This window comes from Nocardia sp. BMG111209, from assembly GCF_000381925.1.
In the GTDB taxonomy this organism is placed as follows: domain Bacteria; phylum Actinomycetota; class Actinomycetes; order Mycobacteriales; family Mycobacteriaceae; genus Nocardia.
This window is the reverse complement of sequence record NZ_KB907307.1, coordinates 1-57,671: the sequence shown is the minus strand read 5'-3', so window position 1 is coordinate 57,671 and position 57,671 is coordinate 1. Positions and strand designations below refer to the sequence as shown.

The 57,671-nt window shown below is 70.2% G+C and carries 39 protein-coding genes and 2 rRNA genes (1 of these 41 running past the window's edge); 11 read left to right on the top strand and 30 right to left on the bottom strand.

The window, feature by feature from the left end; all coding sequences use genetic code 11:
• The 4 genes in view from G361_RS41645 to G361_RS0100190 are tightly spaced (at most 25 nt apart) and all read left to right on the top strand, a layout consistent with a single transcriptional unit that may run on beyond the window.
• On the top strand, positions 1–1,421 hold the 3' portion of the coding sequence (locus G361_RS41645; protein WP_155981221.1) for an AMP-binding protein. Its footprint begins 745 nt before the window's first position; 1,421 of the gene's 2,166 nt are visible here — the last part of the coding sequence; the start codon falls outside the window, past its left edge; its stop codon occupies positions 1,419–1,421.
• A gap of 16 nt (positions 1,422–1,437) precedes the next feature.
• Positions 1,438–6,804: a type I polyketide synthase gene (locus G361_RS41640; RefSeq protein ID WP_019925014.1), complete on the top strand. Its 5,367-nt coding sequence runs from the start codon at positions 1,438–1,440 to the stop codon at positions 6,802–6,804.
• Complete coding sequence (locus G361_RS41635; RefSeq protein ID WP_019925013.1) at positions 6,801–13,229, top strand: type I polyketide synthase; 6,429 nt, start codon at positions 6,801–6,803, stop codon at positions 13,227–13,229. Before G361_RS41640 ends, G361_RS41635 begins: the two co-directional genes overlap by 4 nt.
• Positions 13,230–13,254: 25 nt before the next feature.
• Positions 13,255–14,505, top strand: a complete 1,251-nt coding sequence (locus tag G361_RS0100190; protein ID WP_019925012.1) for an FAD-dependent oxidoreductase — start codon at positions 13,255–13,257, stop codon at positions 14,503–14,505.
• 263 nt (positions 14,506–14,768) lie between these two features.
• On the opposite strand, the gene G361_RS0100185 is transcribed toward G361_RS0100190, so the two are convergent.
• The 5 genes from G361_RS0100185 to G361_RS0100165 are packed head-to-tail and all read right to left on the bottom strand — an operon-like array spanning position 14,769 to position 26,661.
• The gene (locus tag G361_RS0100185) at positions 14,769–16,142 is read right to left on the bottom strand and encodes a cation:proton antiporter (protein WP_019925011.1); all 1,374 of its coding nucleotides are present in this window, start codon (positions 16,140–16,142) and stop codon (positions 14,769–14,771) included.
• Between the two features lie 15 nt (positions 16,143–16,157).
• Entirely contained in the window at positions 16,158–17,432 is a 1,275-nt protein-coding gene (locus tag G361_RS0100180) for an NAD(P)/FAD-dependent oxidoreductase (RefSeq protein ID WP_019925010.1), read from the bottom strand.
• A 21-nt stretch (positions 17,433–17,453) separates the two neighbouring features.
• A complete protein-coding gene (locus G361_RS0100175; RefSeq protein ID WP_019925009.1) occupies positions 17,454–19,214 on the bottom strand; it encodes an FAD-dependent monooxygenase in 1,761 nt (586 codons plus the stop codon).
• 13 nt (positions 19,215–19,227) lie between these two features.
• On the bottom strand, positions 19,228–20,103 hold the full coding sequence (locus G361_RS0100170; RefSeq protein ID WP_019925008.1) for a hypothetical protein: 876 nt from the start codon (positions 20,101–20,103) through the stop codon (positions 19,228–19,230).
• A 15-nt stretch (positions 20,104–20,118) separates the two neighbouring features.
• Positions 20,119–26,661 carry a type I polyketide synthase gene (locus G361_RS0100165; RefSeq protein WP_019925007.1) on the bottom strand — a complete coding sequence of 2,181 codons (6,543 nt, stop codon included), beginning with the start codon at positions 26,659–26,661 and terminating at the stop codon, positions 20,119–20,121.
• A 230-nt stretch (positions 26,662–26,891) separates the two neighbouring features.
• On the opposite strand from G361_RS0100165, the gene G361_RS0100160 reads away from it, so the two are divergent.
• The gene (locus G361_RS0100160; protein ID WP_019925006.1) at positions 26,892–28,235 is read left to right on the top strand and encodes a GDSL-type esterase/lipase family protein; all 1,344 of its coding nucleotides are present in this window, start codon (positions 26,892–26,894) and stop codon (positions 28,233–28,235) included.
• A 7-nt stretch (positions 28,236–28,242) separates the two neighbouring features.
• On the opposite strand, the gene G361_RS0100155 is transcribed toward G361_RS0100160, so the two are convergent.
• Positions 28,243–29,064 (bottom strand): SDR family oxidoreductase, encoded by an 822-nt coding sequence (locus G361_RS0100155; RefSeq protein ID WP_019925005.1) that lies wholly within the window; start codon positions 29,062–29,064, stop codon positions 28,243–28,245.
• A 279-nt stretch (positions 29,065–29,343) separates the two neighbouring features.
• Between G361_RS0100155 and G361_RS0100150 the strand changes: the two genes are divergently transcribed.
• The gene (locus G361_RS0100150; protein WP_019925004.1) at positions 29,344–30,027 is read left to right on the top strand and encodes an SGNH/GDSL hydrolase family protein; all 684 of its coding nucleotides are present in this window, start codon (positions 29,344–29,346) and stop codon (positions 30,025–30,027) included.
• A gap of 27 nt (positions 30,028–30,054) precedes the next feature.
• Here G361_RS0100150 and G361_RS0100145 read toward each other — a convergent pair whose 3' ends face one another.
• From G361_RS0100145 to G361_RS46520, 9 genes are all read right to left on the bottom strand, one after another.
• Positions 30,055–31,500, bottom strand: a complete 1,446-nt coding sequence (locus G361_RS0100145) for a PLP-dependent cysteine synthase family protein (RefSeq protein ID WP_019925003.1) — start codon at positions 31,498–31,500, stop codon at positions 30,055–30,057.
• A gap of 200 nt (positions 31,501–31,700) precedes the next feature.
• Positions 31,701–33,122 carry a ribosome biogenesis GTPase Der gene (der, locus tag G361_RS0100140; protein ID WP_019925002.1) on the bottom strand — a complete coding sequence of 474 codons (1,422 nt, stop codon included), beginning with the start codon at positions 33,120–33,122 and terminating at the stop codon, positions 31,701–31,703.
• Entirely contained in the window at positions 33,119–33,841 is a 723-nt protein-coding gene (cmk, locus tag G361_RS0100135) for a (d)CMP kinase (RefSeq protein ID WP_026342537.1), read from the bottom strand. The genes der and cmk overlap by 4 nt, the downstream gene beginning before the upstream one ends.
• A 29-nt stretch (positions 33,842–33,870) precedes the next feature.
• Positions 33,871–35,406, bottom strand: coding sequence for a pseudouridine synthase (locus tag G361_RS51675; protein ID WP_019925000.1), 1,536 nt, complete (start codon positions 35,404–35,406; stop codon positions 33,871–33,873).
• Between the two features lie 40 nt (positions 35,407–35,446).
• The gene (scpB, locus tag G361_RS0100125; RefSeq protein ID WP_036494052.1) at positions 35,447–36,151 is read right to left on the bottom strand and encodes an SMC-Scp complex subunit ScpB; all 705 of its coding nucleotides are present in this window, start codon (positions 36,149–36,151) and stop codon (positions 35,447–35,449) included.
• 2 nt (positions 36,152–36,153) lie between these two features.
• Complete coding sequence (locus tag G361_RS0100120; protein ID WP_026342535.1) at positions 36,154–36,990, bottom strand: ScpA family protein; 837 nt, start codon at positions 36,988–36,990, stop codon at positions 36,154–36,156.
• Positions 36,987–37,958, bottom strand: a complete 972-nt coding sequence (locus tag G361_RS0100115) for a ParA family protein (protein WP_081635247.1) — start codon at positions 37,956–37,958, stop codon at positions 36,987–36,989. The genes G361_RS0100120 and G361_RS0100115 overlap by 4 nt, the downstream gene beginning before the upstream one ends.
• A gap of 331 nt (positions 37,959–38,289) precedes the next feature.
• On the bottom strand, positions 38,290–39,213 hold the full coding sequence (gene xerD, locus G361_RS0100110) for a site-specific tyrosine recombinase XerD (protein WP_019924996.1): 924 nt from the start codon (positions 39,211–39,213) through the stop codon (positions 38,290–38,292).
• 208 nt (positions 39,214–39,421) lie between these two features.
• The gene (locus G361_RS46520) at positions 39,422–39,871 is read right to left on the bottom strand and encodes a hypothetical protein (RefSeq protein ID WP_019924995.1); all 450 of its coding nucleotides are present in this window, start codon (positions 39,869–39,871) and stop codon (positions 39,422–39,424) included.
• A gap of 53 nt (positions 39,872–39,924) precedes the next feature.
• On the opposite strand from G361_RS46520, the gene G361_RS0100100 reads away from it, so the two are divergent.
• Positions 39,925–40,464 (top strand): TetR/AcrR family transcriptional regulator, encoded by a 540-nt coding sequence (locus G361_RS0100100; RefSeq protein WP_019924994.1) that lies wholly within the window; start codon positions 39,925–39,927, stop codon positions 40,462–40,464.
• Positions 40,465–40,485: 21 nt separating this feature from the next.
• On the opposite strand, the gene G361_RS0100095 is transcribed toward G361_RS0100100, so the two are convergent.
• A complete protein-coding gene (locus tag G361_RS0100095) occupies positions 40,486–41,190 on the bottom strand; it encodes a hypothetical protein (protein WP_019924993.1) in 705 nt (234 codons plus the stop codon).
• Between the two features lie 111 nt (positions 41,191–41,301).
• Here G361_RS0100095 and G361_RS0100090 point away from each other — a divergent pair, with 111 nt between their 5' ends.
• Together G361_RS0100090 and G361_RS0100085 are read left to right on the top strand one after the other, a co-directional pair.
• Positions 41,302–41,664, top strand: coding sequence for a metalloregulator ArsR/SmtB family transcription factor (locus G361_RS0100090; RefSeq protein WP_019924992.1), 363 nt, complete (start codon positions 41,302–41,304; stop codon positions 41,662–41,664).
• A gap of 78 nt (positions 41,665–41,742) precedes the next feature.
• Complete coding sequence (locus G361_RS0100085) at positions 41,743–42,039, top strand: hypothetical protein (protein WP_019924991.1); 297 nt, start codon at positions 41,743–41,745, stop codon at positions 42,037–42,039.
• A gap of 40 nt (positions 42,040–42,079) precedes the next feature.
• Here G361_RS0100085 and G361_RS0100080 read toward each other — a convergent pair whose 3' ends face one another.
• The 4 genes from G361_RS0100080 to steA form a co-directional block, all read right to left on the bottom strand.
• Entirely contained in the window at positions 42,080–42,760 is a 681-nt protein-coding gene (locus G361_RS0100080) for an NUDIX domain-containing protein (protein ID WP_019924990.1), read from the bottom strand.
• Positions 42,757–44,505: a CTP synthase gene (locus tag G361_RS0100075; RefSeq protein ID WP_026342531.1), complete on the bottom strand. Its 1,749-nt coding sequence runs from the start codon at positions 44,503–44,505 to the stop codon at positions 42,757–42,759. The genes G361_RS0100080 and G361_RS0100075 overlap by 4 nt, the downstream gene beginning before the upstream one ends.
• Before the next feature lie 158 nt (positions 44,506–44,663).
• Positions 44,664–45,602: a copper transporter gene (locus tag G361_RS0100070; RefSeq protein WP_019924988.1), complete on the bottom strand. Its 939-nt coding sequence runs from the start codon at positions 45,600–45,602 to the stop codon at positions 44,664–44,666.
• The gene (gene steA / locus G361_RS41625; RefSeq protein WP_036494051.1) at positions 45,599–46,825 is read right to left on the bottom strand and encodes a putative cytokinetic ring protein SteA; all 1,227 of its coding nucleotides are present in this window, start codon (positions 46,823–46,825) and stop codon (positions 45,599–45,601) included. The genes G361_RS0100070 and steA overlap by 4 nt, the downstream gene beginning before the upstream one ends.
• Positions 46,826–46,973: 148 nt before the next feature.
• Between steA and G361_RS0100060 the strand changes: the two genes are divergently transcribed.
• Positions 46,974–47,396, top strand: a complete 423-nt coding sequence (locus G361_RS0100060) for an SRPBCC family protein (protein WP_019924986.1) — start codon at positions 46,974–46,976, stop codon at positions 47,394–47,396.
• A 74-nt stretch (positions 47,397–47,470) separates the two neighbouring features.
• Here G361_RS0100060 and G361_RS0100055 read toward each other — a convergent pair whose 3' ends face one another.
• From G361_RS0100055 to G361_RS0100035, 5 genes are read right to left on the bottom strand one after another with little or no spacing between them, the layout of a single operon-like run.
• A complete protein-coding gene (locus tag G361_RS0100055; protein ID WP_019924985.1) occupies positions 47,471–47,887 on the bottom strand; it encodes a hypothetical protein in 417 nt (138 codons plus the stop codon).
• Between the two features lie 51 nt (positions 47,888–47,938).
• Complete coding sequence (gene recN, locus G361_RS0100050) at positions 47,939–49,729, bottom strand: DNA repair protein RecN (RefSeq protein WP_026342530.1); 1,791 nt, start codon at positions 49,727–49,729, stop codon at positions 47,939–47,941.
• Entirely contained in the window at positions 49,707–50,705 is a 999-nt protein-coding gene (locus tag G361_RS0100045; protein ID WP_019924983.1) for an NAD kinase, read from the bottom strand. The genes recN and G361_RS0100045 overlap by 23 nt, the downstream gene beginning before the upstream one ends.
• A complete protein-coding gene (locus tag G361_RS0100040) occupies positions 50,702–51,529 on the bottom strand; it encodes a TlyA family RNA methyltransferase (protein ID WP_026342529.1) in 828 nt (275 codons plus the stop codon). The genes G361_RS0100045 and G361_RS0100040 overlap by 4 nt, the downstream gene beginning before the upstream one ends.
• 1 nt (position 51,530) lies before the next feature.
• Positions 51,531–51,818: a hypothetical protein gene (locus G361_RS0100035; RefSeq protein WP_019924981.1), complete on the bottom strand. Its 288-nt coding sequence runs from the start codon at positions 51,816–51,818 to the stop codon at positions 51,531–51,533.
• A gap of 308 nt (positions 51,819–52,126) precedes the next feature.
• On the opposite strand from G361_RS0100035, the gene G361_RS41620 reads away from it, so the two are divergent.
• Positions 52,127–52,864 (top strand): YdcF family protein, encoded by a 738-nt coding sequence (locus G361_RS41620; protein WP_196814379.1) that lies wholly within the window; start codon positions 52,127–52,129, stop codon positions 52,862–52,864.
• Between the two features lie 229 nt (positions 52,865–53,093).
• Here the strand turns inward: G361_RS41620 and G361_RS0100025 are convergent, their stop codons facing one another.
• From G361_RS0100025 to G361_RS0100005, 5 genes are all read right to left on the bottom strand, one after another.
• Positions 53,094–53,987, bottom strand: coding sequence for an HAD-IIA family hydrolase (locus tag G361_RS0100025; RefSeq protein WP_036494231.1), 894 nt, complete (start codon positions 53,985–53,987; stop codon positions 53,094–53,096).
• Between the two features lie 24 nt (positions 53,988–54,011).
• On the bottom strand, positions 54,012–54,737 hold the full coding sequence (locus tag G361_RS41615) for a hypothetical protein (RefSeq protein ID WP_019924978.1): 726 nt from the start codon (positions 54,735–54,737) through the stop codon (positions 54,012–54,014).
• A complete protein-coding gene (locus G361_RS51670) occupies positions 54,647–56,728 on the bottom strand; it encodes a hypothetical protein (protein ID WP_369797858.1) in 2,082 nt (693 codons plus the stop codon). The genes G361_RS41615 and G361_RS51670 overlap by 91 nt, the downstream gene beginning before the upstream one ends.
• A 311-nt stretch (positions 56,729–57,039) precedes the next feature.
• Positions 57,040–57,156, bottom strand: a 5S ribosomal RNA gene (gene rrf / locus G361_RS0100010).
• 160 nt (positions 57,157–57,316) lie between these two features.
• Positions 57,317–57,671 (bottom strand): 23S ribosomal RNA (locus G361_RS0100005); the annotation flags it as partial.

The window sequence follows — 57,671 nt, the reverse complement described above, 5'->3', positions numbered from 1 at the left end:
TCGCCGACCTCGAAACCTACGGAGTGACAACGGTATTCGCGGTACCGGCGATGTTCGCCGCGGTCGCCGCCCACGACGGGTTCGCCGACGCGGACCTGTCCGCGCTGCGCACCGCCGTCACCGCCGGGGCCCCCGCCCCCGCTCCGCTGATCGAGCGCTACCGCGAGCGGGGCATCGCGTTGCAACAGGCCTACGGTCTGACCGAGACGCTGTTCGCGGCGTACCTGCCCGCCGACCGGATCGCCACCCATCCGGGCTCGGTGGGACTCGCGTTGCCCTACACCGAAATACGGGTCATCGATCCCGCCGGCGAACTCCCGGGCGCCGCCTCGCTGCCGCCGGGCGAGCGCGGCGAGGTCTGCCTGCGCGCGCCGACGGTGGCCCGCGGCTACCGCAACCAGCCCGAGGCCACCGCCGAGGTGTTCGCGGGCGGCTGGTTCCGCACCGGTGACATCGGTTATCTGGATCCCGACGGCTATCTGTATCTCGTCGACCGCCGCAAGGACATGATCATCGTCGGCGGCGACAACGTGTACTCCGCCGAGGTCGAACAGGTGCTGGCCCGCCACCCGGATGTCGAGGACGTCGCGGTGGTCGGGATCGCGGACGAGCACGAGGGCGAGAGCGTGGTCGCGATCGTCACCGGACGCGCCGCATCGGGTCCGGCCGGTCCGCGGGCCAGGCCCGGCCTCGCCGAGTTGCGCCGGTTCGCCGAATCGGAGCTGGCCCGCTACAAGCTGCCGACCCGGGTGGTGCAGGCCGAACGGGTTCCGCGCAACGCGATGGGCAAGCTCGACAAGCCGGTCATCCGCGCCGCTCTCGCGAACGGGGACGAGAGCGTCTTCACCGTGGCCGCCGCACCCGCACCCGCACCCGCGACGAACGTCCCGGTGGCCTCGGCGCCGGTGGCGGATCCGCCGGCCGCCTGGCTGCACACGCTCGCGGCGCTGCCGCCCGACGAGCAGTACCGCCTCGTCTTCGACGCGGTGGCCGACGCGATCGGGCGGACCATCCGTGGTGCGCGCGCGGTCGTCGAGCCCGGGGATCGGTTGCAGGACATCGGATTGAGCTCGCTGGCGGCGGTCGAACTCGCCCGCCGCCTCGGCGACACGTTGCGGCTGCGGCTGCCCAGCACCACGCTGTTCGATCACGACAGCGTCGACGCGCTGGTCCGGCACCTGACCGCCCGGGTCGTCGCCGGCAACGCCCGGCCGGTGGTACTGGACCGGCTGACCGAATTCGAACGCGCGGTCCGCGACGCACCGGCGGATCCCGCCGTCCGCGCGGAACTGCGTATCCGGTTGCGTGGCGCGCTCAATCGCCTCGCCGCCGACGAGGAACCCCTGGTGCCGGCGGCCGCCGGCGCCCCCACCGATCGAGATCTGTTCGCCCTGCTCGATGCCGAGCTCGGACCGGCCTGAGCCGCGGAGGAGAATCATGACGGACGAGGCGACGCTGCGCCGCTACCTCGAGCGCGCCACCACCGCGCTGCTGGAGACCCGGGCGCAGTTGCAGCGGCTGGAGGCCGCGCACCACGAACCGATCGCGGTGGTCGGGATCGGCTGCCGGTATCCCGGCAATATCCGTTCCCCGCAACAACTGTGGGAGCTGGTGGCCGCCGGGCGGGATGTGACCGGGCCCTTTCCCACCGACCGCGGGTGGGATCCGGCGAGCCTGCTCGGCGACGATCCGGACCGGCCGCACACCGTGACCGCCGAGGCCGGCGGATTCCTGGACGCCCCTTTCGATTTCGACGCCGAGTTCTTCGGGATCTCCCCGCGCGAGGCGACCGCGACGGATCCCCAGCAGCGGGTGCTGCTGGAGGTGGCGTGGGAGGCGTTCGAGCACGGCGGCCTGGACCCGATCTCGTTGCGCGGCAGCGATTGCGGTGTCTTCGTCGGTGCCATGTACCACGACTACGCCAGCCGCCTGCGGCAGGTGCCGGGCGAGCTGGAGGCACAACTGGGCACCGGCAGCGCGGCCGGAGTGCTGTCCGGGCGGATCGCCTACACGTTCGGCTTCTCCGGTCCGACGGTGACCGTCGACACCGCCTGCTCGTCGTCGCTGGTCGCGATGCATCAGGCCGTGACCGCGCTGCGCGGCGGTGAATGCGGGCTGGCGCTGGCCGGCGGCGTGACGGTGATGTCGACGCCGGCGAGTTTCATCGAGTTCAGCCGGCAGCGCGGCCTGGCCCGCGACGGCCGCTGCAAGTCCTACGCCGCCGCGGCCGACGGCACGGGTTTCGCCGAGGGTGCCGGTGTCCTTGTGCTGGAACGACTCTCGGACGCGCGCCGGCACGGTCACCGGGTGTACGCGGTGCTGCGCGGGTCGGCGGTCAACTCCGACGGCGCGGCGGCCGGGCTGACCGTGCCCAGCGGGACGGCCCAGCAGCGGGTGGTCCGCCAGGCACTGGCCGCGGCCGGACTGCAGCCCGGTGAGATCGATGTCGTCGACGGCCACGGCACCGGCACCACGCTCGGCGATCCGATCGAGGCGCGGGCACTGCTGGAGGTGTTCGGCGAACGCGAGGCCGAACCGCTGTGGCTCGGCTCGGTGAAGTCGAATCTCGGCCACACCCAGGCCGCCGCGGGCGTGGCCGGGGTGATCAAGATGATCATGGCGATCCGGCACGGCGTGGTTCCGGCCACCCTGCACATCGATGAACCGACACCGCACGTGGACTGGTCCGCCGGTGCGGTGCGGCCGGTGCAGGCGGCCCGGCCGTGGCCGGAGACCGGGCGGCCGCGCCGCGCCGGGGTGTCGTCGTTCGGGATCAGCGGCACCAACGCGCACCTGATCGTGGAGCAGGCGCCCGAACCCGCCGCGGAATCCGCGGTGGCGCCGCGAAATCCGTTGTCGCCCTGGGTGGTCTGGGAACTGTCCGCGCGCTCCGAGGCCGCGCTCGCCGCGCAGGCCGCGGCGCTGGCCCGGCATGTCCGCGATCGGGCCGAGCTGCCGTTGGACGGAATCGGCCGGGCACTGGCGACCCGTACCCGATTCGCCCGGCGCGCCGTGGTTTTCGGCCACGATCGCGGAGAACTGCTGGCGGCGCTGACGACCCTGGCCGCGGGTGGCCGCTCCCCCGCCGTGATACAGGGCGTCGCCGCGTCGCCGGACGCGCCCCGTGGCGGCACGGCGGTGATGTTCCCGGGCCAGGGCGCGCAACGGGTCGCGATGGGCCGGGAACTGCATGCGGCGCATCCGGTGTTCGCGCGGACCTTCGACGAGATCTGCGCCGCCTTCGACGAATACCTCGACACCCCGCTCGCCGAGGTGATCTTCGCCGAACCCGGCACGCCCGCGGCGGAACTGCTGGGCCGCACCGGATATACCCAGGCGGCGCTGTTCACCGTGGAGGTGGCGCTGTTCCGGATGGCCGAATCCCTCGGCCTGCGAGCGGATTTCCTGATCGGTCATTCCATCGGCGAACTCACCGCCGCGCATCTGGCGGGGATCTGGACCCTGCCGGACGCGGTCGCGGTGGTCGCCGCGCGAGGCCGGCTGATGGACCGGTTGCCCGGGCACGGCACCATGATCGCGGTCGCGGCGGCCGAGCACAAGGTGACCCCGTTGCTGGTCGGCCGGGAACACGCGGTGTCGCTGGCCGCGGTCAACGGGCCCGCGGCCGTGGTGCTGTCCGGCACCGACACGATGATCGGTGAACTGGCCGCGACCCTGGAACGCCTGGGGCGCAGGGTGTCCCGGCTGCGGGTGGCACATGCGTTCCACTCCCCGCTGGTGGAGCCGATGCTCGCGGAGTTCGCGCAGGTGTGCCGCGAGGTCGCGTATCACGAACCGGTTCTGCCGATCGTCTCGAATGTGACCGGCGCCCTTGCGGATCCGGCGCGGCTGCGGGAGCCGGAGTACTGGGTGGAGCAGGTGCGCCGGCCCGTCCGATTCTTCGACGGGCTGCGCTGCCTGCACGACGAGCTCGGCGTCGAGGTGTTCGTCGAGGCGGGTCCCGGCAGCACGCTCACCGCGCTGGCCCGCGAGGCGTTCACCGCCGAAGCGGGTGTGACGGCCGCCGCGCTGCTGCCCGGCCGGAGCGCCGAGACACCGGCGGTGATCGCCGGACTGGCCGCGGCACAGACCGCGGGCGCGCCGATCGAGTGGTATCCGGACGCCCCGGCCGCGGCGGTGGAGCTGCCGACCTACGCGTTCCGGCACCGCCGCTACTGGCTCGACGCCGGTACCGCCGTGACCACCACCGCCGGCGGCGAACCGACCGGCCATCCGCTGCTGAGCCGGCGGCTGGCGCTGGCCGACGGCGTCGTACTGTTCACCGGCAGCGTGTCCCGGGCACAGAGCCCGTGGCTGGCCGATCATGTCGTCCACGACGCAACGTTGTTGCCCGCCACGGCCTTTCTGGACATGGCGCTGCTGGCGGCCGATCGGGCCGGGCTGGATCGGGTCGAGGAACTCACGCTGCTGGAGCCGCTGCTGATCCCCGATTCCGGTGAGCCGGACGTGCAGGCGATTCTCGGCGCGCCGGGCCGTGGCGGCGAGCGCACGCTCACCGTGCATTCACGGCGGTTGCCGCACGGGCAGTGGATCCGGCACGCGGAGGCCACGCTGTCCGCGCGGTTCGTTCCGCCGCCGCCGGTGCGGATCCGCAGCTGGCCGCCGGACAACGCGGAACCGGTGGATCTCGACGAGCGCTACGGTGCGCTGACGGCCGCCGGATACCAGTACGGGCCCGCCTTCCGCGGCACCCGCGCGCTGTACGGGCGCGGCGACGAGATCTTCGCCGACATCGAGATACCCGCCGGGATCGACCCCACCGGTTATCTGATCCATCCGGCGGTGCTCGACGCCGCGCTGCATCCGCTGGCCGCGACCGAGGGCCCGACCCGGCTGCCGTTCTCCTGGCGCGGCGTGCGCACGCACGGTCCCGCCGTCGGGCCGCTGCGGGCGCGGCTGACCGATATCGGCACGGACGAGGCCACGCTGGAGGTAGTCGACGCGGCCGATCGGCCGGTGCTGTCGGCGGATCTGCTCGTGCTGCGGCCGATCACCGCCGCGGCCCTCGCCGGTGCGCGCGGCGACGACCGTTACCTGCTGAACTGGGTGCCGGTCGCGCCGTCCGCCGCCGTGCGCCTGCACTGGTCGGATCTGGCGTGGTTCGAACTGCCCGAGTACGGGCCCGACCCGGCCGGGGTGCGCGCCGCGCTCGACGCGACACTGTCGCGCATCCGCTCCTGGCTCGCCGAGACCGACGAGGGCACACTCGGCATCCGCACCCGCGGCGCGGTCGCCCTGCCGGGTGAGCCCGGCACCAGCGCGGCGGCCGCGGCCGTGTGGGGCCTGGTCCGGACGGCGCAGACCGAATATCCGGGCCGGTTCCTGTTGCTGGACACCGACGACGATCCGGCCGGGCCGCTGCCCGGCGATGAGGCCCAGATCGTCTCGCGGGCAGGCGAATTGCGGGTGCCGCGGCTGGCGCCGGGTGCCGCCGCACCGGCCGCCGCGCCGTGGCGGGCCGGCGGCACCATCCTCGTCACCGGCGCCGGCGGCGGGCTCGGCGGGCTGGTGGCCCGGCATCTCGCGGGCCGCGCCGAGGTCGGCCATCTGCTGCTGCTCGGCCGCGGCCCGATCGACACCGACGGCATCGACATCCCGGTGACCACCGCGCGATGCGATATCGCCGATCGGGACGCGCTGGCCGCGGTGCTCGCCGCGATCCCCGCCGACCGGCCGCTGACCGCGGTGGTGCACGCCGCCGGTGTGGCCGAGGACGGTCTGCTCGATTCGCTGTCCGCCGAGCAGTTCGACCGGGTGCTGCGGCCGAAGGTCGACGGCGCGTGGAACCTGCACGAGCTCACCGAGGATCTGGATCTGTCGGCGTTCGTGCTGTTCTCGTCGGTGGCCGGGGTGCTCGGCACGGCGGGGCAGGCCAATTACGCCGCCGCCAACGCCTACCTCGACGCGCTCGCCCGGCATCGCCGGGAACGCGGACTGCCCGGCACCGCGCTGGCCTGGGGACTGTGGTCGCGCCGGACCGGTGTGTCCGATCATCTGACCGAGGCGGATCGGGCGCGCCTGGCCCGCGGTGGCATCGCGGCGCTGGCCGATGCCGAGGGCCTGGCGCTGTTCGACATCGCCTGCGCCGCCGACGATCCCAATCCCGTACTGATGGCGCTGGACCGGAGCCGGCTCGACGACCGGGTCGCGCCACCGCTGCGCGGGCTGGCCGGTGCCCGCCGCGAGACCGTCGAGCGCGCGCCCGAAACCTTCTCCTTCCCGGCCCGTTTCGCGACGCTGAGCGCCACCGGGCGGCGCGAGCTCATCCACGACCTGGTGTCGGAGCTGGTCGCCGCGGTACTCGGGCACACCGACGAGGCGCCGGACACCGACCGCACCTTCGCCGAACTGGGCTTCGACTCGCTGACCGGCATGGAATTACGGACCAGGCTGGTCGACACCACCGCGCTGCGATTGCCCGCGACGCTGGTGTTCGACCATCCGACACCCGATGCCCTGGCCGCCCACCTGCACGCGAAACTGCTTGCCACGCAGGCGGAACCGGAGCCGGAGGTGGACGAGGCGGCGCCGGTCGCGGTCGGCCACAGTGACGCGGCGATCGGATCGATGGATGTGGCCAACCTGATCCGGCTGGCCTACAGCGGCGATCCGGCGCCGGCGGATTCGGGCCCGGAGGACGAATTCTGGACCGACGGGCACGACTTCTTCGGGGCGGAGGGCGCGGTCGTCACCGACGACAGCGCCACCGACGCGGACTTCCGGAGTGTGTTCGGGCACCGGGTATCCCGCGGCGTCTCGGGCGAGGATCGGGGCCGGCGATGACCGCACCGGATCCCCAACTCGTCGCGGCGCTGCGCACCACACTGGTGGAGCGCGACCGGCTGCGACAGGACAACGCCCGGCTGTCCGCCCGGCTCAACGAGCCGATCGCGATCATCGGGATGAGCTGCCGGTTCCCCGGCGGCGTTCGGACACTGGACGATTGGTGGCGGCTGCTGGCCGACGGCCGGGACGCGATCGGCGACTTCCCGGCCGACCGCGGCTGGCACACCGACGATCGGTCCGAACGCGGGGACTATCCGCGGGTCGGTGGATTCCTCGACGACGCACTGGATTTCGACGCCGACCTGTTCGGCATCTCGCCGCGCGAGGCACTGGCGATGGATCCACAGCAGCGCCTGCTGCTCGAAGTGTCCTGGGAGGCATTGGAACACGCGCGCCTGGATCCACTGGCGCTGCGTGGTTCGCCGACCGCGGTGTTCGCGGGCGTGATGTACCACGACTACGCGGACCGGTTGCCGACGGTGCCGGAGCGGGTGGAGGGTCATCTGCGCACCGGCAGTCTGGCCAGTGTGGTGTCGGGCCGGGTGGCGTACGCACTGGGCCTGCACGGCCCGGCCGTCACCGTCGACACCGCCTGTTCCTCGTCACTGGTCACCATGCATCTGGCGGCGCAGGCGCTGCGGCAGGGCGAATGCTCGCTCGCGCTGGCCGGTGGGGTGACGGTGATGGCGACGCCGAAGGTGTTCGCCGAGTTCGCTCGTCAGGGCGGGCTGGCGCCGGACGGACGGTGCAAGGCGTTCGCGGCCGCCGCCGACGGCACCGGCTGGGCCGAGGGTGTCGGCGTGCTGGTGCTGGAGCGGCTGTCGGAGGCCCAGCGGCTCGGGCACCGGATCCTCGCGGTGATGCGCGGGTCGGCGGTCAACTCCGACGGCGCCTCCAACGGACTGACCGCACCGAACGGGCCTGCGCAGCAACGGGTCATCCGGCAGGCGCTGGCATCGGCCGGGCTGCGGGCCGGCGATATCGATGTGGTGGAGGGACACGGCACCGGAACGCGCCTCGGCGATCCGGTGGAGATCCAGGCGCTGCTCGAGACCTACGGCCGCGGCCGCACCCGCCCGCTGTGGCTCGGTTCGGTGAAATCCAATGTGGGCCATACCCAGGCCGCGGCCGGGGTGGCGGGGGTGATCAAGACGATCCTCGCCATGCGGCACGGCATCGTGCCGCCGACGATGCACGTGGACGAGCCGTCACCACACGTCGACTGGACGGCCGGACCGGTGCGGCTCGCGACCGCACCGCAGCCGTGGCCGCGGACCGACGGTCCGCGCCGCGCGGCGGTGTCGTCGTTCGGGATCAGCGGCACCAACGCGCACATCGTCCTGGAGCAGTCCCCCGCCACCGACACGGAAACCGGCACCCCCGCACCGCTGTTGCCGGTCGCGTGGCCGTTGTCCGGGCAGTCGGCGGCGGCGGTCGCCGATCAGGCCGGCCGGCTGCGCGATCACCTGGCCGCGCGGCCGGACGCCGATATCGCCGATATCGCGTTGTCGCTGGCCACGACTCGCGCGCGGTTCGGGCCGCGCGCGGTGGTGGTCGGCGACGATCGCGGCGAATTGTCGCAGCGGCTGGCCGCTCTGGCGGCGGGCGAGCCCGCCGCGGGGGTCGTGATCGGCGAGGCGGCGGCGAAGACCCGGGTCGCGATGCTGTTTCCCGGCCAGGGTTCGCAGCGGCTCGGGATGGGCTCACAACTGTATTCCGACTACCCGGTGTTCGCGGCCGCCTTCGACAAGATCTGTGCCGCACTGGATCCCGAACTCGATCGGCCGATACGCGAGATCGTCTGGGCCACTCCCGATTCCGCCGAGGCGGCGTTGCTGGACCGGACCGACGGCACCCAGGCGGCGCTGTTCGCGGTCGAGGTGGCGCTGTACGAGCTGCTGCGGTCCTGGGGTGTCGAACCCGCTTTCCTGCTGGGTCATTCGATCGGTGAGGTCACCGCCGCCTATCTGGCGGGTGTGTGGTCACTGGCCGATGCCGCCCGGTTGGTGGCCGCGCGCGGCCGGTTGATGCAGCGACTGCCCTCGGGCGGGGCGATGCTCGCCGTCGCGGCCGACGAGGCCACGGTGGTCGGGCTGCTGGCCGGGCGCAACGGCCGGGCCGGTATCGCCGCGATCAACGGACCGGCCGCGGTGGTGGTGTCCGGTGACGAACCGGCGATCGACGAGATCGCCGCTCTCGCTGCGGCGCAGGGTCTTTCGACCCGGCGACTGCGGGTGAGCCATGCCTTCCACTCGCCGCGGATGCGGCCGATGCTCGACGAGTTCGCCGCGGTCTGCGCCGGTCTCACCTTCCGGCCGCCGGCCGTCCCGATCGTCTCCAACCTCACGGGTGAACTCGCCGACCCCGACGAATTGTGCACCCCCGGCTATTGGGTCCGGCACATCGCCGAACCGGTCCGCTTCGCCGACGGGGTGCGCTGGCTGCGGGAGAAGGGACGAGTCACCCTCTTCCTGGAAACCGGTCCGGGAGCGGCTCTTTCCGCCGCGGTGGCCGATTCGGGCGGTACCGCGACGGTCGTCTCCACGCTGCGCCGCGATCGGCCCGAACCGGAATCCGTGACCACCGCGCTCGCCGAGGCGTTCGTCGCCGGTGCGCCGGTGGACTGGGCCGCGCGGCTGCCGGGTGCGGCCGTGGTCGATCTCCCCGGCTATGCCTTTCAGCGGCAACGGTTCTGGCTGGATGCCGGGGCGGCGGGGGCCGACGTGCACAGTGCCGGGCTGTCTCCCGCGGGGCATCCGCTGCTCGGGGCGCTGGTGCCCGCACCCGACGGCGCGTCCGCGGTGCTGACCGGGCGACTGTCCACCGGCGGCCACGACTGGCTGGCCGACCATCGGGTGGGCGAGCGAATCCTGCTGCCCGCCACCGCCTTCGTCGATCTGGTCCTGCGCGCGGCCGAGGAGGTCGGCGCCGACCGGATCGTCGGTCTGGTGGTGAACGCCCCGCTCCCGCTGACCGAGGATCCGGTGGCGATCCAGGTTCGCGTCGAGCCGCCGGACGGCGCCGGGAATTTCCCGGTGTCGATCGCGGCACGGACCGGTGACGACGTCTGGACGGTGCACGCCGAGGCCGTGGTCACCACGGGCACCGGTGTCCGCCCGGTGGGCGAGGCCGCGACCTGGCCGCCGCCGGGGGCGGTCCGGATCGACACCGACGAGATCTACCGGCGGCTGGCCGAATCCGGCCTGGACTACGGTCCGGTGTTCCGCGGCCTGCGCGAACTCTGGCGCGACGGAACCGATCTGGTGGCCCGGGTGCGGGTTCCCGAGGAACTCGACGTGACCGGGTACCGCATCCATCCCGCCCTGCTGGACGCGGCGCTGCACGCGGCCGCGGCTCTCGACGGAAACGATTCCGGCGCAACACTACTGCCGTTCGCCTGGCACGGGATCACGGTCGACGCGATCGGCGCGACCGAACTGCGCGGGCGGCTGTCGGCCGAGGCGGCGGACCGGATCACCCTCACCCTCACCGATCCCGAGGGCCGACTGGTCGCCACCGTCGACGCCCTGGAATTGCGTCCCGCGCCGAGAACGGCGATCCGGCCGAGCGCACGTCGCGATCCCCTCTACGTGGTCGACTGGATTCCGATCACCGACGAACCGGCCCCCTACGGCGGACCGGCCGCGACGGTGTTGCGGGTCGACGAGATCCTCCGGGCCCGCGCAGACGAACCGATCGGAGCCGGTGCGCCACCGAACCCGCCGGGCGGCGGCAGACCGGCGCAGACCGGCCACTCCGCATCGCGGATCGACATCGACGCGCCGACGCTGGACGGAATCGTTGCGGCGCGGGCAAGCGATCCGGCGTCCGCGCGCGAGCTGCTGGTGCGGGTGCTGGATCGGGTGCAGCGGCTGCTCGCCGAGGTTTCCGATGCGCCGCTGGTCGTCGTCACGCACGCAGGGGTGGCGATCGACCCGGCGACCGAGGATCCCGACCTCGCCGCGGCCGCGGTCCGTGGTCTGCTGCGCAGCGCTCAGGCCGAGCACCCCGAACGGATCGTGTTGCTGGACTCGGATCCCGCTTCACACGAGAGTCGCGGGCTCGACGAGTTGATCGCGCGGGTGCTCGCGACCGGCGAACCCGATGTGGCGGTCCGGGGCGGGGTGTTGCATGCACCGCGGCTCACGCACGCACCGGCTGTCGACGGGCCGGATCTGATCCGCGGTGAGCCGTGGCGGCTGATCGTCGGCGCACCGGGGACGATCGATTCGGTGCGGCTCGAGCCGGACCGGGAACCGGTCGCGGCGCTGGAACCGCATCAGGTCCGCATCGCCATGCGGGCGGCCGGGGTGAACTTCCGCGATGTGCTGATCGGCCTCGGCATGTATCCCGATCCCGGCGCCCCGCTCGGTGGTGAGGGCGCGGGTATCGTGCTCGAAACCGGTTCGGCGGTGGACGATCTGGCGCCGGGCGATCGGGTGATGGGCCTGTTCGACGGGATCGGCTCGACGGTCACGACCGATCGCCGGCTGGTGACCGTGATCCCCGCGGCCTGGTCGTACGCGCAGGCGGCGGCGGTTCCGGTGGTGTTCCTCACCGCTTATCACGGACTGGCCGATCTGGCCGGGCTGCGCCCCGGGGAATCGGTGCTGATCCACGCGGCCACCGGTGGGGTCGGGACGGCCGCGATGCAGCTGGCCCGGCACTGGGGGGCGGAGATCTACGCCACCGCGAGTCCGGGCAAGTGGCGGGTGCTGCGCGAGCGCGGGCTCGGCGACGACCGCATCGCGAACTCCCGGACGCTGGAATTCGAACAGGACTTCCGCGCCGCCGGCATCGACGTCGTACTCGACGCGCTGGCAGGCGAATTCGTCGACGCCTCGCTGCGACTGCTGTCGCCGGGTGGGCGGTTCGTGGAGATGGGTGTCACCGATATCCGCGATCCGGCGGCGGTCGCCGCGGCGCATCCCGGTGTCGACTATCACTCCTTCCTCATCACCGAGGTGGACCCGGAGCGGATCCGGGAGATGCTCACCGAACTGGTGGCGCTGTTCGAGCGCGGGATTCTCACGCCGCCGCCGCTCACCGGCTGGGACGTGCGCGACGCGGTCGCCGCGTTGCGGCACCTGGGGCAGGCGCGGCACATCGGCAAGGTGGTACTCACCTGGCCGCCCGCGCTGGATCGCGACGGCACCGTGCTCGTCACCGGCGGTACCGGCATGATCGGGCAGGCGGTGGCCCGGCATCTGGTGACCGCCTACGGTGCTCGGAACCTGTTGCTGGCCGGTCGATCCGGGCCGTCGGCGCCGGGTGCGGCCGAATTCGCCGCGGAACTGGGCGATCTCGGGGCGGAGGTCCGCATCGCCGCCTGCGACACCTCCGACGGCCGCGCGCTGACGCGGCTGCTGGACGAGGTGCCCGCCGAACATCCGCTCACCATGGTGATCCACGCCGCCGGAACCGTCGACGACGCGCTGTTCGCCGATCAGTCCGCGGCGCATCTGGATCGGGTGCTACCCGCCAAGACGTCCACCGCGTGGCAGCTGCATCGGCTCACCGCCGGGCACGATCTCGCCGGATTCGTCGTGTTCTCCTCGGCCGCAGGCGTTCTCGGGACGGCCGGGCAGGCCAACTACGCCGCGGCCAACGCCTACCTGGACGCGCTCGCCGACCACCGCAGGCATCGGCTGCTCCCGTCGCTGTCGCTGGCCTGGGGCCTGTGGGCGCAATCGAGCACGGTCAGCGCGCATCTCGGCGAGCGCGACCTGGCGCGGATGCGGCGCAGCGGCTTTCACGCGCTCAGTCACGAACGCGCGCTGGGCCTGTTCGACACGGCACTGCGCGGCGGGCACGCCACGGCGGTCCCGATCCTGCTCGACATCGCCGCCGTGGCGGACCCGCCGCCGCTGCTGCGTGGCCTCGTGCGCTCCCGTCGAGCGGCGGCGCCTGCCGCCGCGCCCGCGGATCTGGCGGGCCTGCTCGTCGGGCGCAGCTCCACCGAGCAACATCGGCTGTTGCTGGACCTGATCGCGCAGCACGTGGCGACGGTGCTCGATCACGGCGCCGGGCGGGCCCTCGATCACGAAAAACCTTTCGTCGACCTGGGTTTCGACTCGCTGACCACGGTGGAGTTGCGCAATCAGCTGCGCCGGTCGACCGGGGTGACGCTGTCGTCGACGGTGATCTTCGACCATCCGACACCGGTCGCGCTCGCCACCCACCTGCACAGCGTGCTGGCCCGCCCGGAACCCGCCGGTGATCTGGTGGCCGAGGCGGAGTTGCTGCTGGACCGGCTCATCGAATCCGGCGCTGCCCGAGCGGATCTGGCGCGGCTGGCCGACCGGCTCGCCGGCGCGATGCAGCATCGTGGCGGCGACGCCACCGCCGAACTCATCGAGATCGCCGGGGACGACGAGATCTTCGACCTCATCGACCGGCGCGCGGACGGACTGCGCGCCTGATCGAACACCGATCGGGAAGGCGACCATGAATCCGATTGAGGAGTACGACGTCGTCGTGGCCGGCGGCGGTTCGGCCGGGGTGGCCGCCGCCGTCGGGGCCCGCAATACCGGCGCGCGCACGCTGCTGGTGGAACGCGGCCCGTGCCTCGGTGGCGCGGCGACGATGCGAAACGTGTTGACCTACTGCGGGATCTACACCCGTCAGGAGCCGCCGCGGCAGGTGGTGTTCGGGGTGGCCGAGCAGATCCTGTGGGCACTGCGGGCCCGGTCCGCGGTCACCGCGCCGACCCGATTCACCTCCGTCACCGTCATTTTCGATCCGGAGTCGGTGAAACGGGTGCTGGATCAGCTCTGCGTGGACACCGGTGTACGGGTGCGGCTGGACAGCCAGCTGGTCGACGCCACCCGCGGCGACTGCGGCATCGACACCGCGCTGGTCGCGGATCATCAAGGCGTGCACACGATCCGGGCCGCCGCCTGGGTCGACGCCACCGGGGAGGCGGATCTCGCGGCCTTCGCCGGGGCGCATGTGCGGTACGGCAACGACGGCCACGTGCAGAACGGCACCCTGGGCGTACGGTTCGGTGGCATTCCGCCGCACGCCGACGTCACCCGCGACACGCTCGCCGTCGCGATCGCCGGGGCCAAACGGCGCGGTGCGGCACTGTCGGCCGAGCGCGGACTGGTTGCGCGCCTGCCGATCTCCGGCGACGTCGTGGCGTATGTCGTCGACGAGGGCTACGACGCGCGCGACGCCGGGGAACTCACCCGGGCGGAGATGAGTGCGCGCCGGCAGGCGGGTGAGTATCTGGCGGTGCTGCGGACCCTGCCCGGGTGCGGGGACGCGTACATCGTCGGCACCGGGCCGGAGATCGGTACCCGGGAGTCGCGTCACGTCATCGGCCGCTATCGGCTCAGCACCGCGGAGGTGCTGTCCGGTGACCGGCACGAGGACCGGATCGCGTTGGGCGCCTGGCCGATCGAATACCATCCCGGCCCCGGGCTGGCGCCGCAGTGGCAGTTCATCGCCGGCGACGGGTATTACGACATCCCCTTCGGGGTGCTGCACAGTATCGACACCGACAATCTGTTCGCCGCCGGACGCACCGTCGACGCCGACCGCTATGCCGGTGCGTCGCTGCGGGTCATGGGTACGGCCTTCGCGACCGGGCAGGCCGCGGGGGTCGGCGCCGCGATGTTCGCGCTGCACGGCACGCATCCACCGGTGGCCGTCGTGCAGCGCGAACTGCTCCGGCAGGGCGCATATCTCGGTTAGCCGAAGCACGAAGGCCCGGTCCGGCGGATGAACGCCGGACCGGGCCTTCGTGTCTGCCGGGCCGTATCGCACAGGCCGGCAACCGCTGTACCGTCCGAGCCCACCACCGTTGTGCCGATTCGAGTGCCCGGCAGCTGCGCCGTGGGAGCGAAGACCAGCTGTGCAACATCGGTGGCCGTACCACCCCTGCGCAACCGCGGTGTCACACAGACATGCGACGACCGTGCCGCCCGGTGTACGGGGCGGCACGGTCGTCGCTTTGTTCAGGCGGAAACGGCCGAAGGCGGCTTTCCTTCGGCGACCACCGAAGTCGGCTCCCCTCTGGCGGTTTCGCCGTCCGCACCGAACACCATGCCGTTCTTCCAGGCACTGCGCTCGAACATCCGGTAGATCGGCGTGGCGACGAAGGTCGTCACGATCGTCATGACCGCGAGGATCGTGTACAGCGACTGGTTGATCAGGCCTTGGGTCAGACCGACATTCAGCAGGACCAGTTCCATCAGGCCGCGGGCGTTGGCCAGCGAACCCATCGAACCCGCTTCCCGCCAGCTCATCCCCTGCCAGCGAGCCGCAAGGGTCACCGCGCCGAACTTGCCCACGAACGAGATCACCAGCACCACGCCGACGACGATCAGCGTCGCCGGATGGAACAGCAGACTCAACTTGGTGTTCAACCCGGTGAAGATGAAGAACGCCGGCAGCAGCAGATGCGACACGATCGGTTCGGTCCGCTCCCGCACCGCGTCCAGCAGCCGGCCGCGTGGCATCACGACACCCGCGATGAAGGCGCCGAACACCGAGTACACCCCGACCCAGTCGGTGAACCAGGCGCTGGCCAGCAGCACCAGCAGCATCGCGATGAACGGCCCGACAGGAAGCGCTGTGCCCGAACGCATTTCCCGTTCACCCCACGCGTCCAGCCGCCGCAGCGCCCGGGAGCCGACCACGAGCATGAACACCACGAAGCCGACACCGCCGGCCAGCGCCAGGATCGCCCCGTTCATATTGCTCTTGGTCGTGGCGACGACGGTGGCCAGCAGGATCCAGGACACCGCGTCGTCGGAGGCCGCGCAGGACAACGCCATCGTCCCCAGCCGGGTGTTGTGCAGCCCGGAATCGTGAATGATCCACGCCAGCATGGGGAACGAGGTGATGGCGATGGCCGCGGCGAGGAACAGCCCGCCCTGCCAGGCGTGTACCTTGCCGGTGAAGTAGTCACCCTGGCCGACGAGCAGGTACCCGGTGAGGCCGCCGAGCGCCATCGGCACGATCACGCCGGCCGAGGCCGTGATCCCGGCGACCTTGATGTGGTCACTGAGAATGCTCGTCCGGAACGACGTTCCGACCAGGAACATGTACAGCACCAGGCCGAGCTGGCCGAGCACGTACACGACCGTCAGCGACGGATGCGGGATCGATTGGCCGCCGATCGACAGCGTGGTGGGGAACAACCAGTGCTGCGCACTCGGCCACACCGCGCCGAAAACCGAAGGCCCGAGCAGGAATCCGGCCGCCATGATGGCGACCACCTGCACCTGCCCCAGCCGCTTGAACAACTGCCACACCAAGCGGTAGGCGGCGAGGATCACCACCATCTGCAGGAAGAAATGGATCGTCAGATCCAGGAAGGACGGCATCCCGGCTCCTTTCGGTCAGGCCACGACTGCGCCGGGATAGATCGGACAATCGGTGAGCAGATCGAACTTCGCGAACAGACTCCAGTCCTTCTCCGCCCGCAGCCGATTCACCAACGGGCTCTCGCCGGTCCAGAAGTCACCGCTGACCAGTCGCACGTGCCACTTCGGATCCAGATCGGCGGCCAGGTCCAGGATCACCTGGCCCATGATCGGCTGCCGGTGGTCGTACACCGCGCAGATCAGCCGGTAGTAGGTCTCGTATCCGGTCTTGAAGAAGGCGTTGTAGGTATCGGCGATCTCGGTCTCGGACAGCTTGCCGTCCAGGCGATCCGCGGCCAGCTCCCCGGCCTTGCGGCCGGTGGCCAGCGCCAGCAGCACACCGCCGGAGAACACCGGATCGGTGAAACTGCCGGCGTCACCGACGAGGAAAAAGCCCGGCCCGGCGAGGACTTCGGAGTGGTACTCGAAGTTGCGCTCGCCCTTGAGTTCCCGGATCACGGTGGCCCCGCGCAACCGCTGCTGGATGCGTGGCAGCCGGGCCAGATGCTCGTCGAAGACCCGCTCCGGCCGGTCCGACTGCAGGATCGCCATCGGGGCGACGGCGCCGATGCTGATGGCGTCCGACCGCAACGGGATTCCCCACATCCAGCCGTCGGGATGGATGCCGAGCTGGGTGTCGCCCTCGACGCCCGGGTTCTGGCTCTCGTCGAGATCGCCGTAGTGCTTGAACACCGCGGCCATCTTCAGCCGGCTGTCGGCCACCCGCAGATTCAGCCGCTTCGCGATCACGCCGGCCCGGCCGGACGCATCGGCGACGAATTGCGCTGTGGCGTGGTGTGTTTCGTCGTTCACGGTATAGGTGACGCCGGTGACCCGGCCCGCGGCGACGTCGACGCCGGTGACGGTGGCCTCCTCCAGCACGGTCACCCCGGCCGCGGCCGTCTCGTCCAGCAGCGTCTTGTCGAATTCGGCCCGCTCGACCTGGATCGCCCAGGTGCGCCGGTCGTCACCGATCTCGCCGAAGTCGATGCGCCGCACGCTGCCGGCGATACCGGTCAGCTCCACGCCCGGCTTGTAGGCGTAGGGCTTGGCCATCACCGCGTCCAGCAGGCCCAGCTGGTCCAGGATCTCGGTGGTGTAGGGCAGGAACGACTCCCCGATGTGGAATCGCGGGAACTCGACCTTCTCGAGCAGCAGCACCGAGTAGCCACGCCGCAGCATGGTCAGCGCATACGCGCACCCGGCGGGCCCGCCGCCGATGACGATGGTGTCGTAGGACGTGTCGGCCATGATTGTGACTCCGTTTCCGTTTCAGCGGAGAGTGATTCGTTGGATCACCCGGGCCAGGTCGGCCTCGGGATCGGCGACCGCGTCGGTGCGGCGCCAGGCGACGTAGTGATCGGGCCGGACCAGCAGGGCGCCGTCGTCGCCGATGCCGCGCAATCGGTCCCAGGCGCCGGTGGTGTCGGCGCCGGCCGGGAGAACGACCGATTCCAGTGGTATTCCGGTGCGTTCGCGCAACCGCCGCGCGGCCTCGCGCCACGGCTGCCCGGCCGACCCGGTGATGAGCGTGTATCCGTCGATCGCGACGAAATCGTGCGTCGATTCGCGGGTTCCGTCGCGGTCGATCCAGGCGTGCGGCAGCCGATGCCCGGGGCGGGTGACGGGAAAGAACTTGTCCCCCATCGGTTCGGTCGCCGGGGCGGGTGTGCCGTCCGGGATCAGCGCGCCCTGTTCGTAGACCGCGCCGAGTTCGATATCCAGTGCCTGGCAGTCGATCCGATGGGTGCGGAAGACCTCGGCGGCGCGGGCCCGGGCGGTCCGGCCCCGCGCCGAGTCCTCGAAGTAGGTGTTGAAGAAGGTGGGCCGCATCCACTCCGGCACGTGCGGGCCCAGCCCGAGCGCCGCCTCGCTGACCAGTTCCGAATTCGCGATGATGCCCACGGCCCAGTCCAGATTGCGGCGCCCGATGGGCCGGCGCTCGGGTTCGTAGGTGTCCAGCAGATCCGGACCCGCGTGCCCCCGTTCCACCGCGGCGATCTTCCAGGCCAGGTTGTGCACGTCCTGTACGGCCGTGTTGAGGCCCAGCCCGGCCGCCGGGGGCAGCTTGTGCGCGGCGTCCCCGGCGAGGAAAACCCTTCCGCTGCGGTAACTCTGGGCGTTGACCGCGTCGACCGTCCAGTTGCTGACCTTGTGCAGCCGCAACCGCTGTTGCCCGATGCCGAGGGTGTCTCGGATGCGGGCCAGGACCGCCTCGCGATCGGAGCGGGCCGGATCGTCCGGGCCGGTGGTGAAGTGCAGGCCCCACTCCTCGCTGAAACATCCCCAGGTGGGCCCCATTTCTACCAGCGTCGCCCCGGACAACGACGGCTGCTTGGGATTCACGAAGTAGGTCAGCAGCGCCCCGTCGCGCTGCCAGCGGGACAGATCCGCGCTGAAATGCACCGTGGTGACGTGGTGGAACCTCGGCCAGCCGTCGAACCGCACGCCCAGCCGCGGGCCGACGGTCCGGCCGCCGTCGGCGGCGATCAGGTATTTCGCCGCCACCGTGTGGGTTTCACCCGCCGTGTCGCGCACCGTCGCGACCAGCCGATCCGGCTGCTCGGTCCAGTCGATCAATTCGTGCCCGTACCGGACCCGTCCGGGGGCCCGCCGCTCGGCGGCGCTGCGCAGCAACGGTTCCGAGCGGATCTGCGGCAGATTCGTCGCCGCGACCGGACTCGCGGCCGACCAGTACTCCCGCAGGTCGCCGCCGCCGAAGGCGTCCATCTCGTAGATCACCCGGCCGTCGAACGGGCCCTTGCCGGCCAGGGTGGTCTGCCAGCAGACCTTGCCGAACTTGTCCAGCGGCGCCCCCGCCGATTCGAAGTCCCCGGCGATCCCGTGCTGCCGGAAGATCTCCATCGTCCGGTGATTCATGTAGTGCGCCTTGGGAAGTCGCGCCGGTTCCGGCCGCTGCTCGACCAGCAGATGATCGACCCCCAGGTTGGACAGGAAGATCGACGCGGTCAGCCCGCCGACCCCCGCGCCGACGATCAGTACCGTCGTCTCGATTGCCGTTTCGCTCGTCATCCGGCCCCGCCCGTCAATGTCCGTGGTGCTCGGGCAGATCCGGCCCCACCGCCGTCGGTCCCTGCGGATACGGGAACGACTCGGGGATACCGCCGTCGTGACCCGCGATCTCCTGCGCGGTGTCGAGACCGCCGGTGATCGGGGTGTCGCTGCCGGGCACCAGCCAGATGTGCAGATCCCAGGCCCGCGGATGCACCAGGCCGGGGGGATTCGGCAGCGCCAGCGGAATCGTGCCGGGGTTCTGCCCCATCCACGGCTCATCCGGCGGCTGCATCACCATGTCGAAATTCGGGAAGGCGTGCACGCCGCGCTCGTGGAAACCCCAGTCGGTGGGATACACGCACAGCCCGTTCTCGATCGGCGTGATCCCGGGGGTGTAGACGGCGCCGTAGAACCAGCCGACGAGCTCGTAGGGGAACGAGGGTGTGTAGGCGTCGTCGTAGACCGGATTCGGCGCCAGCGACCGGTAGAACAGGCCGGTGGGCTCCCCGCTGACCACCGAGTCGCGAGCGGTCGTCCCGGCCGTGACGCCGTCGATCCCGCGGGCGATGATGTCCAGGGAGCGTGGCAGATTCAGCAGGCCGACCCCGACGTCGTGATACTGCACCCAGCCGTGCGAATCCGGGCCCCACGCGCCGAGCGCCGCCAGTTGCATCACGTCGTCGGGACCGTTGAGCACCCGCAGATGCCCGAGCCGGTCCAGTACCCGTTGCCGATCGGCGACCAGGCTCGCCGCGCGCTCGCCGGCCGAGCACTGCCGGTCCGAGACGGGAACCACCTCGGGCGTCATGGTGTCGGCGTCGGCCGCCGCGAGCGGTGGCACCGTGGCCGCGGTCAACGCGGCCACCGCCAGCGCGCCGCGCAGCAGTGCCGAAAACTTCAGAGCCATCGTGAATCTCCCGGGTCAGGCGGTCGGCGGAGCCGGCTGGTCGATGAACTCGAACAGTTCGTCGTCACCGGCGGTGTCCAAATCGTCGAGGATCCCGTCGAGTTCGCCGCCGCGCAGGCGCAGCAGCAACTCGTCCAGGCGGGCCGTGATGTCCGCCACCGCATCCGGATCCAATTGGGCCTCGTCGCAACTGTCGGCGAGCGAGGCGATCTGGGCCTTGATCACCGCGGTGGGATCGACCGCGGGGGCGATCTCGTCGCGGATGTAGCGGGCCAGCGCCAGCGGTGTCGGATAGTCGAACACCACCGTGGTCGCGAGCTTCAGCCCGGTCGCGGTCTTCAGGCGGTTGCGGAATTCCACCGCGCCCAGCGAATCGAAGCCGAGATCGGTGAAGGCCTGGTCCTGCCCGATCGCCTCCGGCGACTCGTGGCCGAGCACGGCCGCGGCGTGGCTGCGAATCGTCGCCAGTACCAACGCTTCCTGATCGCCGCGGCTGCGACCGCTCAGTGTCCCCGCGAGTTTCGCGGAGGCATCGGCCACCGAACTGTCGGCCGTGCGGCGCACGCCGCGCAGCAGCCCGCGCAGCGCCGGCGGCAGCAGCGTCGCGTCCTGGGCGCCGGCCGCCTGGATGGCGGGCACGTCCAGTTTGGCGGCGACGGTCAGCGAATGTCCCAGCCGCAGTGCGCCGTCCAGCATCGCCAGGCCGTCCGCGGTCGGGATCGGCAGCAGTCCGTCGCGCCGCATGCGGGCGAAGTCCTGGTCCGACAGATGTCCGGTGATGCCGCTGGCCTGTTCCCAGATGCCCCAGGCCAGCGAGGACGCCGGCAGTCCGAGCCGGTGCCGGTGCGCCGCCAGGGCGTCCAGGAACACGTTGGCCGCCGCGTAGTTGGCCTGCCCGGGGCCACCGAGCACACCGGCGACGGACGAGTACAGCACGAACGCGGACAGTTCCAGTCCGGCGGTCGCCTCGTGCAGATTCCAGGCCGCGGCCGCCTTGGCCCGGAACACCGTCGCCACCTGCTCGGTGGTGAGATCGGTGAACAGGGCGTCGTCGATCACGCCCGCGGCGTGCACGACGGCGGTGAGTGGATGCTCCGGCGGCACCGCCGCGAGGACGGTCCGCAGCGCCTGCGCATCGGCGGTGTCACAGGCGGCGATCCGCACCCGCGCGCCGAGTTCGGTGAGCTCCGCGTCGAGTTCGGCCGCACCCGCGGCCGCGGCGCCACTACGGCTGAGCAGCAGCACATTCCGGGCGCCGTGCGCCTGGACCAGATGCCGCGCGACCGCCGCTCCCAGCACGCCGGTGCCGCCGGTGACGACCACGGTGCCCGCCGGATCCAGCGGGACCGGCACGGTGAGCACGTTCTTGCCGACGTGCCGAGCCTGACTGAGGTACCGGAACGCCTCCGGCGTCCGCCGCAGATCCCACGGCGTCACCGGAAGCGGCTGCAGCACACCGGATTCGAACAGCTTCAGCAGTTCCGAGAGGATGTCGTGCAACCGTTGCGGACCGGCCTCCATCAGCACGAAGCCGCGGTAGGTCACTCCGGGATGGTCGGTGGCCACCTCGTCGGGGTCACGGACATCGGTCTGGCCCATCTCGACGAACCGGCCGCCGCGCGGCAGCAGACGCAGTGAGGCGTCGACGAATTCGCCGGCCAGCGAGTCGAGCACGATGTCCACGCCCCGGCCGCCGGTCGCCGCCAGGAACTCCGCCTCGAAATCGAGCGTCCGCGAATTGGCGATGTGCCGATCGTCGAAACCCATGCCGCGCAGGGTGTCCCACTTCGGCAGGCTGGCCGTCGCGTAGACCTCGAGACCGAGGTGCCGGGCCAGTTGGGTCGCGGCCATACCGACACCGCCGGTGGCGGCGTGGATCAACAGGGTCTCACCCTCGCGCACCGCGGCCAGATCGACCAGGGCGTAGTACGCGGTGGCGAACACCGCCGGCACCGCCGCGGCCTGATCGAAGGTCCAGCCCTCCGGCATCGGCACCACCATCGAGCGATCCGACACCACCGTATCGCCGATGCCGGCGAACAGGCCCATCACCCGGTCCCCCGGCGCGAATTCGGTGACGTCGGCGGCCACGTCGACCACGACGCCCGCGCCCTCGCCGCCGATCGGGGCGTCCGGATCGGGATACATGCCCAGCACGATCAGCACGTCGCGGAAGTTCATGCCGGTGGCCCGCAGCCGGACCCGTACCTGCCCGGGTTCCAGTGCGGCCCCGGCGGTCTCGTCCGCCCGCAGCACGATGTTGTCGCCGTCGAGCGTGCCCTTGCCCAGCGAGCCCAGTCGCCAGGGGCCGGCGCCGATCAGCTCCGCGCCGCCGACGCTGTCGGTTCCGGCCCGCGCGAACCGCGGCACGTGCGCGACGCCACCCCGGACCGCGACCTGCGGCTCCCCGTCCAGGGCGAGCGCGGCGGCCACGGCGGCGCGGTACGCCCCGGGATCGTCCACGTCGACCAGCACCAGCCGTTCCGGATTCTCGGCCTGGGCACTGCGCAGCAGGCCCCAGACCGGGGCCGCGGCCAGGTCGGTGACATCCTCGCCACCCTCGACGGCGACCGCGCCGCTGGTCACCACCACGACCGTCGGCGCCGGCCGCCGGTCCTCGGCCCACAGGCCGCGCACCCGCTCGAGCACGCCGGTCACGGTGGCAAGCGCGCGGGCCGCGGTCCCGGCGGTGTCGCCGGTGGAACCGGACTCGCAGCGCAGCACCAGGGCCGCGCCCTGTGCGCCGGTCCAGCTCTCCACCGGGAATGCCTGTGCCGCCGCCGTTTCCGTGGTCTCCCAGCTGCCCTCGGCCGCGTTCTGCGGCATCGCCACCCAGTTCACCGCGTAGAGATCCGCGGCGCCCGCGGCGGCCGAGGTGAGCCGGTCGGCCGACAGGGCCCGCACGGTCAGCGCGGACACCGCCGCGACGACACTGCCCGCGGTGTCGGCCACCGTGACCGACAGCCGATCGGTTCCGTTGGGCGCCAGATGAACTCGCAGCGCGGTCGCACCGACCGCGAGCAGCGACACACCTTCCCAGGCGAACGGCAGCCGCACCGGCTGCCCCGCCTCCTCACCGGTGACGGCCACGGCCGCCATCGCGTGCAGGGCCGCGTCCAGCAGCACCGGATGGATACCGAATTCCGCCGCCTCGCCGCGGATCTGCTCGGGCAGTTCCACTTCGGCGAACAGCTCCTCGCCGCGCCGCCACATCGCGGTCAGGCCGTGGAAGGCCGGGCCGTAGCCGTACCCCGCCTCGGACAGCCGGTCGTAGACCTCGCCCACCTCGACCGCGACCGCGTCGCGCGGCGGCCAGGCGGTGAATTCACTTGTGGGCACGTCGATCTCGCCGACCGACAGCGCACCGGTGGCGTGGCAGGTCCAGTCCGGACCGGGGGTGTCGCGCGGCCGTGAGTAGATCGCGATGCTCGGTTCGGCGGCGCCGTCGACGACCACCTGAACATCGACCCCGGTGCCGGTCAGCGCCAGCGGCGCCTGCAACACCAGTTCCGACACCCCTGTCGCGCCCACCAGATCGGCTGCCCGCAATGCCATCTCGATGAAGGCGGTCCCGGGCACCAGCACGGTTCCCGCCATCGCGTGATCGGCCAGCCACGGCTGCGCGGCCACCGACAGCCGGCCCGTCGCCACCATTCCGGCGTCGGCGGCCAGTGGAATCATGGCCGCCAGCAACGGATGTCCGAGCGTGCCGAGCCCGGCGGCGCTGAGATCTCCGGTGCCGACCGGTGTGTCGAGCCAGAACCGCTTGCGCTGGAACGCATAGGTGGGCAGATCCACGTGCTGGGACCGGCCGACCGCCAGCGCCGCCGCCCAGTCGACGTTGGTGCCGGCGACGAAGGCCGCCGCGAGCGCCGCGTGGAACGACTGCGCCTCTTCGCGTTTGGGGTCCAGCGCGGGCGCCGCGGTCAGCGGATCGGTATCCTCGTCGGCCAAGCCGTCCCGGGTCAGGGCCGTCAGCGTCGTACCGGGACCCGCCTCGAGGAACACCGTCGCGCCGTACTCCCGGGCCGCTCGGATGCCGGCGAGATACCGGACCGGCTCCCGCACGTGCCGCACCCAGTAGTCCGGATCGCACAGCTGCTGCGGGTCGGCGAGTTCGCCGGTGACGTTGGACATCACCGGAATCGTCGGCGGGTGATAGGTCAGGCTCGCGCAGACACCGGCGAAGTCGGCGAGAATCGGATCCATCCGCGGCGAGTGGAACGCATGACTGACCCGCAGCCGCCGCGCGGTGTGCCCGCGCTCGGCGACCACCGCCGCCACCTCGTCGACCGCGGATTCGTCCCCGGAGACCACCACCGTCGCGGGGCCGTTGACCGCCGCGACGGCGATCCGGCCCGAGCGACCGGCCAGCATCGGGGTCACCTCCGCCTCGGACATCGGCACCGACAGCATGGCGCCGCCCTCGGGCAGCGCCTGCATCAGCAGGCCCCGTGCCGCAACGAGTTTCGCCGCGTCCTCCGCCGACCAGACGCCGGCCAGATGGGCGGCGGTCACCTCACCGATGGAATGGCCCATCAGCAGATCCGGTCGCACACCGAAAGATTCGAACAACCGGAAGGTCGCGACCTCGACACAGAACAGCGCGGCCTGGGTGTAGGAGGTCTGCGCGAGCAGGCCCGCGGCGGCGCTGTCGGGCTCGGCGAAGATCACCTCCCGCAACGGCGGATCGAACCGGCCGTCGAAGTACGCGCACATCTCGTCGAAGGCGGCCGCGTAGACCGGGTAGTGGTCGTACAGGGCACGGCCCATGCCGACCCGCTGCGCACCCTGACCGGGGAACAGCAACGCCGTCTTCGCGCCGGGAAGTGCCTGTCCCACCACGACATTCGGTGAGGTGCGCGAGTCGTTCAGGGCGTCCAGCGCGGTCACCAGTTCCGCGCGGTCCGCACCGAGCAGGACCGCGCGGTGCGTCAGCCGGGCCCGGCCGGCCGCGAGCGCGTACCCGATGCCCTCCGCGGTCGCCTCGGGGTGCGCCGCGACGAATGCCGCCAGCCGCCGCGCCTGCTCGTCCCGCGCGGGCCCGGTGCCGCCGGACAGCACCCAGCCGAGCACCGGCGGCACTGCCGGCTCCTCGACCGATATCGGTTGCACCGCAGTCGTTTCCGCGGGCTCGGCGGCCTCCGCGCCGTCGGCCGGTTCCGCGACGGGCGCGGGCTTCTCGTACTGCTCCAGGATCACGTGTGCGTTGGTGCCGCTGATTCCGAAGGCGGACACCCCCGCGCGCCGCGGCCGGCCGTCACGGGGCCAGGCCTGCGCCTCGGTGGCCAGCCGGACCTCGCCCGCGGTCCAATCCACGTGCGGGGACGGCTCTCCCACGTGCAACGTCGGCGGCACGGTCTCGTTGCGCATCGCCATGACCATCTTGATCACACCCGCGACACCGGCGGCCGCGCTGGTATGGCCCATATTCGATTTCACCGAGCCGAGCCACAGCGGCGTCCGGCGGCCACGTCCGTAGGTGGCCAGCAGGGCCTGCGCCTCGATCGGGTCGCCGAGCGGCGTGCCGGTACCGTGCGCCTCCACGACGTCGACATCGGCGGTGGTCAGTTTCGCGCTGTTGAGTGCCGCTTCGATCACCCGCCGCTGGGACGGGCCGTTGGGCGCGGTCAGCCCGTTGGAGGCGCCGTCCGAATTCACCGCGGAGCCGCGGATGACCGCGAGGACCCGATGCCCGTTCCGCTGGGCATCCGAAAGACGTTCCAGCACAAGCATTCCGACACCCTCGGACCATGCGGTGCCGTTGGCGTCGGCGGAGAACGGCTTGGCCCGCCCGTCCGGCGAGATCACCCGCTGCCGGGAGAAGGCGATGAACGCCTCCGCCGTCGGCATCACCGTCACGCCGCCGGCCAGCGCGAGAGTGCACTCGCCGGAGCGCAGCGCACGCGCCGCGTCGTGCATCGCCACCAGCGACGACGAACACGCGGTATCGATGGACACCGCGGGACCCTCGAGCCCGAGCGCGTAGGCCACCCGGCCGGACGCGACGCTCGTGGTGCGCCCGATCAGCAGCAGCCCCGCGAGACCGCTGCGGTCCTGCGCGATGCTGGGCCCGTACTGGACCTCGATGATGCCGGTGAACACTCCGGTCGTGCTGCCGCGCAACGTGGTCGGGTCCAGGTTCGCCCGCTCGAGCGCCTCCCAGGACACCTCCAGCAGGTGCCGCTGCTGCGGTTCCATCGCCAGCGCTTCCTTCGGGCTCACCCCGAAGAACGCGGCGTCGAAATCGGCTGCGCCACGCAGGAATCCGCCCTCACGGGCGTAGGAGGTGCCCTCGTGGTCGGGATCCGGGTGGTACAGCCCGGCAACATCCCAGCCGCGGTCGTCGGGGAACTCCGAGATCACGTCGCGGCCGTCGGCCACGACCCGCCACAGCTCCTCCGGCGAGCTCACGCCACCGGGAAAGCGGCAGGCCATGCCGATGATCGCGATCGGCTCCACCGTCCGCGACTCCAGTTCCTGCAAACGCTGCCGGGTCTTGTGCAGGTCGATAGCCGCCCGCTTCAGATAGGTGCGCAGTTTTTCTTCGGTCGCCATACCCGTCTCCAGAATTCGGCAGGGTTCGGTCTTCGCGGCGGAACGACTGCATACGCCGCGAACGATCCCATCGTCGCCGCCGAGCCGGAATGGCGGTAACCCCTAGACGGCCCCTAACTGTCGGAACGGGGGCGGACGAAGCCTGCGAGTTCTGCCTATACTCGCGGCGGCGCACTGTCATTCGCGTTGCCCTGCCCGAAGCCGGGCCGGAACACAGTTAGGTCACTGGTATGAAACGCACCGGAAATCCACACGGCCTGGGAATTCCGAAAAAATATCGAGCAGCACTGCCGGCGTTCGCGCTGGCCTGCCTGCTCGCCACGGCGACGGCGTCGGCCGCGCACGCCGACCCGGCCGACGGCGGCTGCGGCGGTCCGCACTGGGTGGGCAGCTGGCTGATGTCACCGTCGGACGCCATGCCCGTCTCCGACATGGCCCTCACCCCCACCAGGTCGTTGTTCGACCAGACATATCGGATCGTGGTCGTGCCGCACCTCGGCGGGCAGACGCTGCGGCTGCACCTCACCAACCGGCACAATCCGCTGCCGGTCACCTTCGGCGCGGTCACGCTGGCCGAGCAGGATCAGGGGTCGTCCGTGCGGCCCGACACGCTCCGCCACGTCACCTTCGGCGGACAGGCGTCGGTGACCGCCGCGCCGGACGCCGACCTGGTCAGTGACCCGATCGATCTCGATTTCGACGCGTTCACACCGCTTTCCGTCAGCGTCTTCGTGCCCGGCCTGTCGGTCCTGGCGGCCGAGAACATCGTCGGCCTGTCGACCAGCTACTACGGGCCGCCCGGCTCCGGTGATCAGACCACCGACCCGGCCGGGGCCGCGCTGACCATGAACACCACGAGCGTGCTGTTCGCCTTCGGCGTGGACGTCCTGGCGCCCGCGCAATATTCCAGCGTCGTGACGGTGGGCGATTCGATCAGCACCGGATACGAGGGTGCGACATATTACGAGGGACCGCAGGATCCGGCAATCGTGGACCGCAATCTCCGGTACACCGATTTTCTGCAGCGCCGTTTGAACGCTGCCGGAATTCCGCTCTCGGTATTGAATTCGAGCACCTGGGGGAACCGGGTGGTCCTCGATGAAACGATCCCGCAGACCGGACCCGGTGCGCTGGCGCGACTGCAGCGCGACGTGATCGATACCGCGGGAATCAGCGATGTCATTCTCGCGATGGGGACCAACGATCTCGCATTTCCGCCGACACAGACGCCGGAGCAGCTCGCCGCCGCGTACACCGATATCGCGAACCGGCTGCACGCGGCAGGTATCCGATTGCATCTGGCGACGATTCCGCCCTCGGTCCGGTCGTTCATCGCCGGCGGTATATCACCGAATTCCGATCCGGTCCGGCAACAGGTGAATGCCTGGATTCGCACGCAACACGTGGCCGACGACGTGATCGACTTCGACGCGGTGCTGCGCGACCCGGCAGATCCGGCCGCGCAGCGGCCGGATCTGGTGTCGCCCACCCTGGTGCACCCCAATCCGCGGGGGCACCAGGCGATGGCCGACAGTGTCGATCTCGGCGCCTTCCAAGGATCTCGGTGCCGATAGTGTTGTGTTACAGCCGATCTCGCGTCTTCGCCTGAGTGCGGAAGACCGGGGACATGCGCCGGGCCAGCCGATCGGCGAAGCCCGGCGACAGCTGTGTGGTCGCGAACATCGACCGCACCGGCATTCCCATGTCCAGCACCTCGGATTTGTCGCGGCGGATGGCGCCGACGATCTTCCCGGCGATCCGGTCCACCGTGGTGGATCCGAGCATCGGGCTCGCCTTCACCCCCTTGTCGACCCAAACCTGGTACATGCCATCACCTTTCACGAAGCCCGGCAGCACCACCGAGAAGCCGAGCGGGGTGTTGCTGTACTCGGCGCGCAGCGACTGCGACAGGGCCGCGAGGCCGGCCTTGGTGGCGGCGTACGGCGCCTGATAGGCCGGCGCCACCTTGGCCGCGCCGCTGGAGACGAACACGACGTGGCCGCGGCCGCGCTCCGCCATGCCCGGCAGCACCCGCCGGGTCAGCAGCATGGGTGCGGTCAGATTGACGTTCAGGATCCAATTCAGTTCGGCCGGCTCGTATCTCGTCAAGGCGGCAGCGAGTTCGACACCCGCGTTGTTGATCAGTACGTCGATGGGACCCAGCGCCTGCTCGGCCCGGTCGACCAGATCGTCGAGCGACTCGAGGTCGGCCAGATCGCCGATCACCGGCTCGGCCTTCACCCCGGCGCCACGCAGTTCCTCGGCGAGTGTGCCGAGGATGTCCGATTGCCGGCCGACCAGCGCCACGTGCGCGCCCTGGGCCGCCAGCAACCGGGCCACCTGTTTGCCGATGCCACCGGAAGCACCGGTCAGCAGCACGGTCCGATCCTTGAGATCTTTCACAGCTCCTCCTGGAATTCTGTCGACGAGCTACGAGCGCCGAGAGGCGCATTCCAGTCCGAACGACCGTTCGCCGATGCGACCAGGCTCGCCCGCAACGACTGCGCAGGTAAACCCCTATCCGCCCCCTAGCCGGGCGGACGCCGAACGGACCTGCACCAACCTTGACCACCGACCGGATGGCCGGTAAGTTCGACCGCACGTACGTTCGTTCTTTGATCTATGATCGATGGTACCCCCGCGCATCGCTCCGCGGCGGCAACGCACCAAGAGGAGAAAGTCATGGCGAATCCGACCGGGCTGGGCTACACCGAGGACACCGATCCGGATTGCCTCGCCGACGACATTGCCGTCGAGATGTTGCGCACCGCTCCCTGGCGGCGGATCGCCCTCGTCGGTGACAGTACCGCCCGCGGCACCGGCGACGCCAGCCCCGGATACCGCGAAGTATATTGGGCCCCACGGGTGATCAGCGTGTTACGGGCGGCGATCGGCGAGGTCGAATTCCTCAATGTCGGCCGGATCAACGCCACCACCCGTCAGGTCGCGGACGAACAACTCGACGCGGCAATCGCTTTCGAGCCGGATCTGTTGTATGTCGCGTGTGGCGGTAACGATCTCTGGACGGACGAGCCCGATTACGAAGCCGCCGAAGACAATCTGGAGCGAATCTTCGCCGCGGGCCGCAAGATCGGCGCCCGGATCGCCACCATGACCATCGCCGACGCGGTCCCGATGGATGTTCCCGCACTGGCTCCGTTCCGTGATCGCCTGGATCGGATCAACAAGGTGATCCGCCGGGTCGCCGATCGGCACGACGCGATCCTGGTCGACCTGTGGTGGCATCCCGTCGGCCAACGCCGGAATGTGATGTCCGCCGACAACATTCATTTCAACATCTCCGGCCACGCCGTCGTCGCCGCCGAAGTGGTGAAGGCACTGGCCGCGGCCGCCGGTGGCAACTGAGGCGGCACAGCACCTTCCGGGCACCCGTCACCGGCCTCGGTAGTCCACCCCGGCGGCGGCGATCTCCGTCGCGTCGACCAGGGTGACGCCGCGCCCCTCATGCGCGACCACCACCGGTCCGGCGTATCCGGAAATTCGCTCGGCCGCACGGGAAATGGGGTCGGTGGTGCCCACCACCGGCAGCGGCGCGCTCAGGTGCGCGGTCACCGGGTCGGTGTCCGGGACCCGGTCCAGGGTCACCGCACTCGCCGCGCCGAGCACCTCCGCGATCTGTGCCGGTCCGGAGACCTTGCGCTGCAACAACACCGGCAACGCCGGTGCCCCGCCGAGCAGTGCCCGCGCCTCGGCGACGGTGGCGCGGGACGGCACGGTGCGGACGTGGCCGTCGAGCGGAATCGTCAGCGCCACACCGACGGTCGGCTCGGTACCCTCGCGCAGCAGCGGGAATCCCAGGCGGCCCAGCCAGTCGTCGTCGAAATACTTCGACAGATACGAACGGCCGGAATCCGGTGCGATCACGACCACCACCGATTCCGGGCCCAGTGGCCGGGCCACTCGCAGCGCCGCCGCGATCGCGGTACCGGAGGAACCACCGAGCAGCAGGCCCTCCGCGCGGGACAGCCGGTGCAGCACCCGCAGGGCCTCGGCATCACCGACGCGTTCGATCCGGTCCACCACGTCCCGGTGGTACGAGGAGGGCCACTGGTCGACCTCGGTCTCCGGATGCAGGTGGTGGCCGACGGATTCGACGTACCAGGCCCGGCCGTCGCCACCGCCGTAGGCGGAGGTCTCCGGGTCCGCGCCGATCACCTGCACCGCGCCCCGCGACACCGCCTTGAGGAATTCGCCCGCACCGCTGACGGTTCCGCCGGTCCCGACCCCGGCGACGAAATGTGTGACGGCACCGGCGGTCTGGGTCCAGATCTCCGGTCCGGTGGTGGCGCGGTGCGCCGCCGGATTGGCCGGATTGTCGTACTGGCCGGCGAGCCAGCCGCCCGGAATCTCCTCCGCCAGCCGCCGGGCCACGTTGCGCACGAACTCCGGATGATGTGCGGGGCGGCTGCCCGGCGAGACATGGACCTCCGCCCCGTACGCGCGCAACAGTGCGACCTTCTCGGCGCTGGACTTGTCGGGGACCACCACCACCGATCGGTAGCCGCGCGCGGCGGCGATCGCGGCCAGCGCGATGCCGGTGTTACCGGAGGTCGCCTCGACCACCGTCCCGCCGGGCCGCAACTCGCCGGATCGTTCGGCCGCCTCGATCATCGACAGCGCGGCCCGATCCTTCACGCTGCCCAGCGGATTCAGATATTCGAGCTTCACGTAGACGGCGGCCTCGAGCCCCTCGGCCACCCGATTCAACCGCACCAGCGGTGTATTCCCGATCGCCCCGGCAATGGACTCGTGACTACCCACGTCGCCGACCTCCCCGATGTGCACGTCCCGCACCACCTCGAATCCGTACCGGGTCACCGCGCCCGGCCATCCTAGCCGGCGGTGCCACGGCTGTAGATTCGCAGGACGACGTGCCCCGCAACAGAATTGCAGTCAGCGCGATCCGATTACTTCGCCCCGGCCCGGAACGGTACTCAGCGGCCGGTATCCGGACTCCCGCGAACGGAAAGGGAGATCCGTTGCCAGGCAACGGATCTCCCGATCACGAACCGAATCTGCTACTTCCTGACGCGCTCGCGCTTCTCCCGCACCCGGACCGAGATCCGCACCGGGGACCCGTCGAAGCCGAACTCCTCGCGCAGCCGGCGCTCCAGGAACCGGCGGTACCCGGCCTCCAGGAAGCCGGTGCTGAACAGCACGAACGTCGGCGGACGGGTGGCCGCCTGGGTGGCGAACAGGACGCGGGGCAGCCGGCCGCCGCGCATCGGCGGTGGCGTGGAGGCGAGGACCTCCTTGAGCCAGTTGTTGAGCCGCCCGGTGGGAATCCGCTTGTCCCAGGACTCGAGGGCCGTCTCCATCACCGGCACGAGCTTCTGCACGGCGCGCCCGGTGTGGGCGGAGATGTTGACCCGCTCCGCCCAGCGGATCTGCACCGTCTCGCGGTCGATCTCGCGTTCCAGTTGCTCGCGGCGGTCCTCGTCGACGAGATCCCATTTGTTGAACGCCAGCACCAGCGCCCGGCCGGCGTCGACCACCATGCTGATCACCCGCAGGTCCTGCTCGGTGATCGGGACCGACGCGTCGATCAGCATGACCGCCACCTCGGCGGCCTCGATCGCGGACTTGGTGCGCAGCGAGGCGTAGTACTCGGCGCCCGCGGCGTTGCCGACCTTGCGGCGCAGGCCCGCGGTGTCGACGAAACGCCAAGTCTTACCGCCCAATTCGACCAGCGAATCGACCGGGTCGACGGTGGTACCGGCCACGTCGTGCACCACCGAGCGCTCGTCGCCGGCCAGCTTGTTCAGCAGGCTCGACTTGCCGACGTTCGGCTTGCCGACCAGCGCCACCCGGCGCGGACCGCCGGTCCGGGGACCGATGTCCTCGCGCGGGGTTTCCGGCAGCACCGCCAGCACATCGTCGAGCAGATCGCCGGTGCCGCGGCCGTGCGCGGCGCTGACCAGACGCGGCTCGCCGAGGCCCAGGGACCACAGCACCGCGGCCTCGGCCTCCAGTCGCTCGCCGTCGACCTTGTTGGCGACCAGGATCACCGGAGTCTGCGCGCGGCGCAACGTCTTCGCCACCGCCTCGTCGGTCGAGGTGGCGCCGACGGTCGCGTCGACGACGAGCAGGATCGCGTCGGCGGTCCGCATCGCCAGTTCGGCCTGCCGGGCCACCGCCTGCTGCAACCCCTTGGCGTCGGGCTCCCAGCCGCCGGTGTCCTGCACCAGGAATTTCCGGCCGGCCCACTGCGCCTCGTAGGAGATCCGGTCCCGGGTCACGCCGGGCACATCCTCCACGACCGCCTCGCGGCGGCCCAGGATCCGGTTCACCAGAGTGGATTTGCCGACGTTCGGGCGGCCGACCACGGCCAGCGTCGGCATCGGGACGTGATCGCCGAACTCGTCCCCCTCGACCGAATCGGCGATCTCCCAATCGGATTCGTCGGACCAGGTGCCGTCGGCGGTCTCGATTCCGGTCATTCGCGACCTCCCACCGAAATTCGTTCCGCCACAACGTTGTACAGCTCGTCGATGACCTCGTCCATACTGAGGTCACTGGTGTCGACCAGTACCGCGTCCTCCGCGGCCCGCAGCGGCGACACCGCGCGGGTCGAGTCCAGGTTGTCGCGGCGCTGCACGTCGGCGAGGACCGCCGCGTAATCGTCGCCACGGCCCTCCGCGATGTTCTGCTGATTGCGCCGGGACGCGCGGGCCTCGGCGGAGGCGGTCAGGTAGATCTTGGCGTCGGCGTCGGTCAGCACGACCGTGCCGATGTCGCGACCCTCGACGACGATCCGCCCGGCGGCCGCGGTGAGCTCGCGCTGCATCGCGACCAGCTGTTCGCGGACCTCGGGCACCGCCGAGACGGCCGACACCGCCTTGGTCACCGCATTACCGCGGATCTCACCGGAGACGTCCTCGCCGTCGAGCGCGATCGACTCGCGGCTGGGATCGGTGCCGATGGCCAGCGGCAGATCCTTCACGACCGCCGCGATCGCCGACGGATCGGCCAGATCGGCGCCGGTGCGCAGTACGCGCAGCGTGGCCACCCGGTACATCGCGCCGGTGTCGAGATAGCGGGCACCCAGCCGCGTCGCCAGCCGCCGGGACACACTGGACTTGCCGGTACCGGAAGGCCCGTCCATCGCCACGACCAGCGGCGACGATCCGAGCAATCGGTCCGAAACATCATTGCCCATGTAGACCCCCACGGTCTTCACACCGCCGTTCACAACGACACCGCCTCGTACAGCTTTCCGATTTCGTCGCGACCGAGCACCCGCAGGGTGCCCGGCCGTTGGTCGCCGAGTGCGACCGGGCCGATATGCGTCCGGACCAGACCGATCACCGGATGGTCCACCTCGGCCAGCAGGCGGCGCACGATGTGCTTGCGGCCCTCGTGCAGCACCACCTTGACCAGCGATTTGCCGTCGCCGTACTCCAGCACCTGGAACCGGTCGACCTTCGCGGGACCGTCCTCGAGTTCGACGCCCTGGTGGAGCAGCTTGCTCGTCTCGCGCTTCACCTCGCCGTGCACGGTCGCCAGATAGGTCTTCGACACCTGGAACGACGGGTGCATCAGCCGGTGCGCGAGATCACCGTCGTTGGTGAGCAGCAGCAGGCCCTCGGTATCGGCGTCGAGACGGCCGACGTGGAACAGCCGCTGCCCGGCCATCACCCGCTCGGCGACCAGATCGCCGACGCAGGGACGGTTCAGCTCGTCGGACATGGTCGACTGCCAGCCCTTCGGCTTGTTGAGCGCGAGATACACCTGCTCCTCGCGCACGACGACGCGCACGCCGTCGACCCGCACGACCGCCGTCTCCGGATCGACGCGCAGGCCCTGCTCGCGCACGACGGCTCCGTCGACCTCGACCCGGCCCTCGTCGATGAGTTCCTCGGCGGCGCGCCGGGAGGCGACACCGGCCTTCGCCAGCACCTTCTGCAGCCGTTCGCCCTCACCCCAGGGCAGCTTCTTCGGACTCGGGACCTCCGCGACCGCGTCGACGTTCTGCCGCCGCGCGGGCTTGGCGAAGCTCAGCACGGTCGGCTGGCGCTTCTGCCGCTCCGGCTTGGTCTTGCGGGCCGGCTTCGGCGGGACCGGGCGGCCGCTACCGAATCCGGTCGAGCCGCCGCTGCGCTCGGGGCGGCCGGACCGGCCGTCCTCGGCGTACCCGTCCCGGCCCGTATTCGGGCGTCCACGGCCCGCGACCGTGCCACGGCCACCGGCCGAGCCACGGGACGCGCCGCGATCGCCGCTCCGGCCACCGCGTGCGTCGTCGCTGTAGCCGCCGCCGCGCGACGATCCGTACCCGCCGCGGTCGGCGTCGCGAGCGCCGCGGCCGCCGGAGTCGCCGTACGACCCCCGGGCCGAGTCGCCGTACGAGCCGCGCGACGAGTCGCCGTACCGGTTCTGCCCGTAGTCGCGGGACGCGGATCCGCTGCGGTCGCCCTGGCCACCGCCGGATCCACCGCGCGCGCCGCGGCCGGCATTGCCGTATCCGTCGCGGTCGTAACCGGTCCGGCCGGAACCGCCGCGGCCGGCGTCGCCGTAACCGCCGGAATCCCCCGACCCGCGGCGGCCGCGATCACCGGATCCGCCGCGTGGCGTATCGCCGTAGCGACGATCGCCGTCCCCGTATCCGCGCTCCCCCCGAGCGCCTCGTGGGGACGCGGGTCCGCGTCCCCGGCCCGAACCACCTCTGGGTTCGGCGCCACGTCTTCTGTCATCCGGTGTGCCATCTCGGCGAGCGGGTGTGTTCACAGTTCCTCTGGTTGTTCGCAGGCTCCGCTCCGGAGTCCTGTCATTCCTCGGTGCCGAGGTCGATATCCGACTCGGCGGGTTTCCTGAGCTTGGTGTACCGGGGGTCGGTATCCAGGCTCTCGTTGATCTCATCGATCAGGTCGACGCCCGGCAACAGCGGCGCCAACGCCGGCAGATCCGCCAGCGACGCGAGTCCGATCCGTTCCAGGAACAGCTCGGTGGTGACGTAGAGCGTGCCGTTGGTCTCCGGATCGGCCCCGGCCTCGGCGATGAGACCGCGGGCCACCAGAGTGCGGATGACGCCGTCGACGTTCACTCCGCGCACGGCACTCACCCGTGCTCGCGTAACCGGTTGACGATAGGCGATGACGGCGAGTGTCTCCAAGGCGGCCCGGGTGAGCTTGGACCGGGACCCGTCGAGCAACATGCGCTCCACATAGGGCGCATAGTCGGTACGAGTGTAGTACCGCCAGCCGTCGCCGACGAAGCGCAGGTCGATGCCGCTGCCGCGGGCGGTCAGTTCCGCCGACATCTCCCGCAGCACCCGTTCCACCCGGGATTCGGCGTCGGCGAGGGCGGCGGCCAGCAGTTGCGTCGGTGCGGGGGCGTCGACCACCAGCAGCATGGCCTCGAGCGCCGCCCGGAACTCCGGTTCATCGAGAATTTCCGGGATGACGGGAGCTGTCTCCGTCTCGTCGGCATCCGGCAGCGGTTCGTTTCCCGGCTGGTCGGTGTCGGCGGTCATCGTCACCCGTAATCCTCCTCGAACGCCACCGGCGGTGCCGTCTCATCGATCTCCCCGATCCAGCTGATCGCCAGCGGACCCAGCGGGTCGGGCTGCTCGAACTCGATCGTCTTGCCTCGGTACAACTCCAGCAGCGCCAGGAATCGCGCCACGATCTGGATCGGCAGGTCGCAACCCGCGCAGACCTCCGCGAACGTGGTCCAGGCGCCGGCTCCGCGCGCCTTCAGCAACTCCAGCACCAGCGCCGCCTGCTCGGCGACCGAGAAGGCGTGCGCGTGAATGTGGTCCAGCCCGACTCTGGGCTGGGGCCGTGGCCGGAAGGCCGCCGCGGCGACCTGCGCGAAAGCCGCAGCGTCGACCCCCAGCGTAACCTCCGGCAACAGCGCGAGATAACGGTCCTCCAGCGAGACCGCGCGCGGATAACGGCGCAGCGCCACCGATTCCAGCTCGCCGAGCAGCTCGGCGACCTGCTTGAACGCCCGATATTGCAGCAATCGGGCGAACAGCAGGTCCCGGGCCTCGAGCAGTGCCAGGTCCTCTTCGTCGGTCACCTCGCCGGACGGCAGCAACCGGGCCGCCTTGAGATCCAGCAAGGTGGCCGCCACCACCAGGAATTCCGTGGTCTGGTCGAGGATTTTGTCCGCACGCAGCGTCGTGTCCTGACCCAGGCTCGCGGTGAGCTGGCGGGTGTACGCAATGAATTCATCGGTGACCTGGTGCAACGCCACTTCGGTGACGTCCAGGCGGCGCTGACTGATCAACTGCAACAACAGGTCGAACGGACCCTCGAAGTTGCTCAGCCGCAAATGGAACCCGGCCGATCTATCGGTTTCGCTCAACGGCCCGACCGGTGAATGACTTCCCGTGCCATCGCGCGATAGGCCTCGGCGCCGCCGGATTTCGGCGCCCAGGTGGTGATCGGCTCCCCCGCCACACTGGCGTCGGGGAACCGGACGGTGCGTGCGATCACCGAGTCGTAGACCAGATCGCCGAACACCTCCACGACCCGGCTCATGACCTGCCGGGAGTGCAGCAGTCGCGCATCGAACATGGTGACCAGGATGCCGTCCAGGGTCAGACGCTGGTTCAGCCGGTCCCGCACCTTCTCGACCGTGTCCGTGAGCAGTGCCAGTCCGCGCAGCGAGAAGTACTCGCACTCCATCGGAATGATCACGCCGTCGGCACAGGCCAGCGCGTTCACGGTCAACAGGCCCAGCGACGGCTGGCAGTCGATGAGGATGTAGTCGTAGCGGTCGTGCAGCGGTGCCAGCGCCCGGCCCAGGGTCTGCTCCCGGCCCACCTCGTTGACCAGCTGGATTTCCGCGGCCGACAGGTCGATGTTGCTGGGCAGCAGATCCATGCCCTCGACCTTGGTGTTCATCAGGACGTCGTCGACGCGGGCGCGGCCGCCGACGAGCAGGTTGTGCACGGTGAGATCCAGGTCGTGGTGCGCGACACCGAGACCCGCGGACAACGCGCCCTGCGGATCCAGATCGACGAGCAGCACTCTGCGGCCGTACTCCGCGAGCGCAGCACCGAGGTTGATGGTGGATGTGGTTTTGCCGACGCCGCCCTTCTGATTGCACATGGCGACGATCAGTGCGTCACCGTTGCGGGACACCGGGGGTGGAGCGGGGATGTCGCGCAACGGGCGTCCGGTCGGTCCGATTTCGGTGCCGTCCGCCACGATGTCTTTAGCCTCCCATAATGTTTGGGCCGCTTGCTCGATCCGCTGGCCTGGTCGGGTATTCGAAAGCGGTTCTGCCGCAGCTCGCATCGGCTGCTCCGACGCATCGGCTGTCGTCATATCCGCTGCTCCTTCGATATTCCTGCCTCGCCCCGCCCCCATCTCGGCAAGGCGGTCGCCCAGCGCCGGCGGGGGGCGTTGTGCAGCACCGCCGCAGCGCACCGGGACCTCATAGACGCTACCGCCTAGAAGCGCAAGAGCGACGCTCGGACACGCATTGTGAGCCTGCCCCTATCAGCGTGTCGCTCCGCGATTCGGTCCCGGAGTGCTGGACACCGTTGGCCGAGCACGGATTACATCATCCGTCACTTCCGCCCCCGGCGTCGGCGTGTCGTGAACGCCACCGTTCCCGAACACACCCGTGTTCCGGGCGACCGGTGTGTATTCGCACTCAACGGGCCCGCGGATGTGCGGTGGCCCACACTTCGTGCAAAGTGTTGACCGTCACCAGGGTGTAGATCTGCGTGGTGGTCACCGATGCGTGCCCCAGCAACTCCTGCACCACACGGACATCCGCGCCGCCGTCCAGCAGATGGGTGGCGAAGGAATGCCGCAACGTGTGCGGCGACACCGCCGCCGCGATACCCGCGCGCCCCGCCGCGTCCTGCAATACCTGCCACGCGCTCTGCCGGGACAGCCGGCCGCCGCGAACGTTCAGGAACAGTGCGGGATTTCCGAGGCCGTGCGCCGACAGCGCGGGCCGGCCACGCACCCGATAGGCCTCCACCGCGGCGAGCGCCGGACGGCCCACCGGGACCATGCGTTGCTTACCGCCCTTGCCGTGCAACAGCACCGCGCGGTCGGCGGCATCGAGATCGTCGACATCCAGGCCGACCACCTCGGAGATCCGGGCGCCGGTGGAGTACAGCAGTTCCAGCATCGCCCGGTCGCGCAGGCCGCGCGGCCCGCTGTCGGACACCCCGCCGCCCGCCGCGTCGAGCAGCCGGGAAATCTGGTCGTAGGGAAGGGCTTTCGGCAACCGCCGGGCAGGGGTGGGCGGTTTCACCGGATGGGCCACATCGGCCGCGGCCAGGCCCTCGGCGGCGGCGAAGCGGTGCAGCCCGCGGACCGCGACGAGCGCGCGAGCCGCGGAACTGGCCGCCAGCGGCGGATATCCGTGCTCACCGGCCCGCAGCGACACCATGAAATCGCCGATATCGCCCTCGCCGACCTCGGCCAGCCCGCCGATCCCGCGCTGTGTCAGGAATTCCCGATACCGGTCCAGATCGCGCCGATAGGCGCTGAGGGTGTTGCGCGCGGCGCCCCGCTCGACCGTCATGTGGTCGAGATAGGCCCCGATCTGCCGCGCCAGCACCCGCCCACCCGCCTATCGGAGCGCCGGCCGTAGTAGCCCGGAAACTGCTGCGCAGCCGGGCGGCGGCGCAGCCGGGCGGGCGGGGAGGACGGTCATCGCATCATCATTGCAGCCACCACCGACAAACTCGCCGATCGAAACCCGCTCGCGTCGGCGGCCGGAGCGAGATCGCTGCCGAGCGGAACGGTTGCCGCCGGACGCCGCGTCGTCACGGCAGCGCCTCGGCGAGCAGGACGGCCTGCAGTACCGCGACGGCCGAAACAGCCACCACGCGAAGCCAATTGGCGTCACACAGCCGCCGGTAGCCGGGATCGAGGCTGTCGTCGGGCCGGCGGGCGAAGTGCATCCGCTGCTGCGCCGGACCCCACCACACGGCGGTGGCGACCAGCACGAGCACCTGTAATACCAGCGCCGCCACCACGAGTGCGACCGTGGTGTGCGCGGGTCGCCAGTGCAGTTGCGCGGCATTGCCGATCAGCGCTAGCAGCACCATCGGCACTCCCGCCCAATACAGTCCGCGCAGCCAGGCCGCGTGGAACGCACCGAACTCGGCCGGGCCGACCCGCCGGAACAGAATCCAATTGTGTTGCGCCATCCAGATGGACCCCGCGCTGAACCAGCACGAGGCGAACGTCACGACGAAAACGATGTCCTTCATACTCAACAAGCGTAGAGAAACCAGGGCCCGAAACTCAACACTTGTGGAGCGAAATGATCAGCAAATCCGAACGCGGCCGCCGCAGTCGTGATCGCATCCTCGACGCCGCGCGCGAGATCTTCGCCGAACGCGGATACGAGCGCACCACCATCCGGGCCGTGGCCGCCGCCGCGGCGGTCGATCCGGCGCTGGTGATGCAGCATTTCGGATCCAAACAACAGCTGTTCACCGCCTGCGTGCGCGATGCCGTTCCGGCCCCCGAATCGCGCGACCCCCTGGAGTACGCGCTCGACATGCTGTCCACGCGGCTGGAGAAGGAGCCGACCACGTCACTGGCCCTGCTCCGCTCGATGCTCACCCATCCCGAGGCCACCGACGAGCTGCGCCGCGCCCTCGAGGAGCAGCAGGCCCGCTTCGCCACCGGTATCGACGCGCCGGATCGGAATCTGCGGGCCGATCTCATCGGCGCGCTCATCCTCGGCGTCGTGCTCAACCGCCATCTGCTGCGACCGTCCGCGCTCGCCGGCGCCGATCCGGAGCAGATCCTCGATATTCTGCGGCCCTGCCTGCGGGAGCTGACCGGGCCCCGGTGATCACCGGCGCGGCCGCACCGCTCAGAAGATGTTGCCCGCGACCAGGATTCCGATGATCGCCAGGACCGCGGCCGTGATCAGGTTCGCGTTCCGGTCGACCCGCTCGCCGCGCAACCGATATCCCGCGAGCGCGCCCAGCGTCGTCGCCACCACGATGGTCGCGATCGTGACCAGGGCGAAAACGATCAAGGTGCCGAGCGCGGCGGTCGTCCCCACCGCGCCGGCCGCCAGGAAGATCGGGAGAATGGTCAGATCCGGCGAGGCCGCCGCGCCGAAGGGCACCGCGACCGAGAGCAACCGGCCCACCCGGCCACGGTCACCGGAACCGGCGTGCTCATGCTCATGCCCGTGCTGGTGCTCATGCTCATGACCGGCGTGCCCGTGCGCACCGTGTTCGTCGTGGCTGTGCCCGTGCCCCCGGCCCCGGAGTTCCAGCACGGCGAGCGCCAGGCCGGTGACGATCAGCAGTCCGCCCACGACGAGGTTCTCCCGCCGCTCCACCACATCGCGGAACTGCAGGCCGATGCCGATCACGATCGCGCCCAGGAGCAGCGAGAGGGCCACATGCGCCACGCCCGCCAGGCCGGACAGTCGCAGCACCCTGGGCAGTGAACTGCGCTGAGCACGAGCCATCACCGCGAGCGGCACCCAATGATCCGGCAGTACCGCATGCCCGAAACCCGCACCCGCCGCCGCGGCGAGGAGTGCGGGAGCGACGAAACTCATAGCCGAAATATACACTCATCTTCGCATTCGTGAAGATGAGAAAGTATGGCCCGGGACAGTACGCGGCGGGTGCCACACTGGGTGGGCAGACGGTGACGGAAGGGCGACGTGATGACCACGGGCAGGACGACCGCGCGGACGACGCCCGCCGGGCACGACGAACGGCTCACCGATCAGCAGGTCGAGCAGACCGTGCGCATGTTGTCCATGCTCGCCGAGCCGACCCGGCTGCGGTTGCTGTGGGCGCTGCGGGACGACGAACTCGGCGTCACCGCGCTCGCCGAGGCGGCCGGCTGCACCCCCACCGCCGCCAGCCAGCATCTGTCGAAACTACGTCTGGTCGGTCTGGTGCAGCAGCGTGCCGACGGCCGCGCCCGCCTCTACCGGCTGTCCGGCGGCCATGTCCTGCGGTTGCTGGCCGAGGCGCTGGCGCAGGCCGAACACACCGTCGCGGGGCTTCCCCATCACGGTTGAGCGAAGGATCCCGGCGGAATCGGTTTCACCGGAGCGTCGCTGGATACTCGCCAGGCGGGACCGAAAGGAGATGACAACATGCTGATGCTTACTCCCACTGCCGTCGAGGCCGTTCGTTCGTTGACGTCCACGGCGGGTACGCCCGAGGATGCGGGCCTGCGGATCTCCACCAACGACGGTGCGCAGACGCTCGAGCTCGCGGTTGCCGCCGCCCCGGCCGAACACGACCGGATCGTCGACACCGCGGGATCCAAGGTCTTCCTGGATGAACAGGCGGCCGAATTCCTCGACGACAAGGTGCTCGATACGAGCATGGACGAGAGCGGCCGTAGCGCCTTCGTCCTCGCTCCGCAGATGGGCGCCGCGGGTAACTGATCTCGGCGGTCGCCCGGGCATCCGGCCCGGGCGACCGTACTCAATCCTCGTTCCCGGCGGATCCGGCGGACTTCCGTTCCAGGAAGTCCGTCGGCATCCCGGCCCACGGCGCATCCGCCGGCCGGGGCTCGATTCCCTTGTCCCGCACCGCGGCCAGCGCCAGAATTCCGGCGATGGCCGTCGCGTTGGTGATCTCACCGGACAACGCCGCACGCACGGCCTCGTCCAGCGGCATCCGCAGCACCCGAAGGTCCGCCTCCTCCATTTCCGGAGCGGGACGGTCGGTTTCGGACAAACCGGAGGCCAGATAGATCCGCAGCGCCTCATCGGTGAAGCCGGGCGACAACGCCATCTCGACCAGCACCGACCAGTGCGCGGCGGCCAGCCCGGTCTCCTCGGCCAGCTCCCGCTCGGCGGCGGCCAGCGGCGATTCGCCCGGTTCGTCGAGCAGACCGGCGGGCAGTTCCAGCAGACGCCGGCCGATCGGATGCCGGTACTGATCGATCAGCACCAGATTGCCGTCGTCGTCGATCGCGACAACCGCTACCGCGCCGTACTTCTCGACCACCTCGCGCTGCGCGACCTGCCCGCCGGGCATCACCACCTGATCCAGGCGCAGGGCCAGGATCGCCCCCGAATACACCGTGCGGGTGGACACCCGCTCGAACTCGTGGGTGCCCGCCTCGGTGTGCGGTGACGGATCTCTCGCCGGCTCGCTCACTGCGCCACCCGCTCCGCCTCGTCGGCGCCGACCCCGTCCGGGATCTCGACCGGAAGCTGTTCGGCCGCACGGTATTTCAGCGCCGCGTTGATCAGCCCCGAGAACAGCGGATGCGGCCGGGTCGGTCGGCTCTTCAACTCCGGATGCGCCTGCGTGGCAACGAAGTACGGATGCACATCGGCGGGCAGCTCGACGAATTCGACCAGATGCCCGTCCGGCGAGGTTCCGCTGAACCGCAGGCCGCTCTTGCCGATCCGGTCGCGATAGGAGTTGTTCACCTCGTAGCGATGCCGGTGCCGCTCGGACACCTCTGTCTCGCCGTACGCCTGCGCGACCACCGAACCCGGTTGCAGCACAGCGGGATACGCGCCGAGGCGCATGGTGCCACCGAGATCGGCCTCACCGGCCACGGCCTGTTCCTGATCGGCCATCGTGGAGATCACCGGATGCTGTGTCTCCGGCGCGAATTCGGCCGAATTCGCATCCGCGAGCCCCACCGACCGCGCGGCCTCGATGACCACGCACTGCAGGCCGAGACACAGGCCCAGCAACGGGATTCCGTGGGTGCGGGCGTAGCGGATGGCGCCGACCTTGCCCTCGATACCGCGGATACCGAACCCGCCCGGGATCAGGACCGCGTGCACATCCTCGAGATGCGACGCCGCGCCCGAAGGAGTTTCGCAGTCGTCGGACTGCACCCAGCGGATGTTCACCTTCGCCCGTGCGGCGAAACCACCGGCGCGCAGCGCCTCGGTGACCGACAGGTAGGCGTCGGGCAGATCCACGTACTTGCCGACCAGCGCGACCGTGACCGCCTCGCGCGGATTGTGCACCCGATCCAGCAGATCGCCCCACACCGTCCAGTCGACGTCGCGGAACGGCAGCCCGAGCCGCCGCACCACGTAGGCGTCCAGCCCCTCGCGGTGCAGCACGCGCGGGATGTCGTAGATCGACGGCGCGTCCGGGGTGGAGATGCAGGCGTCGACGTCGACGTCGCACATGAGCGCGATCTTGTTCTTCAGCGGCTGCGGCACCTCGCGGTCGCACCGCAGGATCAGCGCGTCGGGCTGGATACCGATACTGCGCAGCGCCGCCACCGAATGCTGGGTCGGCTTGGTCTTGAGCTCACCCGAAGGCGCCAGATACGGCACCAGCGACACGTGTAGGAAGAACACGTTGTCGCGGCCCACATCGTGACGGATCTGCCGGGCCGCCTCGAGGAACGGCTGCGACTCGATGTCGCCGACGGTGCCGCCGATCTCGGTGATCACCACGTCCGGAATCTGCCCGTTCAGGTCGGGCCCGGCCATGGCCAGGATGCGATTCTTGATCTCGTCGGTGATGTGCGGAATGACCTGCACCGTATCGCCGAGGTACTCACCGCGTCGCTCCTTGGCGATCACCGTGGAGTACACCTGCCCGGTGGTGACGTTGGCGTCCCGGGACAGGTCCCGGTCGAGGAATCGCTCGTAGTGACCGACATCCAGATCGGTCTCGCCGCCGTCCTCGGTCACGAACACCTCACCGTGCTGGAACGGGTTCATGGTGCCGGGATCGACGTTGAGGTACGGATCGAGCTTCTGCATCGTGACGCGGAGACCGCGTGCGGTGAGCAGCTGGCCGAGGCTGGAGGCCGTAAGTCCCTTGCCGAGCGAGGAGGCTACACCGCCGCTGACGAAGATGTGCTTGGTAGCCACGTGATGCGTTTGAAGGGGCGAACGCGCCGGAATCCGTGATTGACCCACGGGACTTCACAGTAACACGGAAAACGGCCGATGAATCACACGCCACGCGCGGTTGCCACGAGATGACTGGATCGGTGTCCGTCCCATCCGCCCCACCGGCCCCGGCTCCCCCATCCGCACCGGCGCTGCCACGCCCGGGAATGCTGTGAATACGCCCGTCAGTGCGGCACGGCAGCGACGGTGAAAGCACCCGCCCGGGGACCGACCCCGTAACGGCCACTGCCACTGGCGAGTTGCTCACCGAGGGCGAGCGCGGTGGTGATGCGGCCCATCTCCCGATCGGCGTCGTCGACGGTGGATACCGCCGCGGCCAGCTGGCCGTCGGCCCGCACCACCGCGATCGGCCCGGCGTCGGCGGCCGAGCCGGGCCGCCCGGCCAGCACCACCCCCGCCGACCGGCCGCGCAGGCCACCGGCGAAGCGGGCCACGATCGAGCCCTCGTTGTTCTCCGCGGCCCGCGCGCCGTCGCCGGTCACCACCACCGCGAGCTGCGCCGGCTGGACCTCCCCGGCGGTCAGGAACCCACCGCCGCGCAGCGTGTCGAGAATCAGGCCACGCTCCTGCGGCGTGGACCGCTGCGCGCCGCCGGCCGGATCGGTGAGCAACGCCACCCCGAGCAGATCCCCGGCCAGGCTGCCCTGGTCGACCGCGGCGGTGGACAGCTGCGCGCCGGCCGGAATCATGTTCGTGACCGCGGTGCGCAACCGGTCGCCCTGCCCGGAGTCGACGAACGAGTCGGTCAGCGCGATCCTCCCCGTCATCGTCGCGCCCGCCGACGTCAGTGCCCGGGTGACGGCGTCCACGTCGTTGGCGTCGGCGTCCGGGGTGGTGAACATCAGCACGGTGTGCTCGGCGAGTATCCCGCCGAGGATCCGCCCGCCGGAGCGGGCGAGGAAGGCGTCCGACGCGGTGAGCTGGTCGGCGAGCCGGCCGTTGGTCGCCGCCAGCCCGTCGGCGCGCTGCTGCAGCTGCGCGTGGTCCGACCGCAGCGAGGCCAGCAGCCCACCGGACAGGGCCTGCGCGCCGAGCACCAGCCCGACCGCCAGGGCGAGGAAGATCGCCGCGATCGACACGGCATGCTGACGAAGCGAGATCATGTGCCCCCTACCTGGTTGCTGTCGGTGAGCAGGCCGTGCACCCAGACCCGCATGTGATGCCAGACGCCGAGCACGTGATCGACCGCGGGACCGCCGGCGTGCGCCACCATCGCCGCGACGATCATCGCGGTCAGCGCGGCCAGCACCACCAGGGCCACGGCCCACATCGACGAGCGGTGCCGGTACAGCGTCGCAACGGCTTTCGCGTCCACCAGCTTGGGCCCGATCTTCAGCCGGGTGAGGAAGGTGGCCGGATTCGACTGCCGCCGGCTGCGATCGAAGAAATCGTCCAGCGCCGCCGCGGCGCCGACGGTGACGATCATCGCCGCACCGTGGTGATCGGCCAGCAGCAGAGCGAGATCCGCCGCCGAACCCGACGACGGGAAGGTGGTCGCGCCGATGCCGAGATCCTGGATGCGCTCCAAACCCTTGGCGTGCCCGTCGGTATCGGCCGGCAGGATCACCTCGGCGCCGCACTCCAGCGTCCGGCTCGTGATCTCCTCCGGGTCACCGACGATCAGATCGGGCCGGTATCCGGCGCGGACCAGCGTGTCCGCGCCCCGCCCGACGCCGACCAGGATCGGCAGGTACTCCTTGATGAACGGTTTCAGCGCCGCCAGATCCTCGCGGTGTTCCGGCCCGTCGGCGACGACCACCACATGGCGTTGGCGCATGGACAGTTCCAGCTTCGGCACGCCGAGACCGTCGATCAGCAGCGCACTTTCGGTACGGATGAACTCGATGGTGTTGCCCGCGAACGCTTCCAGATGGTCGACCAGGCCCATCCGGGCCTCGATCATCCGTTCGGCGACCGCCGCGTCGGTGAGCACCATGCCCTCGAACAGCGTCTCCGGTTCCTTCTTGGTGAGCTTGTCCGCGTAGACCACGCCCTCGTGCACGCGCACCCGGGTGCCGTCCTTGATCCGGCCGAACAGGTCCGGCGACACCGCGTCGATCAGCAGAATTCCGTTGGCCACCAGCACTTCCGGCCCCAGATTGGGGTAGCGTCCGGAGATCGACGGTGCGGCGTTCACCACGGCCACCACACCGGACTCGACGAGCCGGTCGGCGGTGAGCCGGTCCAGGTCCGTCTCGTCCAGCACCACGATGTCGCCCGGACCGACCCGCTTGAGCAACCGACGGGTGTTGCGGTCCACGCGGGCGATGCCGGTCAGGCCCGGTAGCGTGTCGGCGTTCCTCGGCGACAGGGTCGGCATCCTCATGAGCTCCGATGATGGCCGTGCGCTATCACCGCATGCGGGAGGCGCGCCGACTGATAGCACATGCACCTGGACGCACGTGTCACCGGCAGTCGTTTGGCCGGTTACATCCCGATATGCTTCGACTTACTCTCGAGTAAGGAGCTACGTCATGGCCAGCACCACGGTCGACACCGTCGTCCCCGCCCCGCGTGAGGTCGTGTACCAGCTGTTCGCCGCGCGCGACAGTCTCAATGCGTATCTGCCGATCAACTTCACCCTGCGCAAGCCCGGCAGCGGTGAGCCCAACGGGGTGGGCGCGCGCTACGCGGTCGGTCTCGGCGGCGTCGGTGTCATCGAGGAGACCACCCGGCTGGTGCCCGGTGAGCGGATCGAGTACAAGATCGTGGCGGGCGCGCCGGTGAAGACCCACACCGGCACCATCACCTTCGCCGACGCACCCGGCGGCACACTGGTCACCTACAGCATGGCGTCCTTCCCGAAGATCCCGGTGCCGGACCGGATCATGGTCGCGGCGCTGCGCGGCCTGATCAACCCGATCCTGTCGGCGGCGCGCAAGGCCGTCGCGAAGTAGGTCACCGTCCGGCGCGACGGGACGCAATCCGATGCCGTCGCGCCGCGGAGGTCACTGCCCGGAGACCCCGGAAGTCACTGCCCGAGCCGCCAATTCGCGTCGCGCAGCCGATCCGACGGTGTGCGCGTGGCCAATCCGTGGCCCTGATCCCCGTACAGCACGAACGAAGCCGTCAGGTACATCACTGACATCCGGTCGCCCTCGAGCGGCCGGTCCTCCAGGACGATCCGATAGGTGGCGTCCTCCGGCGGCGGCACGTCGCCCTCGAACACGTCGCCGTCCTCCACATAGGTGCGCCGGAACGGTTCCAGTCGAAGCGTTTCCGGCCCCAGCCGGGTCCAGCGAAAATCCACGCAATCCGAGACATAGGGCCGGGCGAACTCCACGAAACCCACGCCGTCGGACCAGAACGCGAAGACCTCGTCGTCCATCGCCGAGTAGTACCCGGCCTCGACGCTCCACAGGCCGACGATCTCGTCCTCCTCAGGCATCCACCCAGTGGACCACGCGACGGCCCGTGGAGTACAGCGCCGGGAGGCGGATCAGCCGGCCGCGGGAGCCGGGGCCCGGCCGCCGGCCTTCTCGGCATCGGCGGTGGCCAGCAGCTCCTCGGCGTGCGCGCGGCCGGTTTCGGTGTCGTCGAGACCGGCCAGCATGCGCGCGAGTTCCTTCACCCGCTCGCCGGTGCCGAGGGTGCGCACACCGCTGTTGACGCCCTTGCCGTCGTCGACCTTGTCCACCACGAGGTGGGTGTCGGCGAAGGCCGCCACCTGCGGCAGATGCGTCACCACGATCACCTGATGGGTGCGGGCCAGCCGGGCCAGCCGTTTGCCGATCTCCACCGCGGCCCGGCCGCCGACACCGGCGTCGACCTCGTCGAACACCATCGTGGTGCCCTGCTCGGAACTGGCCAGCACCACTTCGAGCGCCAGCATCACCCGCGACAGCTCACCGCCGGACGCGCTCTTGCTCAGCGGCATCGGCTGCGCCCCGGAATGCGCCGCGAGCCGGAACTCGACCTCGTCCACACCGGTGCCACCGGCGTGCAGATCCTTGCCGTCGACGGTGATCGGCGCCGAATCCTGCGCACCGGCCGGCATCGGCCGCACCGCGACCTCCAGTTTCGCGCGGCCCATCGCCAGCCCGCCCAGTTCGGCGCTGACCGCGGCCGACAGCTTCTTCGCGGATTTGGTGCGGGCCGTCGTCAGTTTCTTCGCGACCTCGCGGACCTGTTCGGCGGCGGTCTCGACGTCGCGGGACAGTGCCGCCAGCGCCTCTTCGGAGACGTCGAGCGACGACAGCCGTTCGCGGGCATCGTCGGCCCACGCGATCACGCCGTCGATGTCCGGCGCGTATTTGCGGGTCAGCGCCTTCAACTCCGCCTGCCGGGTGAGCAGCGAATCCAGCGCACCCGGATCCGAGGGCAGATCGGTCAGATAGCTGCTGAGTTCGGTGGTCAGATCGATCACCACCGAGATCGCCTCGGCCAGGCGCGGCGCCAGATCGCCGAGCGCCGGATCGCCCGAACTCTCCAGCCGGGCCCGCGCACTGCCGAGCAGATCCAGCGCGCCGGACCCCTCCCCCGGCGAGTCACCGGCACCGGCCAGCGCGTCGTGCGCCCCGAACGCGGCCTCCCGCAACGAATCCAGATCGGACAGGCGCCGCACCTCCGCCACGATCCGCTCGTCCTCGCCGGCGGCCGGTGCGACCGTGTCGATCTCGGACAGCGAATGTTTCAGCCGGTCGGCCTCGAGCGCCAGTTCCCGGCTGCGCGCGGTGCGTTCCAGCAGTTCGGTGCGGGCCTGTAACCAGGTGCGCCGGGCCAGCCGGTACTTGCGCAACAGGCCCGCGACCGCATCGCCGGCGAACCGGTCCAGTGCGTGCAACTGCTGGTCGGGACGTTGCAGCCGCAGCTGATCGTTCTGGCCGTGCACGGTCAGCAGCGGGGCGGTGAAATCGGACAGCACCGCGGCGGGCACGCTGCGGCCGCCCAGATGAGCCCGGGACCGGCCGTCGCTGCCGACGGTGCGCACCGCGATCACGCTGCCGTCGTCGTCGCGATGCGCGCCCGCGGATTCCAGCACCTTCGCGACCTCGTCGCGGGCATCGGCGTGCACCTCGTCGACGGTGAACCGGCCCTCGACCACCGCGCGGCTCTCCCCACGGCGAACCCGGCCCGCATCGGCGCGCGCGCCGCCGAGCAGGTGCAGGCTCGTCACGACCATGGTCTTGCCCGCGCCGGTCTCGCCGGTCAGGCAGGTCAGGCCCTCGTGGAATTGCGCTGTGGCACTGGATATTACGCCCAGACCGTCAATCCGGATCTCTGTCAGCACTCGTGCTCTCCGTTCGGCGGTGTTCGATCTCCGCACCCGCCCGCTCGGGCCGCCGACCTCGCCAGCCTGTCACGGGCAACTGGAATTTGCGCACCATCCGGTCGGCGAACGGCGTGGAATCCAGCCGCACCCACCGCACCGGCTCGGCTCCGCGCACGGCCTCGAACCGGGCGCCGCGCGGCAGCGCGAGGGTACGCCGACCGTCCAGGAAAACTATCGCATCGTGGCCCGTCGCAACGGTTTCCACGGCAATTCGCGAATCCGGGCTGGTCACCAGCGGACGCGCGAACAGGGCATGGGCGTTGCTCGGGATCACCAGCAACGCCGCGAGTTCCGGCCAGACCACCGGCCCACCGGCGGAGAACGCGTAGGCCGTCGACCCGGTCGGCGTCGCGACCAGCACACCGTCGCAACCGAATTGCGACACCGGCCGGCCGTCCACCTCGAGCACGACCTCCAGAACGCCCATCCGCATGGCGTTCTCGATACTGGCCTCGTTCAGCGCCCAGCCGCGTTCCACCACCACATCGTCGACGCGGACACTGACATCGATGGTCATCCGCTGTTCGACGCGATAGTCGCCGCGGATCACCTGGGCCAGCGCCTCGTCCAGATCCTCGCCCTCGGCCTCGGTGAGAAAACCGATGCGGCCCAGATTGATTCCCAGCACCGGCACCCGTGCGGGCCGGGCCAGTTCGGCGGCGCGCAGGAAGGTGCCGTCGCCGCCGAGGGCCAGCACCATCTCGCAGCCGAGTGCCGCCTCCGCGCAGTGCTCGACGGTCCACACCATGACATCCTCGGGAATGCTGGTGTCGCAATCGACTTCGGGACCGTCCTCGAGCCGGGTGCCGGCCATCTCGTCGGCGAGTACCCGCAGGCCGATTCCCGCCTCCGCGAACATCTTCGCCACTCGATGAGCGGCTTCGGCCAACTCGGTGCGCCCGGTGTGCGCCACGAGCAGAATCTCCCGCTTCACTGTGGGCCCTCCTCCACCGCCCGTTGCACCAGCTCGGCGATCTCGGCGGTGCCGGAATCGCCGGACGTGATCTCCGCCCGGTGCAGCCAGAGAAAATACTCCACATTGCCGGACGGGCCGGGCAGCGGGCTCGCCACCGCCCCGCGCGTGTGCAGCCCCAGTTCCGCCGCCGCGGCCGCGACCGTGCGCACCGCCTCGGCGCGCAGGGCCGGATCACGCACCACACCGCCGGAGCCTACTCGCTGTTTTCCGACCTCGAACTGCGGTTTCACCATCGGCAGCAGATCGGCGCCCGGCGCACAGCATTGCGCCAGCGCGGGCAGCACCAGTCCGAGCGAGATGAACGAGAGATCGGCCACCACCAGCTCCACCGGTCCCTCGATCGCGTCCGCGGTGAGGGTGCGGACGTTGGTACGGTCGAACACCCGCACCCGCTCGTCGGTGCGCAGCCGCCAGATCAACTGGCCGTACCCGACGTCCGCCGCCACCACCTCGCGGGCCCCGCGCGACAGCAGCACATCGGTGAAACCACCCGTGGACGCGCCGGCGTCGAGACACCGCTTACCGCCGACGCTCAATCCCAGCGGTTCGAAGGCCTCGAGCGCGCCCAGGAGTTTGTGCGCACCGCGGGAGGCCCACTGCACCTCGTCCGGTTCGTCGCGGACGAGCAGCGGCGTGGCGGTCTCCACCGCGGTCGCCGGTTTCGACGCGACGGCGCCGTTGATGAGGACGCGGCCCGCGCCGATCAGTTCGACCGCGTGTTCCCGTGAACGCGCGAGACCGCGTCGAACCAGTTCCGCGTCCACCCGTGCGCGCCTGGCCACCTCAGACCTTGTCCACCGTGGCCAGCGCCTGGACCAGGACCTCGTGCGCCTGCTCGAGGATGCGGGCCCGGCGGGTGATGTCGGTGCCGGACGGCGGTTCACCCGCAACGGTCTCGGCCCCGGATCGCGCCGAAAGCTCCGACATCAGGGCGCCGATCTCCGCGCGCACACGCTCCGGATCGGCGAACTCCGCCGGATTTCCGGCCTGCAGGTGCTGACCGGGCAGCGGCGCGCCCGGTCGAGGACCGGACGGACCGGGGACGGGCGGACGAGGTGTCGGGGTAGTCATGGTGTCGTCAACGCTACCGGAGAGGTCATTCGAACACACGTCCCACGGGCCGTGCAGCGAGTGCGAACGAACGGCCCGACCCGATCCCGCGAATCGGGCGAATTCCGCACCACTTCCGGCCCGTTGACCCGGGGCACCGGAAAACCCGTGTGGGCAATCTCGTGGCATCCACCCTCCCGAGGCCGCAATCATTTCCGGACGTCCGGAAATCGGGCATTCCTCGATTTCTCGGCGTGGCTCATTCACGACCCGGCAACTTCCCGCGCAACACGCACCCGACCGGTCCTGGGGTTGGCAGAATGGCCCGCATGCGGCAACTGGAGAAGACGGATGACGCCTCCCCCCGGCCCGGGCGTGGCGGCCCACGGCCGGTCGGCCCGATGACGATCGGCGCGGTGGCCGGGTTGTTCGTTGTCCTCGCCGCCGAATTGTTGCACCGGCGCGCCTCGCGGCGGGGCTTCGACAGCGAATCGGCCTGGGCCGCTGCCGAATCCGACGGTACCGAGGCGGTCGTGGTGCTCGGTTATCCTGCCCGGCCCGACGGCCGCCCACATCCGATGCAACGCTGGCGGTGCCGCATCGCCGCGCGCTCGATGGATCGGGACGGCCACGGCATCGTGGTCTTCACCGGCGGCGCGGTACGCCGCACCCAGGCCGAGGCCGATGTGATGGCCCGCTACGCGCGCGACGAGCTGGGTATCCCCGCCGACCGCATCGTCACCGAGACCCGGGCCCGGAGTACCTGGCAGAACATCGAATTCAGCATCCCGCTGATCGAGCACGCGGACCGCATCCTGCTGGCGTCGGACCCGATGCACGCCGCTCGTGCCCGTCGCTACCTGCGGATCCAGCGACCCGACCTCGCCGCCCGTCTCGTTCCGGCCGCCGACTACCGTCCTTTCGAGCAGTGGTGGTTCAAGGTGCCGACGGCCGCACACGAACTGGCCGCCGTCGCACGTCGCCGCGCCGGGCGAATACTCGTCCGGACCGTCCGCGCCGACACCGCCGCGACGCCGACACCCCTCACGACCATGGTGTCGGCGTAACGCACCTCGCAGACACCCGTCCCTCGAGTGGACACACTTGTCATACGACACCTGTTCACCAGCGGCACGCACCCTCGAGTGAACACGGCCCGATCCATGAAAGTGGCCGTTCGCCACGTTCGTTGGTTGCAGGCCATCTTCGAGCGGCCGAGTTCAGACCCTGTCGATTGCCGTTCCGCGACAACCGAAGTGGCGGTACGCGCCACGACCGAGTGGCGGCAGTCCCGGGTCAGGAGGCCACGGGGACAGCGCGTCCGGGGTGGCGGCGGAGCAGTTCGCCCAGTTCGTCGGCGAGGTCGCCCGCATCGGGATCGATCGGGTCCACTTCTGCCACAGGATGATTCAGTGCGTCGAGGGTGTCCGAGACATAGCTCGGCAGCCGATCCGCGGGTTGCTTGCGGAGATCGGTGAGCGTGCTGACCCCGGTGAGGACCAGTAGCGATGGCAGACCGACGCAGTGGGCGCCGTCGATATCGGTGTCGAGGCGGTCGCCGACCACCAGCGCCGACCGTGTGCCGGCGCGGGTCAGGGCATCCTCGAGCAAGGGTGCGTACGGCTTGCCCGCGACGATCGGCTCGAGCTCGGTCGCGGCCCGCAACGCCGCCACCATGGCGCCGTTGCCGGGTGCGAGACCGCGTTCCAGGGGAAGCGTCGCATCGGTGTTCGCCGCCACCCACAGGGCGCCCGCGCGCAGGGCGAACGACGCCTCCGCGAGGTCGGGCCACGCCGTCTGCGGGGAATGGCCCTGCACCACGGCATCGGGCCGATCGGAGTCGAATCGCCGAATCGGCCGGAGACCGACACGGGCGATCTCGGCGGCCAGATCGTCGGATCCGACGACCAGCACCGTCGCCCCCGGTTCCAGCCGATCCGCGAGTACGTGCGCGGCCGCCTGAGCACTGGTGACGACGTCGTCTTCGGTTGCGCGGAAACCCATTTCGGCCAGGTGCTCGGCGACGGTGGTCGCCGAGCGGCTGGCGTTGTTGGTGACGTACATCAGGATCTGCGCGCTCGATTCACCCGAAAGCGCTTCCGGCGCACCGGGAACGACCACGTTCCCGCGGTACAACGTGCCGTCGAGGTCCAGCAGCAGCGCACCGAACCCTTCTCGTAACCGCGTCACTGGATCCACCTGACTCCGGGTTCTCTACTGCTCGTCTTCCGTACGGTCGAACTGCTCTGCGCCCGAAGGCGTTTCGGGCTCCTCGGCATCGAGGTCCTCCGCATCGGGGTCACCGATGCCCAGTTCCTCGGCGCGCCACTCGGCATCGGTCTCGCCGTCGACGTCCGCGGACGCGGCGTTGAGGAACCACTGCAATGCGTCGTCGCGACGTCCCGCGGCGAGCAGCGCCTCGGCATAGGCGTAGAAGAGACGAGCCGCGGCCGGTCCGGTGCGAACCGGATCGAGATCCGGCGTCTGCAGGCTGACCACGGCCTGGTCGTACTGCCCCAGATCCATCCGTGCGCCGGCAACCACGATGCGCAGTTCCGCCGCCTCGTCGCCGCTGAGCTGCCGGGCCTCTTCGCTGCGGCCGAGCTCGATAGCCCGTTCGGGCCGGCCCAGGCCGCGTTCACAGTCGGCCATCACCGCGAGCAGACCGGCGCCACCGGACATCCGGCGCGCGGTACGCAGTTCGGACAGCGCTTCGGCCCATTCACCCGCGTGATACGCGGTGACGCCCGCGGTTTCGCGGACGACGGCGATGCGGCCCGCGCGCTGACGAGCGGCTCGCGCATGCGCCAGTGCCAGTTCGGGCTCGTCGACGATCAGATCCGCTGCCATCACCAGGTGACGAGCGACGGCCTCGGCGTTGTTCTTGTCGAGGCTGAGCAGGTCGCGGCGGATGGCCGAGTCGAGGTCGGAAGCCTGCACGTCATCCGGGAGCGGAGGCTCGTCCGGCCGTCCGGCGCGGCGTTCGTCGCCACGGCCACCGGCCACATAGGCGCCCTCGCCGCCGCGGCGGCGCTCTTGGTAATCGTCGGCGCCTCCGGCCGCTTCCCGATCGACAGCGACCTCGGAGTCGGCCGCCTCGAATTCGGCTTCCTCGTCGCCGGTTTCGTCGTCGTCCTCGTCGAGGTCGCTGTCGTCCTCGTCGAATTCGCCGTCTTCCCCGTCGAATTCGTCCTCTTCGTCGAATTCTTCATCGTCGTCATCGAATTCGTCGTCGTCCTCGACGTCATCAGCGCGAGCGATGCCCCCGTCGAGTTCGTCATCATCGAGTTCGTCCTCGTCGAGATCATCCTCGCGAGCGATCTCGTCGTCATCGAGCTCGTCGTCGGCGATATCGTCCTCAACGTCGTCACGAACGACAGCTTCGGAATCGGCGGCATCAGCGCCGGCCAATTCCGCCACATCGCCCGCGTCATCGATGGGTCCGCGGTCGAGTTCGGTCTCGTCGGCGTTCCGGAACTCGCGATCCTCGTCGAATCGACGGCCGGACTCGCTGCGCCGGAAACCCCGTCGATCATCGGGCCGGCCGTCGCGTCCGCGATCGGGCCGATCGAAACCACGCCGATCATCGGGCCGGTCGGAACCACGGCCCTCGGAGCGATCGAACCCACCGCGCCGGTCATCGGAGCGGCCGTAGCCACCACGACGATCATCGGAACGATCGAACCCGCCACGATCGCCACGCGGACGATCGGAAGAACGGTCCCCACCTGAGCGGTCGAAACCACCACGCCGATCATCGGGCCGGTCGGAGCCGCGCCCCTGCGAGCGGTCGAACCCGCCACGCCGGTCATCGGAGCGGCCGTAGCCACCACGACGATCATCGGAACGGTCGAACCCCCCACGATCGCCACGCGGACGATCGGAAGAACGGTCCCCACCCGAACGATTGAAACCACCGCGCCGGTCATCGGAGCGATCGAAGCCACCACGGTCGCCGCCCGAGCGGTTGAATCCACCGCGATCGGACCCTGACCGATTGAAGCCACCCCGATCGGAACCCGACCGGTTGAAGCCCTCACGGTCACCACCGGACCGGTTGAACCCGCCGCGCTCACCGCCGGAACGGTTGAAACCACCACGGTCACCACCGCCGGACCGGTTGAAACCGCCACGGTCGCTACCGGATCGGTTGAACCCACCGCGATTGTCGTCGGAGCGACCGGAACCGCGGTTGCCGGCGGAACGGTCGAAACCACCACTACGCCGGTCGTCGGACCGATTGAACCCGCCACGACGGTCGTCGGAGCGCTCCGAGCCACGTCCTTCGGACCTGTTGAACCCACCGCGTCGATCGTCCGGGCGACCGGAACCACCACGACGGTCGTCCGTACGGTCGAAGCCGCCGCGATCACCACGCGGACGATCGAAATTCCGGTCTCCACCGGACCGATCGAAACCACCGCGACGGTCGTCGCCGCGCCGATCATCGGACCTGTCGAAACCGCCACGACCGCCTTCGTCGCGCCGGCCGTAGCCGCGGCGATCGTCGGAGCCGCCGACATTGTCGCGTCGCTCGCCGGAGCGGCCATAACCACCACGATCACCACCGCCGGACCGGTTGAAACCACCACGGTCGCTACCGGATCGGTTGAACCCACCGCGATTGTCGTCGGAACGACCGGAACCGCGATTTCCGCCGGAGCGGTCGAACCCGCCGCGCCGATCGTCGGGCCGGCCTTGTCCTCGCTCACCGCCGGAGCGGTCGGAACCACCCCGGCGATCGTCGGACCGGCCGTAGCCACCACGATCACCACCCGAGCGGTTGAAACCGCCACGGTTGTCGTCCGAGCGACCGTTGCTACGGTCTCCGCCGGAGCGGTTGTAGCCGCCGCGCTCGCCCGAACCACCCCGACTGTAATTACCGCGATCGTTGTCGCGACCTCGATCACCACCGGAACGTCGGAAGCCACCGGATCCTTCGTCGCGCCGCTCCCCACGGGAGTCGTCGTCCCTGCGCATCGGCTTGTCCGAGCCACTCGATCCCTGACCGGCACTGCTCCGGCGGAAGGGTTTCCGACCGTCGTTGTGCTCCGACACAGTGATCCCTTTCTTGTTCCTGCTCGGTACCCGACCGCGGCGCTCGACCCCACGTGCGGTGGAGCGGGCCGACGACCCGCCCCCCTCAAATTCAATCACGCCCGGACACGGCTGTGGCCGGGCGGTACAAGTTCGTAAACGTCGAAAAGGGGACCCATATCGGGCCCCCTTTTCGGGATGTATGTTCCGGCGGTGTCCTACTCTCCCACACCCTGGCGAGTGCAGTACCATCGGCGCTGGCAGGCTTAGCTTCCGGGTTCGGAATGGGACCGGGCGTTTCCCCACCGCTATAACCGCCGTAACTCTATGAAACTATCCACACCCCCACACCACATGTCCTCGATGAACCCCGGTACCCGGCAAGCAGGAACGAAACCTCTTGCCCGACACCGGAACCCACCCAGACATCCGGGGGTTCGTATGTTGTTTCAGACACTACACAGTGGACGCGTAACACCTTCGTTGGTAAGCCCTCGGCCTATTAGTACCGGTCACCTCCACACGTTACCGCGCTTCCAGTTCCGGCCTATCAACCCAATCGTCTATTGGGAGCCTTACCCCCTTCAAGGGGTGAGAAACCTCATCTAGGAACAGGCTTCCCGCTTAGATGCTTTCAGCGGTTATCCCTTCCGAACGTAGCAAACCAGCCATGCCCCTGGCGGAACAACTGGCACACCAGAGGTTCGTCCGTCCCGGTCCTCTCGTACTAGGGACAGCCTTCCTCAAGTTTCTAACGCGCGCGGCGGATAGAGACCGAACTGTCTCACGACGTTCTAAACCCAGCTCGCGTGCCGCTTTAATGGGCGAACAGCCCAA

Excerpts from the sequence above, each read along its gene's own strand:
- G361_RS41640 (WP_019925014.1), top strand. The coding sequence starts at position 1,438 with ATGACGGACGAGGCGACGCTGCGCCGCTACCTCGAGCGCGCCACCACC.
- G361_RS41635 (WP_019925013.1), top strand. The coding sequence starts at position 6,801 with ATGACCGCACCGGATCCCCAACTCGTCGCGGCGCTGCGCACCACACTG.
- G361_RS0100190 (WP_019925012.1), top strand. The coding sequence starts at position 13,255 with ATGAATCCGATTGAGGAGTACGACGTCGTCGTGGCCGGCGGCGGTTCG.
- G361_RS0100185 (WP_019925011.1), bottom strand. The coding sequence starts at position 16,142 with ATGCCGTCCTTCCTGGATCTGACGATCCATTTCTTCCTGCAGATGGTG.
- G361_RS0100180 (WP_019925010.1), bottom strand. The coding sequence starts at position 17,432 with ATGGCCGACACGTCCTACGACACCATCGTCATCGGCGGCGGGCCCGCC.
- G361_RS0100175 (WP_019925009.1), bottom strand. The coding sequence starts at position 19,214 with ATGACGAGCGAAACGGCAATCGAGACGACGGTACTGATCGTCGGCGCG.
- G361_RS0100170 (WP_019925008.1), bottom strand. The coding sequence starts at position 20,103 with ATGGCTCTGAAGTTTTCGGCACTGCTGCGCGGCGCGCTGGCGGTGGCC.
- G361_RS0100165 (WP_019925007.1), bottom strand. The coding sequence starts at position 26,661 with ATGGCGACCGAAGAAAAACTGCGCACCTATCTGAAGCGGGCGGCTATC.
- G361_RS0100160 (WP_019925006.1), top strand. The coding sequence starts at position 26,892 with ATGAAACGCACCGGAAATCCACACGGCCTGGGAATTCCGAAAAAATAT.
- G361_RS0100150 (WP_019925004.1), top strand. The coding sequence starts at position 29,344 with ATGGCGAATCCGACCGGGCTGGGCTACACCGAGGACACCGATCCGGAT.
- der (WP_019925002.1), bottom strand. The coding sequence starts at position 33,122 with ATGACCGGAATCGAGACCGCCGACGGCACCTGGTCCGACGAATCCGAT.
- cmk (WP_026342537.1), bottom strand. The coding sequence starts at position 33,841 with ATGGGCAATGATGTTTCGGACCGATTGCTCGGATCGTCGCCGCTGGTC.
- scpB (WP_036494052.1), bottom strand. The coding sequence starts at position 36,151 with ATGACCGCCGACACCGACCAGCCGGGAAACGAACCGCTGCCGGATGCC.
- G361_RS0100115 (WP_081635247.1), bottom strand. The coding sequence starts at position 37,958 with ATGACGACAGCCGATGCGTCGGAGCAGCCGATGCGAGCTGCGGCAGAA.
- G361_RS46520 (WP_019924995.1), bottom strand. The coding sequence starts at position 39,871 with ATGAAGGACATCGTTTTCGTCGTGACGTTCGCCTCGTGCTGGTTCAGC.
- G361_RS0100100 (WP_019924994.1), top strand. The coding sequence starts at position 39,925 with ATGATCAGCAAATCCGAACGCGGCCGCCGCAGTCGTGATCGCATCCTC.
- G361_RS0100095 (WP_019924993.1), bottom strand. The coding sequence starts at position 41,190 with ATGAGTTTCGTCGCTCCCGCACTCCTCGCCGCGGCGGCGGGTGCGGGT.
- G361_RS0100090 (WP_019924992.1), top strand. The coding sequence starts at position 41,302 with ATGACCACGGGCAGGACGACCGCGCGGACGACGCCCGCCGGGCACGAC.
- G361_RS0100085 (WP_019924991.1), top strand. The coding sequence starts at position 41,743 with ATGCTGATGCTTACTCCCACTGCCGTCGAGGCCGTTCGTTCGTTGACG.
- G361_RS0100070 (WP_019924988.1), bottom strand. The coding sequence starts at position 45,602 with ATGATCTCGCTTCGTCAGCATGCCGTGTCGATCGCGGCGATCTTCCTC.
- steA (WP_036494051.1), bottom strand. The coding sequence starts at position 46,825 with ATGAGGATGCCGACCCTGTCGCCGAGGAACGCCGACACGCTACCGGGC.
- G361_RS0100060 (WP_019924986.1), top strand. The coding sequence starts at position 46,974 with ATGGCCAGCACCACGGTCGACACCGTCGTCCCCGCCCCGCGTGAGGTC.
- G361_RS0100055 (WP_019924985.1), bottom strand. The coding sequence starts at position 47,887 with ATGCCTGAGGAGGACGAGATCGTCGGCCTGTGGAGCGTCGAGGCCGGG.
- G361_RS0100035 (WP_019924981.1), bottom strand. The coding sequence starts at position 51,818 with ATGACTACCCCGACACCTCGTCCGCCCGTCCCCGGTCCGTCCGGTCCT.
- G361_RS41620 (WP_196814379.1), top strand. The coding sequence starts at position 52,127 with ATGCGGCAACTGGAGAAGACGGATGACGCCTCCCCCCGGCCCGGGCGT.